The organism is Bacillus cereus group sp. MYBK30-2 (assembly GCF_051915945.1).
GTDB classification, from domain to species: Bacteria; Bacillota; Bacilli; order Bacillales; family Bacillaceae_G; genus Bacillus_A; species Bacillus_A paramycoides.
Window position 1 is genome coordinate 2,130,888 of sequence record NZ_JBQAFR010000001.1, and the last position, 57,115, is coordinate 2,188,002.

The following is a 57,115-nucleotide window of genomic DNA, read 5'->3' on the forward strand; positions in this document are numbered from 1 at the left end:
CCTCTCACGAAAAAATGACTGAATGTCATTCATAAATATTCTACATGAACAATTTGTGAAATGTCAACAGCGAATTTCCATGCTAAATAAGGACAAAAGAAACAAAAATCCCCTCACCATATACATGTGAAGGGGGATTATAAAAAAATTTCAACTCGACTGTATATTTTTCAATACTCTGTCAATAATGGTAGTAACAAAATATTTTCTCCATTCCCCCTTGGAGATCCCTTTGAATCGAGCAGTTGCTTTTAGCTAGCTGCTCTTTTTTAATTTATCATTACATTATGATGAAATTGTATAGAGATGATGAAGTCGTTTAATTTTCGAAAGGCTAATAACTAATATAACTCCGATTATTATTAATCAATTCTAGAGGTTATTCTTTAATTTATTTTCCCCCATAGTCGTGTTCTACGTTCTTTAATAATAATTTTAAAGTTACCTCATGTAATCTGTCCGCATTTAACGAATTGTATGTGTCCATCGATAAATCTATAGATTTTCCTTTTAAATAAGCTTTAAGTCCTTGCGAAAATGGCTGTTCTACTAATTGAATTATTGGTAAAATAGCTTCTTCAACCGTTTTCCCTTTAAATTTATACATAATCGCCATGATTGCTTTCAAAATTCTATTACTATAAGCAACAGATGAACCATTTGTACGAACAAGCCATGGATTATACAAAATTGTTCCAATAGATGAATGCTTCTTTGCAAATTTAACAGCTAATAAATCATTTAATCGACTCCCGTTTCGCATCGCTTTAAAGCTCTCAAACGAATGGAATAATTGTAAATTATCCCATTGAATATTGCCTTTCATTCCTGGAGCACTAACATTAAACACAATAGGTTCATCCGATTTTTCAAGTAAAGGTGCAAGTCCATAGCTTAATATAAAACGACTTACATAATATAATGCAAATGTATGTTCATAGCCCTCTTTTGTCTTCATTGGCTCTTTACGAAAAGCTTGATTGGCTGCGAAAAAGAAAACTTTATCTAATTTATTAAACTTCGATACTACTTCGTTTATTACTCGTTCATTTTCTGAAACTAAAGACAGATCTGCTTGGATAAAATTTGCACGCTTCGTTGCATTATGTTGCTTTGCAAATTGTAAAAATTGCTTTCCTTTTTCCTGTGAGTAGCCAACAATAATGACTTCATTACCTTTCTTTAAAAAATCATCTGCAAGTGCACGTCCCATTCCATCCGTACCACCTTGAATTAGAATCGTTTTCATCTATATTCTCCATTTTTTGTTATTATTAACACAACAAGTGTTGTGTTAATAATATTATAATGAAAGTACAAATACAGAAACAACCAACAAAACGGACAACTTGTTGGGATAAGGAGAAAAATAAATGAAAGTACAAAATATACGAAAAACCTCCACAAAAGCATCAATAATGGAATCATTTACTCAATTATTAAAGAAAAAAGAATTAGAAAAAATAACCATAAAAAATATTACAGATTCAGCAAATATAAACAGAGCGACATTTTATGCACATTTTGATGATAAATATCAGTTATTCGATGAATTATTTGGAGAGTCAGCTTTTAGATTGGTAAAAAAACATACTAAAAGAATAGAACAACAGCATAGTGTAATGGTAGATCCTCTACTTGATGCAGTATTTGAATATATTCAGCCAATAAAAGAGAACTATCCGTATAACTATCAAAACTTATTACCTCGACTACGTGAAAAAATGGTTAATGCTTTGATGAGATATTTCGAGTCCAGCTGTCATTTGACTGCTGAGAAAGAAGTTAACTATTTCACAATCATGTTATTTGCTAGAATGCTTTATGATGCAGCAGAATTATCTATTCTTGAAAAAACTTCATTGTCAAAGCAGCAAATCATTGACCAAATGACAACTATGTTTAACCAGATTTAATTCACCTTTTTTGTATCATGCGAATATCGATGTATTCATTCTTTTATTATGAAAAGAATGAATACAAGATGGTGTGAAAATCCAATTTTACACCATCTTTTTTAATAACTTTGTTTTCAAACGACTTCATTGTCATTCTACAGAAATGCTCATAAATCAATTCCGCGACAAAAACCTGTATTCACTTTTCATTAGGAGATTCCACCTAAAAGAGTACCTTTCTTAGGGGCTCTTTTCACTTTCTTTCATAATCATGTAACAAGAGACGTAGTATTTTGTACACTATTTATTTTCCAACAATTCTTTGTACGCAATAATTTTATTTTCAAGCATCTTCTCTGTAATTACTAAGTTTTCTCTTTGAGTTTGAATAGATTTTTTATGATCTTCTAAAAGTTGTAACCGAGCCCCGGTTGTATGCTCCCCTTCTGTATATAATCTAGCGTATTCTCTTATTTTCGCTATCGGCATTTGCGTTTGTTTTAACTTCATTACAAACTGCAACCACTTTATATGTGACTCTTCATAGAGTCGATTCCCATTGGCATCTCGGTTTGCAATTAATATATTCTCCTTTTCATAATATCGTAATGTATGTGTGCTCACTCCTAATAATTTCGCTACCTCGCTAATTGTGTACATAATTATTCTCCTCCACACGATATGTATCCTCATATATTTTACTACCTTATCTAAATTTCAAAAAACATTTGACTTAGAGTGTACTCTAACTAATACAATCTAAACATAAATAAGTCAATTTGAATTCAGGGGGAGTTTATATGAAATATACTGTTATTACTGGTGCTAGTTCAGGAATCGGCTATGAATCAGCTTTAGCCTTTGCATCTCGCGGAAAAAACTTAATACTTGTAGCACGAAGACAAGCAGAATTAGAAGAATTAAAATTAAAAATTAACGAAATGAATCCGGAATTGGATGTTGTCATTCGAAGCACTGATTTATCCGTCACTGAAAATGTTTATAAACTTTATGAAAGTCTCCAAAGTTTTCAAATTGAAACGTGGATTAATAACGCAGGTTTTGGTAATTTCGCCTCAATTGCTGAACAAAATTTAAACAAAATCGAAACGATGTTGCATGTAAATATAGAAGCACTAACAATACTTTCTTCCCTTTTCGTTCGAGATTATTCAATGATCGAAGGAACACAGCTTATTAACGTTTCATCAGGCGGTGGATACACGATTGTTGCTAACGCTGTTACGTACTGCGCTACGAAATTCTATGTAAGTGCATTTACAGAAGGACTGTCTCACGAACTGAAAGAACAAGGTGCAAAACTACAAGCAAAAGTTTTAGCTCCTGGTGCAACTGAAACAGAATTCGCGAAACGTTCATTTGATATTGATGAGTTCCAATACGATAATATTGTACCGAAATTTCATACTGCAAAACAAATGGCACAATTCATGCTCGACCTTTATGATAACGACAAAGTTGTAGGGCTTGTCGATGGTTCTACGTATAACTATGAACTTAGAGATCCACTTTATAATTTTGTCATGAGACAAACGAATTCAAATTCCTAATAACATCTCATTTCTTATTAAAATACAGATGCCCACTATTATCTAAATAATAGTGGGCACTTTTTTTCTCTAAAAACTTCACCCAACATACCGAATCATCGCCACCTCATCACAGCAATCAAACTTTGGACAATGTCTACAATCGACCCATACTTTCTCTGGCAATGATTCTTTATGCACAAAATCAAACCCACACTTTTGAAAAAATTCTGTTTCATATGTTAAAGAAATTACTCTATTCACTTTTATTTTTGCTGCCTCATTCATTACATAATTCACTAACATACGCCCAATCCCTTTTCCTGCATATGTATGCGAAACTACTAACGATCGTACTTCTGCAAGATCCTCTCCTAATACGTGTAAACCAGCGACTCCAATAATGCTCTCTTCTTCTTTCACAACATACAAACATTGTAAATATTGATAAAGAGACAAGAGAGAACGTGGTAAAACAACTCCCTCTTTCGCATACACTTCAATTAAGTTATAAACCTCTTTCACATCACTTGTAACAGCATTACAAATTTCCATATTATATCCCCTTAACCAGCACATTAATATTTATAAAAATAAATGAATATTAATTCGTAATTTCATATAATAATACAATTCTCTTTTCGCCTCGTCAATTATTTTTCTGAATTTTACACAAATAAAAAAACCAAGCACTCTATTTCGTACTTGGTTCCTCATTCCGTATCGGCAATACCGTAGAATATTTAATTTCACGCAGTGCTAAACTCGTTTGTATCCGTGTAATGCCTAGCTTATTCAGCTTTCTAATAAACTGCTCTAGTTCTTTTCTGTCACGATTCGCCACTTTTAATAAATAATCATATTCTCCTGTTAAACAGTGACATTCTAACACTTCAGGCATAGATTCTAATTCTCTTTCTAGCACCTCAAGCTTTTCAGACTGATGAATATTTGTGCTCATAAAAATGAAGCATAATAGATCAAATCCAAGTTTTTCTTGATTTAAGATTGCCACTTGCTTATCAATGAAACCTTCCCCATCTAACCTTTTTATTCTTGCATGCATAGCAGCTGGTGATAAATTAACGCGACGTGCAAGTTCCGCATTGCTTACTTGCGACTCCTTCTGTAATATATCTAAAATTTGTATATCCAAATCATCTAGCACTTTAATAACAGATGACTCCATCAAAATTCCCCCTTTTTTTCTTACCGACGATTATTCGAAGAAACATCTCATAACTTATATAAAACTGAATATTTTTCTACGAATAAGATTTCTAACAAAACATTTTATTGAGTTTTCACCATTATACAAAAGAATATATTAGGAAATAAAGAAAAATGCTAAAATTATTTACAGTTCATTCTTATTTCAACAAAGGGGTTTTTAGTATGCCTTATTTTTACGTCTTTTTATTATTATTAACGAGCTTATTATGGGGAGGAAATTTCGTCGTTGGGAAATCACTCGTCGATCATGCGTCTCCGATGACACTGACAAGTTTAAGATGGATGATTGCGATTGTTTGTTTATTACCAATGGTATGGTTTAAAGAGAAGAAAATCATTCCACCACGCTCTGCAATACTTCCGCTAATACTTATGGGAATATCAGGAGTCGCTCTTTTTAACATTTTTCAATTTTTAGCATTAGAAAAAACATCCGCAACGAATGTAGGTCTTATTTCTACATTGAACGCTATTTCAATTGCACTATTTTCTGTGTTATTTCTAAAAGAAAAAGTAAATACACTTCAAATTCTTTCTATGATTCTTTCATTTTTCGGCGTCATTCTCGTTCTTTTGAAAGGAAATTTCGCTCTTTTATTTTCACTACATTTTAATAGCGGAGATTTATGGATGATTGCGGCTGTTTGTATTTGGGGCATTTATTCTGTTTGTAGTAAATGGGCGACAAAAACAACTACACCACTCATGGCAACTTTATATTCTGGTATTTTTGGCGTTATTTTATTACTCCCATTTAACATAGGCAACTTCACTGTTTCCAATATCAATTCTTCTTTCATTACATCACTTTTATATACAGGATTGATTTCAACAGTCCTTTGTATGGTGTTTTGGAACATTGGTGTACAGAAATTAGGAGCTACTACATCGGGGATTTTTCTAAATTTCAATCCAATTTTCACAGCTATTTTAGCATTTATTTTCCTCGGAGAAGAGCTAACATGGATTCAAATTTTCGGAACAATTATCGTCGTGACAGGATGTTATTTATTTTCTCATTTTAAAACTGTTTCTCCTCAAACGACTAGAACTTTAGTACGAAAACATTCTTAATGAAAAAGCATCGCCACCAGAGTGGCGATGTTTTTATTTACCCTTCATTTCTTTCACATACTGTCTTTCTTCTTCTGGCGATAAACGTTCTGTTGCCTTTCCGGTATCACCACCTTGAATTTCCCACAAAAAGTTATGCTCCTCAACTGTTTGTGAAAAGTCTCCTTTCTCCCAACGCTCCAAAGTAGAAAGTAGCTTTGATTTATATTTAAAATTTGTACTGCTTTCTACTGCGTTCTTCGCACTACTAATTTCCTTATTTGTCATTTCGATAAATCCCCATTTCTCAGAGGATTTCACTTTTTGATGTACCATCCTATGCATTGTAGAAATAATTTCATCTTCACTAACTTGTGGCTTCTCTTCCTTTACTTTCTTCTCCTGTTGATCCATTACTTTTTGTACTTTAAGGCTCTTCTCCTCTTCCTCTATATAATTAAGAAATTTAGTAACACCGAATAAAGCCCCCATCACAATTACAATCATTGTAATTGTCCCTATTATCCATTTTTTCATATTATGTACTCCCCATTCCCCCTAATAATTACATAAACAAATGGAATCGCCTGCACATAGTCGATTCCATTTGTTTCCTTATTTCATTTTAAGCCTTCATCGCTTCTCGTACAATATAACTATCCACATACTGCTTAAACTTCACGATTTTTCCGTTCTCAAGTTTCCATACGTGAACAAAGTCTGCTTCAAAGGATTTTCCCGTCTCTTTATAAACTCCTGAGTAAACACCTTCAGCAATAATCACATCTTTTCCGTTTACTTCATGGTACGTATTTACATTAGCCTTATAATCATTCCATTCTGATCCTAAACGACTAAATACATTTTTCATTACTGCTTCTACACCAATATACGTTCCGCCGTACGGAAAACCCGCTGCCTCTGTCCATTCTACTTTTCTAGAAAGGGCTTCCGCTAAATGTTTTGCATTTGAAGAAGCCGAACCTTCATATGTGCTTCGAATCATTTCTAAATTTGACTTAGTCATGCTATTTCCTCCACATTTTTTATTTTGCTACTTCAGTTGTAACTAATTGAGTTACATTTATAACAAAAAAATATTAGCTGTTCCGTAACTACGCGACTAGATGTAACTATTATAGTTACATCTAGTCGTCAAGTCAACACTTAAAAAATGAAATTTACTTCGTTTTCATTACTTTCTCTTTTAAAAAACGATCTACATATCCTTCTGCTTTTACAATGAATAAATACGCACCCATTGACAATAATGCAAGATCTAATTCATATCCCGGATTCTTTCCATCTCCTAATAATCCTGCTGCTCCATTTACCTTTACGATAGCTCCAGCTAAAATAAGAGCAAATAACAATCCTACATATCTCACACCTAAACCGATAATTAATAATATACCACCAACTAATTCAACTGTTGCTACACCGTATGCAAGACCACCTGGTAATCCGATGCTTGTAAACCATCCTGCTACGTTATCGATACCTGATTGAAACTTTGCTAAACCGTGTGCAAAAAAAGTAACTCCTAACACGATACGAATAATTAAATTACCAATATATTGATTCATTCTGAACCCCTCTTTTGTTTTGTTATGGTGAACTTTTATTCACAAGACAAAACAATACGGTATTTCCTTTCATTCGTCAAATACTTTTTTTAAAGAAAACAAAAACATTATCTATTTTACGGATAATGTTTTTTTACAAAATAGCGCTAATTCAAGGTTTCACTCAATCACGTAAAAAAGTTGAAACTTTTTCCCAGCACCTATATAAGACAATAGCGATACGTCTTCTTCAATCACCATTCCAACAACATTCACTTTCTTATCTGCAGGTAAATCATTTATAACAATTTGCATTTCACCCGTATATCTACCGTATAATTCATTATCAATTGTAATACTGCCTCTTTTTCTTAAAATTGTATTCACCGGTTGTAATACAACATTATTTTCTTCTCGCGATTCTACAGAGCGAATTACATCACCCGCTGGATCAAGCCGGTTCGTATGCACTCGTTCTATCAGCTGTACCGCGTCGCTATCATTCATAAAGGATTGATACCGCACCGGGATAATTCCACCACTCGCACTCGCAATTTCTTGTACACTTTCTAGACTCCCGCTTATATCTCCAATTAATACTTTATCAACATTGCACTCTTGAACAAGCTCTAAATACGCTTCAAGCGGGCGCATATGTCGATGTTTTTCTAAAGTCGGTAAACCTTCATATAAAGGACCTCGTTTTTCACCATCCCCTGGAATAAATGCCATCGTTTTTATTCCGCACTCATGTAAATATTTATTTTGTTTTTGCAAAAATGATTTTGCTAGTCCTGTTTCTGGACGTGGATAAAAATTATGCCACGCTTCTACATGATCTACTCGTATATTTTCTGCCATTAACTCTTTCCAAAATGATTCCGTAATCGTACTCGCGTTTAACGCTACTTTCATCTTATGTGATACGCATGCGATTTCTTTTGGCACAATACCGTAATCCATTCGTAATCCTGTAATGCCCCACCCCACTAACTCTTCCACATTTTCATACGTTATTCCTAAATGATGTAAAGATTTCGGAGAGACATCGACCATTAATTCCATTTCATACTTCAACGCTTGTTTCCCAAGTATTTGTATTAACTCTTTATACGTATTTGGATCGTCTTCTGGAATGTGAAGAGATGTAAAAATAGATGAAAATCCGTTTTTCTGTGCTATTTCCAACCATTCTTCTTGTTTCTCTACTCGCTCTTTTGAAAGATAAATTGAAACTCCTATCATATGAATCTCCCTTTCTATTAATAAAAAAAGAGAAAGGAATCCCTTTCTCTATATGTTTTCTGCCATTTCTTCTTTAAATCCGAAGAAGTACGTAAAGATAAATCCGAAAGTATATGCAATTACTAACCCTAAGAAATATAGTAAATATTTATTATCAGCAATTAACGGGATTAAAGATAATCCTGATACGCCAATTCCGAGTGAAGCCGTTTTCATAACTGCTTGGAATGCACCACCGACAGCCGCTCCTAAACAAGCAGTAATAAACGGTTTCCCAAGTGGCAATGTAACCCCGTATAATAACGGTTCACCAATTCCTAAAAATCCAACTGGTAATCCACCTTTAATCACATTACGAAGTCGTTTATTTTTTGTTTTTACAAAAATCGCAATTGCTGCACCTACTTGCCCAGCGCCAGCCATTGCTAAAACTGGTAATAAAGGCGTTACGTGCGTTTGATTAATAAATTCCATATGAATCGGTGTTAAACCATGATGTAACCCGACCATAACGAGAGGTAAAAATGTTCCAGCAAGCACAGCTCCGGCAAATGCTCCGCCAACATTTAAAATTGCATTAATACCGCTCGTAATACCATCAGATAAGAATCCGGCTACTGGCTGAATCGCTAACATCGTTACTATACTTACAGCTAATACGGTAATAAGTGGTGTTACGATAATATCCACTGCATTTGGCACTGCTTTTCGTACTCGTCTCTCAACTACAACCATAAGCCACGCTGCAAAAATAACTGCAAACAAACCGCCCCGTCCAGGTACCATTGCTTCACCAAATAATTTCACATTTGCCATCGCCGGATTGAAAATTAAAATACCAGCAATCGCACCAAGAACCGGTGTTCCGCCAAATTCTTTCGCTGTATTCCAACCGACTAAAATTCCTAAGAATGTAAAGATACCCCCGCCAATTAAAAGTAACATTTGTAGCCATGTTGCATTCGGATCAGCACCTGCGTTTTTCGCAAAATTAGCAACTCCGTTTATAATTCCTGATGCAACAAGACCGGGAATTAACGGAATGAAAATACTTCCTATTTTTCTTAAAAAGTTTTTCACTGGCGTATTGTTTTTCTTCTTAATCTCTGACTTTATCTCTTGACCGATATCCTCAAGGTGATGATCTGCAACCTCACCAATTCGTAATCCTGTTAAAACTTCCATTTCAGCTGCAACTTTATTTACCGTTCCTGGACCAACGACAACTTGAAGTGTTTCATCTTCAATGACACCCATAACGCCTTCAACTTTTTTCAGAAGGTCCATATTCACTTTACTTTCATCATGAAGCGTTAGTCGTAACCTCGTCATACAATGAGCAATGCCACGAATATTTTTTACTCCCCCAAGTTGCTCCGTAATCTCACTTGCCATTCTCACTTCTTTCTTCATAATAGAATCCCCCTCCCCAGAGTTTAGAGTGCCTTCTTCACAAATCCTTTCGCTTCGTTTAATTTTTTTAGTGCTTCCCCATATTCACACTGTAGTAATATCATAACGATTGCAGCTTTCACATTTCGATCTGCCTTTTCGTAATACTCTGTAGCTACTTCATAACTAGCGCCTGTCGCTTCAACAATAATTCGTTTTGAGCGTTCTACTAGCTTTTCATTTGTAGATTGAACATCTACCATTAAGTTTTTATATACTTTTCCTACACCAATCATAGACGCTGTAGAAATCATATTCAGTACTAATTTTTGCGCTGTACCGGCCTTCAAACGTGTTGAGCCTGTTAATATTTCTGCGCCTGTCTCCACTTCCACATTTAGTTTTGCATATTTACTTATCGCAGCATTTTTATTACAAGAAATACTCGCCGTACTCGCTCCCACACTATTTGCGTATTTCAATCCGCCAATTACATAAGGCGTTCTACCACTTGCTGCAATTCCAATAACCGTATCTTTCTCGTTTAACTCAATACTTTTCAAATCTTCTTCTGCTAACTCTTCACGATCTTCGGCACCTTCCACCGCCTTAGTAAACGCTTTCAATCCACCCGCTATAAATCCTTGCACCATTTTGTCATCTGTGCCAAATGTCGGTGGACATTCCACTGCGTCTAAAATGCCTAAACGGCCACTCGTACCAGCCCCAATATAAATTAATCGTCCATCTTCTTCAAAAGACTTAATAACAATCTGTACAACCTTTTCAATTTCTTCTATTTCATTTTCAACTGCTAACGCAACAGTTCGATCTTCTTGATTCATACTTTGTAAAACTTCTTTTATACTCATCTCATCTAAATTCATCGTCTTCTCATTGCGATGTTCTGTAGATAAATTTTCTAACATGCTGTCACCTTCTTTGAAATTTTATTTCACACTTTCATTATAACTTCAGGAAACTAAAAATCAATAACTCTTTCTTATTTTATGAAATAAAATTTCATCGCATGACATATTTGTGTCAAATATAATAAAAAAGATGAGTCTCCTCATCTTTTTTTCTACTTTAACTTCCGTAACCTTACTGCTTCTTCTCTCGTCTCCATAAATTGATCTATCACATTATTACCAATACGATTAAAAGTAATAACGTATAAAGCATCAATCATATTGAGTTGCGTCATCCGTGAAGCAATACTCGCTATACGATGATCTTGCTCTACATCTGGCATACAAAGACGAATGTCTGCCGTTTTATATAAAGGAGATGATTGATCTAGCTTCGTAATCGCAATAACCGTAGCTCCTCGCTTCTTCGCATATTGCGCCATTTCGAGCACATCTTTCGTCCGCCCAGAAGTAGAGATCGCCACAAATATATCTCCCTCTTTTAAATTCGTGACGAGTGGCAACATCATATGAAAATCAAATAGCATCATCGCTGTAAATCCAAGTCGAGTAAATTTATAAGCTCCGTCCATCGCCGGTGTAGCTGACCCACCTACACCGTAAAACATGACCTTATCAGCATTTACAATACTATCTGCTGCTTTCTCGAGTTCCTTCTTATCTATCGCGGTAACACTCGCCTCAATTGCAGCTTTATTCACATATGTAACTTTATTGAACAAATCGTACGGTCCATCTTCTGTATTCATCACTGAAAAATCGTTAATATTATAGTCAGCAATCGTTAATTCACGAACGAGGGCTAACTTAAATGCTTTAAAGCTCCCAATACCGATTGTTTTACAAAAACGTACAACACTCGCCTCACTCGCTCCCGCATTTGTAGATACTTCTTTCGTCGTTAAATTCGGAACAATCTCTGCGTTCTCCATTATGTACATGGCAACCTTTTTCTCAGCTGGTGAAAATTGATCCATATTATTTTCAATTTTAAATAGTAATGTTGAAGCTTTCACCATTTAACCTCCACTTCTTGTGGCTACTTTTTATTTCGTATATTCTCCTTCTTCAAGAAGATAATAGCCATCATCACCAGGCGGATGAAACACATTTACAGTGCGATTCCCTTTTTGATAAACGGTTCTTTCCCCTTCTGTCCACTTCTTTTCCCATCCATTTAGCCAAACTGCGAAGTCTGGTAAAAATGCAGTGTATTTATATTCATTTGGATAACCGCCTTCCACGTGAGAAGAAAAAATAGAAACCGGAAAATCTTTCACTTTTGATTCTTTTCCTACAATACATGGTATGCAAAGTAAAAGAAGTATAACTACGCCTATAACTTTTCCCCTCGTAATCTTCATCTATTTCTCTCCTTGCCCTAGCATATACGTAGATTTTAACATAATTACAACTTATTCATGCTACATAACTATTGCTTTTTACGATAAAAAAAGAGCTTACCTATATAAGATAAGCTCTTTCTCTCTATACAAAATATTTCTTCAAAAGCGGCGGCGTAATAATCGTTGTTAATATAACGACAATGACAATAGCTGTGAAATTTTCTTTCGCTAACAAATTCGCCGTTAATCCATTTGCTGCAATGATGAGCGCTACTTCACCGCGCGATACCATCCCTGCCCCAATACTAATAGAAGATTGTAAATTAAATCCCGTTAGTCTTGCTCCTAAACCTGATCCAATTAACTTTGTGAAAATCGCAATAAGCGTCATAATGATAATGAACCAAAGTTGGCTTCCGATACCTTGAAATGTAATTTCCATCCCGATACTTACAAAGAAAACTGGTACAAATATCGCATACGCAATCGGTTCAATTTTATGCTCCACTTCATGCTTATACGCTGTTTGAGAAATTGCAATTCCTGCTGCAAAAGCCCCAATGATACCTGCGATTCCCATTTGTTCACTATAATAAGCAAATGAAAAACAAATAATAAGAGCCGCGCTAATTAACGCTTCAGATACACGAAGTGGTACGAGCATTTTCATAATCCACGGAACAACTTTCCATGCGATAAAAACAATACTTACAAAGAATATAATTTTTTTTGCAATAACAAGCGTTATATTCACATCTTGCGTTCCTAAAAAGCTCATTACAAACGCTAATAAAATAACGACTATCACATCATCAAATACAGCTGCTCCTAAAATTGTTGTACTTTCTCTCGTATTCATTTTCCCTAAATCTCGTAACGTTTGCACCGTTATGCTAACCGATGTTGCGCAAAGTAATAATCCTAAAAAAATAGCATGGGATTGCATCAATCCAAAAAGCAGTCCCGTTACATATCCACCAATGAAAGGAAAAATAATTCCACCAGCCGCTACTGCAAATGACGATTTTAAGTTCCGATTTAACTCTTCTAAATCTGTTTCGAGTCCCGCCATAAACATAAGTAGCAAAACACCAATCTCACTAAGTTCATCGATGAGTTCAGAACTATTAATAATACCAAGTACTGCCGGACCGATAATAATACCAACGATTAATTTACCGAGTACAGAAGGCTGGCCAAGTCTAACGCTAATATCACCAGCTAATTTCGTACAAAGTAAAATGACAACAAGTTCGAAATAAAATAACATAGCATCTTCTCCTACTATATAAAGTAAAACTTTAATCAGTGGATTATTCTTCATCTCTACCGATTGTTAACCTGCATCTATTTCTGCACATAGTTTCTCCTTACAACCGGCATTTTATTTGTTAAAGTTTCATTTGACAAAATATTCAGAATTATATTAAAATTAATCCAGAAATTTCAAAAAACTATATACCATAACTGTACCTTCACTTACGTACTCTTTTCCAATGGGTTCACACTATTCGCAGTTATGGAGACGAAAAAATGGGGGGAGAGTCCAAGGTGAAATCATTATTACGAAAAAAAGCGCTTAGTACTGAATCACCACGGCAGCTAGATCGAACACTAACTGCATTAGATTTAACGTTTTTAGGAATCGGCGCCGTAATTGGGACAGGGATTTTTGTATTAACAGGTATTGTAGCGGCAAAACATTCTGGTCCTGGTATTATGTTATCATTCCTTATTGCTGCATTTACTTGTGCTTGTGTAGCATTTTGTTATGCAGAATTCGCTTCTTCTATACCAGTCTCAGGAAGTGTTTATACTTATGCATACATGACCGTCGGAGAAGTTGTCGCTTTCATCGTTGGTTGGTGTTTAATGCTCGAATATTTACTCGCAGTTGCAGCGGTGGCTGTTGGCTGGTCTGGATATTTACAATCATTGCTTCAAGGGTTCAATATACACCTTCCCGCCATTATTGCCTCGGCCCCCGGCATGGGAAAAGGTGGTCTCATTGATTTACCAGCTGTTTGTATTTTACTTATCATTACTGGGCTTTTAAGTTTTGGTATACGCGAAAGCGCACGCATTAATAATGTTATGGTCCTTATAAAATTAGCAGTTATTATCGCCTTTATCGTAGCAGGCGCAAAATATGTAAAGCCTGAAAATTGGACACCGTTCATTCCATTCGGATACGACGGCATTATTACTGGAGCTGCCACTGTCTTCTTCGCATTTTTAGGTTTTGATGCGATCGCAACTGCTGCGGAAGAAACGAAAAAACCACAGCGTGATTTACCAATCGGTATTATCGGTTCCCTTCTTATTTGTACCGTTTTATACATGATCGTATCTTTCGTTTTAACAGGTATGGTTCCCTATACTCAATTAGACGTTTCTGATCCCGTTGCATTTGCACTACATTTCGTTGGAGAAGATACTATCGCTGGGCTACTTGCAGTTGGTGCGATGACAGGAATGACAACCGTTCTTTTAGTCGTTATGTATGGACAAGTTCGCGTTTCGTATGCAATGAGCCGAGACGGTTTACTTCCAAAAGCGTTAGCACGCGTAAATAAAAAAGTGAAAATCCCTTTACTAAACACATGGATTACTGGAGTATTTGCAGCTTTATTAGCAGGACTTTTAGACTTACATTTACTAGCGAATTTAGTAAACATCGGTACGTTAACAGCCTTCACATTCGTTTGCTGTGCTGTACTTATTTTACGAAAAACTCATCCTGATTTAAAACGTGGATTCCGCGCACCTCTCGTACCTGTATTACCAGTTGTCGCTATTCTTTGTTGCTTATATTTAATGATTAATTTGTCCAAAACAACATGGATCAGCTTTGCAGTCTGGCTTATTATCGGTTTATGCGTCTATTTCTTCTACTCTAGAAAGCATAGTCATTTAGCTACTGAAAAAACAAATGATGAGCAAAAAAAAGCATAACAAAATAGCTCGCCTATAAAAAAGGCGAGCTATTTTCATTAACGCTTGTAAAATGAGAAATATGCCGATGCAAATTCGTACATAACCTTCAACTTTTACATACTTATTTCCCCTTACTTCGTCTCCTTCTTTTTCTTCCTCCACGCATTTACACTATCAAAGAAAAAGTTAATAAATAGTGTTCCTAATCCCGCTAATAAAAATGTCATTAAAAATAGAACCCATATACTTTTATCTTTTAATAAATAATATCCTACAAGGAGCACAACAGCGATCCATACATATTCAAGAATTCTTTTTATCTTTTTCTCTTCCAAATTATTCGCTCCCTTTTTCTATTCTACTTTTAGTATAACAAAAAAGAAGCCTATCATGATAAGCTTCTTTTTCTTCTTCCTTATTTGTTAATGCTTTTTTCAACCAATGAAATAGCATGCTCTAACGCGCGATTCATTGATTCTACATACTCATCTTTTACATTTTTATCTTTTAACACAGCTTCTGCAACTGTGATTTTTTGACTTAATGATTTAACTGATCCATCTGTTATTTTTCCAGCTTGCGTTTTCTTTACTAAAGCTTTTGCAGATTCAATATTCACTTGTAATTTTTCTTTCGGTGTTTTTGGCTGTTCTTCTGCCACTTTTGATTGTACAAATGTTTGGTTTGCTGTTTTTAATTCATTATATGTGTATGTCCTTTAGAGTCCTTTGCCTGTATTATTCATCTATATTCACAAGAAATTATGCGCCTTTATCCCGCATTAACGGGCAGTAAGACTCCCACCTCAAAATTCGGAGAATGCGAGGAAGTTAGGTGGGAGATCAACTGCCCGTAAACGCCCGATTGGTTCAACTAATAATCAGTGGGGGATGAACAAACCCCCCACTGATTAAAGTTTCACTTTATCTTTAAATAGATTCCGTTTTGTCCCTCTTTTTCATATATTTATAGATTAAGATACTACCCACAATCACAAGAACAACTACTAGTATAGGTAACATGTACTCCCCAACCATAGCCCCTGCTTTTTCCCAATGCGGTCCTAATTTCATTCCTACATAAATATACAAGGCCGTTAACGGGAACATTGCTATAAATGTGTATATGATAAATTGCCATATGTTCATTTTTGCCATACCACATGGAACAGAAATAAGCGTTCGGACCCCGGGAACGAAGCGTCCAACAAATGCTACAACCGGGCCATACTTCGCAAAGAAATCATCTGCTTTTTGAATTTGTTCTTCTTTAATAAAGAAGTATTTTCCATATTTTATCAATAGAGGACGACCGCCGTAATAACCAAGCGCGTATAAAGTTAATGGCCCTGTCGTTCCACCAAGTGTTCCGGCTAACACAGCTAGCCAAAAATTCATATCACCCTCGTACACCCAATACCCAACAAGCGGCAAAACAACCTCTGCTGGAATAAATTCAAAAGTTAAAGCTAACACAACTCCAAAATAAGAAAACTGCTTTAAATACTCAATTATATCTAAAATAATTTGCTCCATACTTTTAACTCCTATCCTATATTCACATTATGCTTTTCTTGCAAATGTACTGGCGCCATCTTTACGATTCGGTTCAAAATGAATAAAACAATTCCAATATCATCTAAAATACCGATAAACGGTAAGAAGTCTGGAATTAAATCGAGTGGCATAGCAACATACCCTACTAAAAAAGCAATAGATAAGATTTTCTTCTTTATTGAAACCTCTTTTGAAGTGAAAAAGTCAAATAAAAATGGAACAAATCGACGAACATGAAATACAACTCTTAATCTACTTATAAGTTTTTTCATTTTATTTCTCCTCTCTTTGTATACAAAAAGGACCCTACCAAATATGGTAAGGGTCCTAAAAAAGACAATAAGGGGCCTTTACCATTGCTGGTAAAGGTCTCACTAACAACGAAACGTTGCCAATAAAGCCGAGGGTTTCTCCCTGTAATGACGACTTTATTGTAATAAGTTACTCCCCTTTATATACACAATTTTATACAATCACATTAAAATATTTGGAGAGGCTTGTCAATATTTTTTCATTTGCTATTAAGATTATTACATTATAAAAGACGCTATTCTGTATTCTCTGTTGAAACAATTTGGAGCTTAAAACGGTCTGGATCATGGCAAGTTATTCTTACTTCTTCACCACAGCATTCTTCTGTAAATGATATATGATAAAATTCTAACTTTTTCTTTATTCGCTCGATATTTGCAGTTTTTAAAAATATTTCCTTAACTGATGATGTGACAGTCTCTCTATACTCTCCCAGTCCCCTATTTACTACAAAACAAATTCTCGTTGAATCAATATCATACCAAACACCTGTTACACGTAATTGTGGCCTCTCCTCGCTTGGTTTAAAACCTAGAATCCCTTCATAAAAATATAATGTTTCCTTTAAATTTTTGGATTCTAATACAATACATGTTGTAATACTTTCCATCCGCACTCCCCCTGTCTCTATTAGTTTTCTATATGAGTCATAATTTACAATTATGTACGAATACAATACATAGTGATGAATATTTCATTTATAAAGGAGGAGTGTAACATGGATGAATTCATGAAATCCTACATACCTTTTCACGGCCCAAACGATCCTTGCCCTCCAATCGGAAAAAAATATTACTCAACTCCCCCCCACTTATACATGGGCTTTCAACCAACTAATTTACCCCAATTCCCACCAAAAGAGGCTTTAAGAAAAGGGACTCTATGGCCTGCATTTTATGATTTTTATGAAAACCCTCACAAAAAAGGACGGTGAACAAAAACGTGACACAAACATTGCCTGATGAATATTACAAATGGATTGAAGAACTACAAGAACTTGATTTTGTATTAGTTGAACTTACCCTCTATTTAGATACGCATCCCAACGATACTGCAGCTATAAATCAATTCAACGATTTCTCCTATAAACGAAGAGTATTAAAACAAAAAATTGAAGAGAAATTTGGTCCACTTCAGCAATTTGGAAATAGTTATTCTAACGCTCCATGGGAATGGAGCAAAGGACCTTGGCCATGGCAAATATAACGTAAAACTTTCATTAGTTTTGAATTCTCTAATCCAAATCATTATGAAGCCTACTATGCATTCCCAGCTATTTCTTCGCCTAGAAGAATGCTTATTACTGTCCATTAACACAAGATGAAGGAGAGAAAATATGTGGATTTATGAAAAGAAATTACAATATCCTGTTAAAGTGAGTACTTGTAATCCAGCTCTTGCAAAATTATTAGTTGAACAGTATGGTGGTGCGGACGGTGAACTAGCCGCTGCCCTTCGTTACTTAAATCAACGTTATACAATTCCTGACAAAGTCGTTGGCTTACTAACCGATATTGGTACAGAAGAGTTCGCACATCTAGAAATGATTGCTACGATGATTTATAAATTAACAAAAGATGCAACACCTGAACAAATGAAAGCTGCTGGATTAGACGCGCAATACGCTAATCACGATAGCGCTTTGTTTTATCATAATGCAGGTGGCGTTCCTTTTACCGCTACTTATATTCAAGCAAAAGGAGATCCTATTGCAGATTTATATGAGGATATTGCAGCTGAAGAAAAAGCACGAGCAACCTATCAATGGCTTATTGATTTATCCGACGATCCAGACATAAATGACAGCCTACGCTTTTTACGTGAACGAGAAATTGTTCATTCACAACGCTTCCGAGAAGCTGTAGAAATTTTAAAAGAAGAGCGTGATCGAAAAATTTATTTTTAACACACATATCCTAACGATATGTGTTTTTTTACGTTAAAAGTTAAATCCTTCCTAATTAACATATAAATAGTATATTTATTCAATTTAATGCATCATTTTTTAATATTTATAAAATTCCCTCTTGCTTTCTAGTCATCAGACCTTTAAAATAATAACAGTTACTCGACAAATTATTTGAATTTTCGACAAAAACACTCATTAGGAGGATTTTCTTTATATGCGTACAACTTTAAAACCAGCGCAAATACTTTCGATTAGTTTATTGCTATTCGCAGTTTTCTTCGGTGCTGGTAATATGATTTTCCCGCCCCTTCTCGGCCTCTCTTCCGGAGAAAATATGTGGGTTTCCATTACAGGGTTTATTATTACAGACGTCGGCTTATCTTTACTTGCTATCGTCGCAGTTGCCCTTGCCGGTGGTAGTTTTAACACTTTAGCAAGCCGTGTTCATCCAAAATTTGCAGCAGTATTCGCTATCATTATTTATCTTTCAATCGGCCCACTATTTGTTATTCCACGAACTGGATCTGTATCTTACGAAATTGGGATTGCACCACTTTTCCCTGATCAATGGTATTCTATGTTAGTCTTTAGTGCGATTTTCTTTACAGTCGTCTACTTCTTATCATTAAACCCATCCAAATTAGTAGATCATATCGGTAAAATATTAACGCCAATTTTACTTGGAATTATTGCAATTATGGCAACAAAAGCAATTCTTTCACCAGGATCATTCGCTGAGCCTATCGGTGACTATAAAGACATCCCGTTTTTCAAAGGGTTTCTTGAAGGATTTTTAACTTTAGATGCAATCGGAGCTCTCGTATTATCAACAATTGTTGTAAATGCAATTCGCCAAAACGGTATACAAGAGAAAAAATCCATTGCGAAATATACAATTATTTGCGGAAGCATTGCTGCCCTTTTCTTAACAATTGTTTATTTCTTACTCGGTTATATCGGGGCTTCAAATGGAAACTTAGGACAATTCGAAAATGGCGGTCAGCTACTAGCAACAATTATGTATCAATTCTTTGGGACAAGCGGTAATGTTTTATTAAGTATCGCGATTATAGCTGCTTGTTTAACGACTGCAATCGGTGTTGTAAGTGCATTCGCCAACTATTTCACAACAGTACTAACAAATGTTTCATATAAGAAGCTTGTACTATACGTTTGTATCTTTAGCTTCGTTATTTCAAACTTAGGATTAAGTTTATTAATCAAAATTACATTACCTGTATTAATTATTTTATATCCAATTACAATCATTTTAATTTTCGTATCATTTATTGATAAATATACGAAACGTAAACCTTCTGTCTACATCGGGGCAATGATCGCAGCATTCATGATTAGCTGTATTCATGCACTTGATAATGTGGGAATGATACCAAGTTTTATCGCTAACATCGTGCACACAATTCCTTTTTATAACTTAGGAATTGGCTGGATTGTCCCAGCAATCATCGGTGGTATAATCGGATACTATATTCCACAAACAGAAGCTGAAGGTGAAGTTTCTGCAAAGTAAAAAGAAGCAAGCATTGATTATGCTTGCTTCTTTTCTATTTTCACATCGTATGTTTAAATGTAAACAACTCTTCTTTTGACTGCACAGCAGGCTGTTCCTCTTCTACAACGGTCTTCTTTCTCTCTCCCCCTAACCGAACTTTCATCATCGCTTCTTCTATACTTTTTACAATCATATTCCCTGAAAAAATAGTAAGCCCGAAAAATGTAATTGGGACAAGAGGGATCCATGGATGCACTGTTAATGATCTAAAATAGACTCCAATTAAACCTGACCATTCATGTGTGTAAGAATCTATTTCGTTTATCCCTTGAATTGGTCCGCCAAACTGAACTGTTCCACCAAAAAACACCTCAAGTAACCCTAAATGAAGTAAAACGGTCAGAGTCTGAGTAAACTGCTGAAGAAATACCAGTATAAATGTCATATAGAGATGCGGAAAAAGATGCTTTATAACAATATGCCTTCTCGACCCGCCTAATATGCGCGCAGCATCAATAAATTCTTCTGTTTGTAATTTACGAACTTCCTTCGCAACATACAGTGCAATAACCGGCATCGCAAGCGCTACAAGTAATACAACTTGGAACGAAGCCCTTTCAAAAAAAGTTGTTGTTTCTTCTCCACTTCCAAATCTATTAACAGCTTGAAGAAAGAAATACGCAATCATAACTGTCGGAATAACTGTAAAACTATCAAAAAAAGCCTCAATCTTTGAAAATCCTCTTTTTATGTATGTTCCGAGCAATACACCGAAAAACACACCCATTACCATTCTAAGTACTGCGATTAAAAACGATATTCCAATCGTCCACTTTGCTCCCTCAATTACTAAATGTAAAAGGTCATGACCATTCCGGTCTGTCCCAAGTAAAAATTGTAATGAAGGTGAAAATGGTGGCACTTCCGGGTTTCCAGCCGCATCATATTGCAGTGTAACTTTTCTAATCTGTCCATCATTCCATATCGTATTTCCAATGCTCAAAAGAACTAATATGAGAAGAAATCCAATGCTTATCCAAAACCTTTTATCACGCTTTATATACGTCCACATCTTATAATCTCTCCTTCATCGCAGCTGGAACGAGATAATGAAACAGTTTAAATAAAATAAAAATCGGAATATAAATAAGGAGTACACCAACAATGAACAAATCAACACTCATAGCCGGATATGATTTCAAAAACATAAAAATACCTCTCGTATTAAAAATCCATTCTATAATATATAAATTAGATAACATAAACCAAATATTCGTTTTTGCAAAGAAAAGTGTACTAAGCAGTACATTTCGGAAAATATGACGATTTAAAATATGAAAGCGACCCAAACCCTTCGCCTTAGCAAATAATACATAATCTTTTTCTAACTCATTTTCAAACCGAAGCACTAACAGTTTTACAAACATAATCGTAGTCGGGATGCTCAAGCAAAATATTGGCAATCCCCGAATGGATTCATCTCCAATTGCCGCAATTTTAAAAGGTAAAAAACCTGTTTGTTTAAAAAACCATATAATTAAAATTTGTGATCCTAAAATAAGAAGAATGTCTGGAATGGATTCTAGAAAGATGAGAAACGATTTAATTCGATGTTGTATACGCGGTGAACTACTCATAATCATATAGACGATACAAAATGCTACCAATAATGAAATGCAAAATGCAGCTAAAAAAATAACCATTGTTTCTTTATAATGGACAAACAACTGTGGAAATACAAATTTATCTCTTGCATATTGCATATTGGAAATATCCATTAATTTCAAAAATACTTCTTTTAGACTTTTTATGTACTCTGATACATGCAGCTCAAACCCATAAAATAATTTTGGTAAAGCCCCTAAACAAATAATACCCAAAATTGAAATGATAAATTGAATCGTCATTTCCATCCCATTCAAAAAAACTTTTCTGACCATTTTCTCCCTTCTCTCTATATAATTTACCACTTAATTTTATTCTTAATTTTCTGAATTGTAAATATTTACAACGTAAAAAAATCGCTAGGTCATGATCCTAGCGATTCTTTATGCACATGCTTTTCACTTTTTGAAAACGGTATATACAAAATAAAATATCCAATAAGCGCTGCAATTTCTAATGAAATAATATAGTAAGGATGCGGTCCTAACATATCGAGCAATGAAGCTGTTTCTGGCTTACGGGCTAAAAACATATAATTACCGCCTGTTTTATAATTCACGAATGAAACGATTGGAATGACTATGTTTAAAAATATCATCGTACGCTTAATAGATTGCAAGGTCGGTCTATATCCTTCTACCCACGTCATAAAGAGCGGTGCCCAAATGAGTAATACATGTGCAATGAAGAATTCCATAAAGCGAAAATGCGGAAAAGCATATTGCAAGTTTGGCGTTAAAATAGCTTGTGATGCACCAATAATTCCTGTAAAAAACACAATCTCATATATTCGATAACTTTTCATTACAATCATAATCGACGCTAACAACAAACTAATCGTACATAACTCAAATGGCAATGAAGTGCCTAGTTCAAAAACCCCTGCTTTCCATTCCCACATATGAAGTCCAATCTCACTCCCTATAAATAGAAATGCAATCGCATATCGAACCGTTATATTCCACTCACTTTGACGTAATACATCTTGGTATTGATATAGAAAAAATATCCCCACCAACATAATAAATAATATAATGGCATGTTGCCTTGAGTATGGAATAAATGGTTTTAATGGATGCGCACTAAAATAAGCTTCCATCTTCCTTCCTCCTCTCCTTCATACAATATTATTGTAAGAAAGAAACAACGAGTCAATTCATTTGCTTAAACTAGGACAACCTCTACCTTAAATCTAGATATTCATACCTTACAAAACTGTAAGGTTATTGTAAGCTAAAACGATTTGTCAGATTCTCTACTTCTTCTATACTTAATGTAGATACTAAAACGAACGAAAAGGTGATAAATAGATGAAGAAGAAAAATAAAGTGTTAATTACTAGTGTAGTAGCAATCGGAATTGCAGCTGGATCATATTTCGCATTTGCTGGCGGTGGATCTGAAGTAGCAATGGCATATGGCGGTTATAAAGTTACGGAAAAACAAATTGAAAACGCACAAAAATTTGGCGGCGAAGTTATCCCTAATGGTATTGAAACAATCTCATTCGATCCAACAAAAGGTACGTATGAATTAGCTGTTAAAAAAGGTGATGAAGTAAAAAAAGGACAGCTTCTTTTTAAATATAATGATCCAGTTTCCAAACAAGGCGTAACGGAAGCAGAAATGCAAAAGAAAATTGCACAAAAAGAAGTAACATTACATCAAAAACAAATCGATTTAGCAAAACAAAAATTACAAAAAGATAAAAATGCTGGCCTTCCTCAGGAAGCATTAAAAGCATCGGAAATCGAAGTGCAACAATTAGAATCACAACTTGAAATGAAAAAGTTTGAGGTAGAAAAAGCTGATGAAATGATTAAAGCAGCAAAAGAGAAATTAAACACTCTTTCTGTAACGAGCCCTGCTGATGGCGTAATTGATGATATCGTTAAAACTGCTGATGAAAAAACAGGCTTGAGCGGCATTACACTTCGTCACGCTGGCCCATTTAAAGTAAAAGGTCAACTTTCTGAATATGAGCTTGCTAGTGTAAAAGTTGGGCAAGAAGTAACTGTTTCTTCAAAAACTGTTGCTGGTAAGACTTGGACAGGAAAAGTAACAGAAATCAGCTCTACACCATTAAAGAGCATGGATGAAAATAAAACAGTTTCTAATTATCAATTCACTGTCACATTAGATAATAGTGAAGGATTACAAAACGGATTCCACGTATACGTAACGAGTAAATCAGGCGAAGCAACTGGTACGATTGTTCCGAAAAGCAGTATTGTGAAAAAAGGTGACAAAAATGTTGTCTTCGTTGTAAAAGATGGAAAAGCGAAAGAACAAGCTGTTACGGTTGAATTCGAAACGGATAGCGAAGCAAAGGTTGCTGGAGTGAAAAAAGGAGAACAAATTATCTCTAAACCTGAAAAAGACTTAAAAGATGGTATGGAGGTTGTCGTTGAATGATTAACTTAAAAGGCATCACGAAGTCCTTCCAAAATGGTGCAGAGTCAGTTCAAATATTACACGGAATTGACGTAACACTGAACCAAGGAGAATTCACTTCTATAATGGGACCATCTGGTTCTGGTAAATCAACGTTAATGAATATTATCGGTTGCTTAGATAAACCAACGACCGGTACATATGAATTAGCTGGGCAAAATATTTCAAACATGTCTGAAACAGAACTTGCACGCGTTCGTAATAAAGAGATCGGTTTCGTATTCCAAAACTTCATGTTACTACCGAGACTTACAGCACTTCAAAATGTTGAATTACCTCTTATTTACGCTGGAGTTGATAAAAAAGAAAGACGCGAGCGCTCACTAGCCGCTTTAACAAAAGTTGGTTTAGCTGATCGAGCTACTCACTTACCAAACGAATTATCAGGTGGGCAAAAGCAACGTGTCGCTGTTGCCCGTGCTATTGTAAATAACCCAAAATTCATTTTAGCCGATGAACCGACGGGTGCACTTGATACGAAAACGAGTACACAAATTATGGACCTCTTTTACGAATTAAACAAACAAGGCTCAACAATCATTATGATTACCCATGACCGTGAAATCGGGGAAGCCGCAGCACGTCAAATTGTAATTCGTGACGGAAATATCGTCCAAGATTGGAGAGGTTAATTTTGAACACACGCGAAAACATACGCATGGCCCTTTCCTCTATCTTTGCCCATAAAATGCGTTCTATATTAACAATGCTAGGTATTATCATTGGGGTTAGTGCCATCATTACTATTATCTCGATTGGGGATGGAACAAACGCAAAGTTCCGTGAACAAATCGGGAACGAAAAAAAAGATCAGTTTTCTGTAAATTATAAAACAGAAGATTACTCAGATATGGATGGAAAAATTTCCTCCAGCATGTATGAAACCATCTCTAAAATTTCCGGTGTACAAGAAGTTTATCCAGATGTAAAAGGAAAAGAAAAAGTATATGCAGGCAAAAAAGACTTAGACCTTGATATTATCGGTGCAAAAGGTGACTATTTTGAAGATACTTCAAAATTCCAACTTGAGCACGGTAGATTTTTAACAGCGGCTGATTTAGACAGACCTGAACATACAATTGTATTAAATAAAGATGCTTTTGATAAATTATATTCTTCATGGGAACCAAACTTATATGTAGATATAAAAGGTACACCTTACAAAGTTGTTGGCGTATATTCAGTAAAAGCAATGATGGGCGGCATGACATTTAAAGAAGGTGTCATCTCAGCAGAAAACTGGCCTGTATTATTCGGTAAGAACAACTACGATTCTGTAACGGTGAAAATCGCTCCTGGTCAAGATAAAGAAACTGTTCAAGAGGCAGTTGTAAAATCGTTAAATGACGCAAAAAAACCAGAGCACTCAGGTAAATTCGAAGTACCAGATCCGAAAGAATTCTTAAAAGAAATTGATAGCTTTACAGGTATATTAAAAAGCGTATTCGGTGGTATCGCTGCTATTTCCTTACTTGTAGGTGGTATTGGTGTAATGAACATTATGCTAGTATCTGTAACAGAGCGTACACGTGAGATTGGTATTCGTAAAGCGTTAGGTGCAACACGCGGTAAAGTACTAATGCAATTCTTAATCGAAGCTTGCATTTTAACAGCATTAGGTGGTTTTGTCGGATTTATGCTCGGCATCTTCTTCGCATGGATTGTCGCCATGTTTGCAGGATGGCCACTTGTCGTTTCACTAAAACTAGGACTTATTTCCGTTGCACTATCTATGTTAATTGGTATTCTATTCGGTTTACTACCAGCTAACAAAGCTGCAAAACTTGATCCAATTGAATGTTTACGATATGAGTAAATAAAAAACGTAGGAGTTTACACTCCTACGTTTTTTATTTTGTTGAAGACAAATGTAATTTTATTCCGATTGGTGTGGACTAATAATCAACGGTGGATGGACACCCCCCACTGATTAAAGTTTTACTTTATCGACGTTTTGACAAAAATAAGAACCTCTAACTTCTATTATATAAATCTACAGCAATTCGCGAACCAATTAATAACGATATCGTTCCTTCAAATCATGTTTCTTCTATTATATATGTTTTATGTTACGAATATCTTTTTATCATTTAAACTTTCACTTCTCGCTAAAGCTATCATGCAATCATATTATTACAAAAATAATATGCAATAGAACAAATTCAAGGCGTAATTTTTTCCATACTACAATTTATTTTGTAACAATTATATCTCTATTTTATTAAAATTCACCCTATATATATGACTTTACACACAAAAAGATTATACTTTCATAACTACATTACGATTCAAACAGTTAAACGCCTCTCTTTTGTAACACCGTAGAAACTACTGTGTAACATTATTGACACATTGTTAATCCGTTGGTAATTAAAAAAGTATTGATTTTATGAATCATATGTTCTAACCCCCCAAAAAACGCAAAGAAAACGCTATCAGGATATTCCTGGAATTATTACAGAATATTAATACCTCGTTACGAATGCTTTGTAGTTTTGTGTTTTCCGCAAATAAGAAAATAATGGTTGCTATAATGAGGTCAACGAAAACAAATGCAATGGAGGCTATTATGAAAAAATTTATGGGTATAGCAACAGCAGCGGTTTTTGGTCTTGGGATTTTCACAACATCTGCTAAAGCAGAAACTATCGTAACAACTGATGTACTAAATGTACGAGAAAACCCAACTACTGAATCAAAAGTTGTCGGAAAATTATTAGATGGATATAAAGTAGATGTTTTGCATACAGAAAATGGATGGTCAAAAGTTAAATTAAATAGTGGTAAAGAAGCTTTCGTAAGTGCTGACTATACGAAAGACATTTACTACGTAACAGCTAACGTATTAAACGTACGTGCTGGAGCAAATACAGATTCAGAGATTCTTGGTAAGTTGAAAAAAGATGATGTAATCGAAACAACACACCAAGTACAAAATGATTGGATCCAATTTGAATATAACGGAAAAACAGCTTATGTACATGTTCCTTACTTAACAGGTACAGCGCCAGTTAAAGTTCAACCAGCAGTTAAGGTTGAAAAAGTAACTAAAGTTCAAGATACAACTAAAGTTCGTGAGGCAGTTAAAGCTCAGGCAGAAGCTGAAGCTCAAGCAGCAGCTAAAGCTCAAGAAGCGGCTAAAGCTCGTGAAGCAGTTAAAGCTCAAGAGGCAGCTGAAGCTCAAGCAACAGCTAAAGCTCAAGAAGCGGCTAAAGCTCGTGAAGCAACTAAAGCTCAAGAGGCAGCTGAAGCTCAAGCAGCAGCTAAAGCTCAAGAAGCGGCTAAAGCTCGTGAAGCAGCTAAAGCTCAAGAAGAAGCTGAAGCTCAAGCAGCAGCTAAAGCTCAAGAGGCAGCTAAAGCTCGTGAAGCAGCTGAAGCTCAGGCAGAAGCTGAAGCTCAAGCAGCAGCTAAAGCTCGTGAAGCGGCTAAGGCTCGTGAAGCAGCTGAAGCTCAAGAGGCAGCTAAAGCTCAAAAACCAGCTACACAACAACCTGTTGCAAAAGAAACTGAGAAAAACACACAATCTTCTTCTCGTGAGTTAACAGTTGTAGCAACAGCTTATACAGCGGATCCACTTGAAAATGGTTACAAGCAAGGTGAACATGTAAAATCAGCAATGGGACATAATTTAACAACAAATCCAAACATGAAACTAATTGCAGTTGATCCATCAGTGATTCCATTAGGTTCAAAAGTATGGGTAGAAGGTTACGGAGTAGCAATCGCTGGTGATACTGGTGGCGCTATTAAAGGAAATAAAATTGATGTTTTAATGCCAGATAAAGGTTCATCAAGTAACTGGGGACGCCAAACAGTTAAAGTGAAAATTTTAAACTAATTACTATATAAAAGAGTCAGTCTCAACGTTGAGGCTGACTCTTTTTTTATGATTCTTATATTCTTTCCTTCTACTTCTCTCCCGTCCAAGTTAAAATCTATCCCTTTGAATTCTATATACGATAGACTACTATTTCAACAGAAAAAAGAGGATACCATAGCATCCCCTCCTATCTTCCCTATTCCACACAAGTAAACTGTGTCCAAGCCCCAACATAATCTAGTAAAAACAGTTCTTCTTCAGCAATTGTACCGACAATATTTTCCCGTTCATCTATCGGCATTTCTTTCAAGATGATTTGCAGTTCCCCTTTATATTTTCCGAATGAGTTGTTACCAATTACAACCTGTCCTCTTTCTTGTGGCACACTTTGGCGTACTGGGAAATCTTCATCTTTATATTTTTTACGTACTTCTGTAGAACGTACCATATATTCTGTTATGTCATCGCGCCTTACATGTACTTCTTGCAACGTTGCCTTCTTCTCTACTTCAGTCGCTTCGTCTACAAATTGTACTTTCAGCTGTAACATGTAACGATTTAAGTTTCCTAGTTTCTCTAATTCTTCTTCGCTCGCATAAGCGGTTCCGATAATAACATCATCAATAAGCCCGATTGCCCATAAATGTTTCGCTTGTACTTCAATTCGATTCGCTAAAAAAGCTTGATTTAACATCGAGTTCTCTTCTAAAAACTCCTCTAAAATGGAAATTAATCGCTGATGTACTTTTGTCATAGCTCTTCCTCTCGCCCTTTATATAAAAAGAAAAAAGCCACTAAAATCAGTAGTTTTTTCCTTTTATCCCGCTATTTGCGGGCAGTAAGACTCCCACCTCAAAATCCGGCTGAAGCAAAGAATCTAGGTGGGAGATCAACTGCCCTTAAAAGCCCGATTGGTGAGGGCTAATAATCAGTGGGGATGAACTAAATCCCCACTGATTAAAGTTTCACTTTACCCCGCATTAATTTATTTCTTTAGTGTAAATCCAAACTTATCCCAAGCTTGTAAATAATCTAATAAGAAAATTTCTTCCTCTACAACTCGGCCAACTACATTTGTTTTCCCCGTATTCACCATATCTTTTAAGGCAAGTTGTAATTCACCTTTATATTGACCGTATTGTTCATTATCAATTAAAAGATCCCCCCGCTTAATCTCGCGCGTATTATGCGGTTTGAATTCCTCTTTTTTATATTTCACACGACTTTGAGTAGAACGAATCATATATTCAGATACATCCCCGCGATAAAAATGAGGTTCGTCTAGCACGATAATTCTTTCTAACTCTGTTGTCGTTTCATAAATTTCTATATCAAAAGTTTGCTTATCTTTATTTAATTCACCAAGTGCCTCTAGTTCTTTTTCTGATGCATAAGCATTCGCAATAATAACATCATCAATTAATTCTGTCGCAAACAAATGCTTCGCCTGTGTTGTCATCGGCAATTCACGATGCTGCTCTAACGTACATAACCCTTCTGTTACTGGCCAAGGCCCATATGTTGCATCAAATGATGAAATAAATGCAGCCGTTCTCATGCCGTAATCTTTAAATTGCTTCGAGCATTTAATGAAATGATCGTATGATAACCCTGAATAACGGTGTGGATAAAAGTTATGACAGCCAATTAAATTTTCACGATTTGGTCTATGACTCATAATGTTATCTACATACTTTGTGCCATTGCTCATATTAATCTCAATTTTTAAGCCGTACGGATTGTACGTCATAATCGATTCTTCTAAACCAGAGAAACCAACATCTAAACGAATACCGTAAGCACCTAGTTCATGGAAAAACGATAAATCATTATAAGAAATACCTAGTTGCTCAAAAACAGATGGACTAATATCAACCAATACTTGGAACCCTAATGCATTCGCATGAGAAATCGTTTCTTTAAACTCTTCTACAATTTTCTCTTTTTCGCCATCTACAGATAGTAAACATGTGAATACACGTGTAAATCCATATTTACTTGCTAATGTTAAATACTCCTTATCTTTCTCTACTGTCGAATGTTCTGGATAAATAGAAATACCTAATCGTCTCATATGTACACGCCTCTTTCTTCATCATATTGTAAACCTTTTCAAATATATGTAGTAAAAAAGTATGTATCCCCTTCTCGTTCACCACTTTTTGAATCCGCTTTCTGAAAAGAAAAAACAATTTCTATCATTCATAACAAATACTAGTCTATACATCTATACTTTACATCTTTTTTTCATAGTTGTGTAGCCTTTACACAAATTTGTCAGTTTTTCTGCCCTAAAAATTGTTATGCGTTTTCAATGCACCTTCCTTGACTGTAACATTGACCAATACATATACTCGAAAGAACAGAGAAAAATTTTATATAGGGGATGAATATATGGGAGAGGCAGTACTCGTAAAACGAGAACCGTTATGGACGAAAGAGTTTATTGCGTTAATTCTAGCAAACTTATGTATGTTTTTAGGATTTCAAATGTTAATTCCAACTTTACCTGTTTATGTGAAAGAAATTGGTGGCACAAGTTCAAATATCGGATTTGTTGTCGGCATGTTTACCGTTGCGGCACTATTTGTTAGACCCCTAACTGGAAACGCCTTGCAAAAATTCAATAAAAAAATCATTTTAATGATTGGTACTGCTATTTGTTTACTAGCTATGGGTAGCTACCTTTTCGCTTCAACCGTCTTCCTCCTGCTTGCCGTTCGCATTTTACATGGGGCTGGGTTCGGCATTACAACGACTACATACGGAACTGTCGTTTCAGATTTAATTCCGCAAGCTCGCCGCGGAGAAGGCATGGGATATTTCGGTCTTTCTGGCACTATTGCAATGGCACTCGGTCCACTTATCGGACTTTGGCTCATGCAAACATATAACTTCACGATTCTTTTTTTATGTGCACTCTCATGTACAATTATTTCATTAATATTAACGAAACTACTTCAAATCAAAAAAACGCCGCAACCACCACAACAAACATCTGGTACCTTTCTGGATGGATTTATTGAGCGTAAAGCTTTACTTCCTTCATTATTAATATTATGTATTACGTTAATGTACGGAGGAATTGGGAGCTTCATCACATTATTTGCTACGGAAGTCGGCATTGCTGATATTAGTCTCTTCTTTTTATTTAACGCACTTGCAATCGCTGTAACTCGTCCGTTTTCTGGAAAATTATATGATACGAAAGGCCATACATTCGTCATCATTCCAGGAGTTATTATAACGTTTACAGGTATTATATTACTGTCGTATACAACTACAATTCCGAGTTTAATTATTGCGGCAGCGTGCTACGGAAGTGGTTTCGGAGCGATTCAGCCAGCACTACAAGCATGGATGATTGATCGAGTAGCACCACATCGACGAGGAGTAGCAACAGCAACATTTTTCTCAGCATTTGACCTTGGGATTGGTGCTGGAGCGATTATTTTTGGATTCATCGCGCACTTTACCAACTATGCAACTGTATATCGATATTCCTCCCTATTACTTATCGCTTTCCTTTTCATTTACATCACAAACTTACGGAAACAAAAACAGAAGGATAAAACTAGTGAAAAAGCTGCTGGATAATTCGGCAGCTTTTTTAATTTAAAACATCATTGATTGTCCTACATATTTTTACCACCTATAAATAGTGTGATAAATGTGACTTCTTAACAAAAAACATCGTGTATCGAATACGAAAACCAATTAAATCCAGGTGTTTCTTTAAAGATTTGTAAACTTTTCACCCCTTTGTAAATTTAGTGTAAATTTTACAGGTGAACCGTTTACAGTGCCTCAAGGTTTAGTTAATAATTACATCGTACATGAAATTTAAGGAGTGGAATGCGTGGAATACAATATTCAAGATATGATCTTCCAGTTCATTGGTGGATTAGGTATTTTCTTATTCGGGATTAAATACATGGGCGATGGACTGCAACAAGCAGCTGGAGATCGTCTTCGCGATATTCTAGATCGCTTTACAACAAACCCACTTATGGGTGTACTAGCAGGTATGTTAGTTACTGTATTAATCCAATCAAGTTCAGGAACAACCGCTTTAACAGTCGGACTTGTAAGTGCCGGATTTATGACATTAAGACAAGCAATCGGTGTTATTATGGGTGCAAACATCGGTACGACAGTTACTGCATTTATTATCGGGATTAAAATCGGAGAATACGCGCTCCCAATTATGGCAGTTGGAGCTATCTTATTATTCTTCTTTAAAAATAAAAAAGTACATTCTGTAGGTCAAGTGGTATTCGGTTTTGGTATGTTATTCTTCGGTTTAGAATTAATGAGCACAGGTATGAAGCCTCTTCGCTCTTTAGAGTCATTCCAAGAATTAATGGTTAGCATGAGCGACAATCCAATTTTAGGTATTGTTGTTGGTACAGTCTTCACTTTAATTGTACAAAGTTCAAGTGCAACAATCGGTATTTTACAAGAACTATTCGGTCAAGGCGCAATCGATTTACAAGCTGCTCTTCCTGTATTATTCGGTGATAACATCGGTACAACAATTACAGCGGTATTAGCAGCAATCGGTACTTCAATTGCAGCAAGACGTGCAGCATTAGTTCACGTTATCTTTAATATCGTCGGTACGATTATCTTTACGATTTTATTAGTACCATTTACAAGTTTAATTCAATACTTCCAAACGTCATTAAACTTAAATCCAGAAATGACAATTGCATTTGCACACGGAACGTTTAATGTAACAAATACTATTATTCAATTCCCGTTCATTGCTGTATTAGCATGGATTGTAACAAAAATTATTCGCGGCGAAGATTCTGCTATTAATTTCAAACCGCAACATTTAAATCCAATTTTCATTGAGCAATCTCCTGCTATCGCATTAACAGAAGCTCAAAAAGAAATTATCCGTATGGCAGAGTTTTCATTACATGGATTAAAAGAAGCAAACCAATTTTTAAATACACAAGACAAAAAACACGCTAACATGGCTACTCAATTAGAAGGAGCTATTAACAATTTAGATAAAAAAATTACCGAGTATTTAGTTTTACTATCAGAAAAACCACTTTCATCTACAGACTCTGAAAAACATTCAGTTCTAGCAGGTGTTGTTGGAGATATTGAACGTGTTGGTGATCATGTAGAAAACCTTGTAGAACTTGTAGATTTCCAAATTTCAAACCGTGTCTCACTATCAGATGAAGCACTAGCTGAACTAAATGAAATGCTTGAGTTAACAATTTCAACATTACAAGACGCAGTTGAAGCTTTAACAAACTTTGACACTGAACTAGCTCAAACTGTTATTGCAAAAGAACGTAAAATTGACCAAATGGAACGTGTTCTTCGTAAACGTCACGTATTACGACTAAACGAACGTAGCTGTTCAGGTGATGCAAGCATCATTTTCGTTGATATGGTAAGTAACTTAGAGCGTATCGGTGATCACGCTGTAAATATCGCTGACGGTGTTTTAGGCGAACAAGGTAAAATGGGATTAAAACAATCATTATAATAGGAAAAGAGACGCTCTAATTAGCGTCTCTTTTTTCATTTCATATTCACAACTGTTCTTCCTTTTAGCTTTCCTTGCAATATAAGTGCAAATTTCTCATCTAATTTTTCTAATGTACATTCTTCTGTATAAGGTACTAACTTTGAATTTTTCCACTCATTCGCTAATAATGCCCACACTTCTCTTCTCACATCTACCGGACATTGAACTGAATCTATCCCTAAAAGGCTAATACCTCGCAAAATAAACGGATATACCGTGGTGTGTAATTCATGCCCTGCCACATTACCACATGTCGTTACACAACCGTCATACTTTACCGATTTTAAAGCTGTTTCTAACATATTTCCACCTACAGTATCGATAACTCCGGCGTATATCCCTTTAAGCATTGGCCTTCCTGATTCATCATTCAATTCTTCGCGATGAATAACTTTTTTCGCCCCTAGACGTAGTAGCATCTGCTCCTCTTCCATTTTCCCAGTTGCCCCTACTACGTTATATCCTAGCTTCGCTAAAATGCTAACTGCTACACTACCTACTCCGCCAGTAGCACCAGTTACTAAAACATCTCCCATATTAGGCGTAATTCCCGCTCTAATAAGCTTATATACCGATAAAGCAGCTGTAAAACCTGCTGTCCCATACATCATACTTTCCTTCAAAGACATTCCTTCTGGTAAAGGAACGACCCAAGATGATGGCACGCGAATATATTCTCCGAAACCACCAGAAGTATTCATACCTAAATCATATCCGGTTACAATAACTTGATCTCCTTCCTTAAAGGAGGCATTTCTACTACTAACAACCTCTCCTGCCGCATCGATACCAGGTGTATGAGGGTATGTTCTCGTTACACCTTTATTACCATTAGCTGAAAGGGCATCCTTATAATTTAATGAAGAATAATGAACACGTATTAATACGTCTCCTTCAGGTAAACTATTTACTTCTCTCTCAACAAAGGTTCTTTCAAATTGATTATTTTCCTTTTCTTTCACGACCATTGCTCGGAATGATGTATGATTCATTATGCCCTCTCCTTCATCCGTAAAATCCTTCTTTATTATATAAGAAATGCTTATAAAACGAATCGCTTCTTCTTGGCTATATTTCAACAAATCTTACTTCTCTATCACTTTCTCACAATACATATTTTCATTTCTACTAAAACAGCTTATACTTATTCTTTATCCTAAAAATAAAATATAGAAAATCTGACTTTTTATAAATAAATTGAATTTTTACGAAATGTAAATGATTTGTAATGTTTTTTTTCGCTAAATTTCATTATAATAAGTGGATATGAGTGTCGTATTTCAATCCAAATGAAGGAGTACAAGAAATGGAGCAAAACCCATCTTTGCAAGAAAATACACGAAGCAACCCGAATAAGAGTAAGAAAAAGACAAAAATTATTATAAGCGTTATTCTATTATTTTTAATAGTAGGTGGCAGTTATACTTGGTTTTTAGTCAATAAAGCATCTTCTGCTGTTCGAAACGCCGCTCACGATTTAGCGCGCGGTGATAAATCTGATTTACGTGATAAAGCTGTAAAACCTATTACAAATAACGTCTCTGTCTTAATAATGGGTGTTGATGAAAGCGATGTCCGTGGGAAAGAATATGGTGAGGCTATAAGAACGGATGCACTATTACTTGCAACGTTTAATAAAGATAGCAAAACTGTTAAACTATTAAGTATTCCACGTGACACATATACTTATATTCCAGTAGAAAAGAAAAAAGATAAAATTACACACGCTCATGCATTCGGTTCTACTAAAAATGGAAAAGATGGTGGACCACAAGCAAGCATTGATGCAGTTGAAAAACTAATGAATGTTCCTGTCGATTACTTTGTAAAATTTAACTTTAAATCATTTATAAAAATTGTCGATGATTTAGGCGGCATTGAAATCGACGTACCAGTTGAATTTACTGAACAAGATAGCAATGATAATGCTGAGGCAATTCACCTGAAAAAAGGTGTTCAAAAGTTAAATGGTGAAGAAGCTCTTGCTCTTGCTAGAACACGACACATTGATAGTGATGCGATGCGTGGACAACGTCAGCAACTCGTAATTGAAGCCATTTTAAAGAAACTAACAAGCGTTGGATCCGTAACAAAAGTTGGTAACATCATTGATGATATTAACGGCCAATTCGTTACAAACTTAACATTTGATGATATGCTTTCATTCTATAAATATGGATCAAATTCTACTATTGAAAAATTACAAATTCAAGGTGAAGACTGTTACATGGCAAAAGGTGATGACACATGTAGTCAATCTCCTGGTGGTGGTCGAACGTACTACTACAATCCAGATAAAACAGACTTAGCTAACCTTACAAACGAACTTCGTAGTCATCTTGGGCTACCTGCATATACAAAATCTGACTCTGATTCGAAAAAAACAAGTTCAGAGAAAACGAAAGAATCTACATCCGATTCGAAAAAAACAAACTCAGAGAGAACGAAAGAAACTGACTCTGAGGATACAAACAAACATGAATCAAGTAACAACAAGCATAATGATAATAGCAGTGAAGATACAGAAACATCGTCTAATAACAATGAATAAAGCGAAGCAGTGCTCTATGGAGGTAGGGCACTGCTTCTTTTTATTTCTACAAAATAAAAATCAGAACTTTCTAACTATCTTTTTTAATATTTTTAAATTATAATAAATAATAGCAATCTATTCCAATTACCAGGGGGCTCATACATATGAAAGCTGCAGTAAAACATAACATTTCAGATTTCAAAGATTACCTAAAATCCAATGATATACATATGGAAGAGAATATAGATGAAAATGATGGATCAGTACATTTCTCAGTAACATTAGATACAGAAAATGGCGCAAAAATTCATCTTATCGCTGCTTTCCACAATGAACATCCTACTGTGGATATATACTGCTTCAATGTTGCTCACTTACCAGATCCAACATTGACCAATGATGTGTTACACGTAATCAATGAACTAAACACATCTTATCGTTTTGCAAAATTCACACTTAATAAACAAAATGCGATCGATATTTCAACATCGCTTGTGTTCTCAGAACCACACTTTAATCCAGCACTTGTCTTTGAACATACGAGAATGCTATATAAACTGGCGAACGATGAATATAAGAACTTAATGAAAGTTATTTGGGCATAAATAAAAAGATGGTGCTACAAGCAGCACCATCTTTTTATTTCGATATCATATCAACCCACATCTTTATCGCAGTTCCTACAATTAAAGCAGACAATACGTATTGCAAAACTTTTTGATTCACTCTCTTCCCTACTTTCACTCCAAGCGGAGCGGCAAATAAACTTGCTACCGCAACGATAAGAGCTGGGATAACAACTACTTGTCCCGTAATCACTTTCCCAGTAGTAATCCCTACCGAGGAAATAAAAGTAATAGCGATAGATGTTGCTATTGTCGTACGTATCGGTAGTTTTAAAACAACTAACATAATCGGAACTAATAGAAACGCACCACCAGCCCCAATAATGCCGGAAACACTGCCTACAATAAACGCTAACATACTAGCTAGCCATTTATTATACATAGTTCCTTCTGAATCCTCACAGTTGTTTCGCTTCGGTATAAACATCATAATAGCCGCGATAGTAGCTAATATTGTATAAACAACATTTACAGTATGCTCATTTAATAGATTCGCGCTAAAGCTACCTACAAAGCTTCCTATTAATATACTAGCTCCCATGTAAACAACTAACGTTTTATCCATATCATTACTTTTCCGATATGCCCACGCACCTGCAAAAGTTGCAAAAAACACTTGAATCGCTGTAATACCGCTCACTTCATGTGATGTATAGCCAGCAAATCCTAGTAATACCGGAATGTATAAGATCATCGGATAATTAATAATTGCCCCGCCAATCCCAACCATTCCTGATATAAACGATCCTATAAACCCAATAATAAAAAGCAGTACTGTTAAACTCATATGTTATCCCCCGTCTTCTAAAAAGAAGGTGATTTAAATAAATAAATTCACATTCCCATCCGAAGCATCTGCTAAATATGCACCTACTCCTGCAAACTCTACCCCTTCCATAATCTCTTCCTCTTTTAACCCTAATAAATCTACTGTCATTTGACAAGCTACAAGCTTAACTCCTTGCTCTTTCGCCATATCAATTAAGTCTGGCAAAGGCATCACATTATGCTTCTTCATAATTCCTTTAATCATTTTTGGCCCCATACCAGCAAAGTTCATTTTTGATAATCCCATCTTATCCACACCGCGCGGCATCATTTTTCCAAACACTTTCTCTATAAAAGTTTTCTTTACTTTCACATGCTCATCTTTCCTGAGGGCATTTAAGCCCCAGAAAGTATGAAAAATAGTCACCTCTTGATCGTACGCCGCTGCACCATTTGCAATAATATAAGCTGCCATCGCTTTATCATAATCTCCACTAAATAAAACAATTGTTGTTTTCTTCTGTTGCTCCATGTTGTTCCTCCTCAAAATTACCTATAGGGGTATTTAAACCCCTATAAAAAATCGTTTATTTTCGCCCTATTCTACTTTACCTTCCCAAGCTAACATACCACCTACCATATTGATCGCTCGAAAACCGTAACTTTCTAAAAACTGAACCGCTCTTGCACTTCTCCCGCCAGAACGACAAACGATAATATATTCCTGATTTTTATTTAACTCATGCATACGAAATTCTAATAGTCCTAGTGGAATATTACATGCTTCTGGAATTTTCCCTTCAGCTACTTCTTCTACTTCACGTACATCTACGATATTTACTGCTTCTTTACGTAACAATTTTTCTTCTAATTCTTTTGCAGTCATTTCTTTCATGTTTCCCATCTCCTTCTTAATTACAAGCATTCATACCGCCTGAAACATTTGTAATATGTTGAAATCCTAGTTTTTTTAACATTTTCGCTGCTTGTTTACTTCTCATTCCACTTTGACAAAGAACAATAACTTCTTTACTTTTATCTAATTGTTTCGCTTTATTAGCTAGTTCATTTAATGGGATATTCCGAAACCCTTTAATATTATTTCCTCTATATTCACCAGGTGTACGTACATCAATAAATTGTTTATTATTTTGCCCCATCATACGCTTCAATTCTTTTCCTGAAATATTTTTTACTCCTCTAGCTGGTAAGAAACGAGAAATGATAAACCAAGTTACAAGTATAATTAAGATTATATTCAATATTGTCTTTCCATCCATATAATGATGTAGCCTCCTTCTGTTATATTTTTTTATGCGTCGCTACACTATAACTTTGAATACAAAACCCCTTCTTGTTTAAAAACCGAACACTTAAATTTCGATCTACTTTATTATGAACAATAAGATGTATCGGTTTATTTGGTATTTCATAATAGTACCGCTTTAAATACGCATACGGTATACACATAACTTTAGAAGTATGATTACCGTGACTCTCTGTATAGTCACGCACATCTATAACAATAACATCCTCACTTTGTCTTACTTGCTCTATTGAAATATGTGCAACATGTAAAACAGGAACGTAACGTTTTAATGTATTTCCCATTATCAATACTATTATGGGTATGACTATATAAAACATATATGATTATCCTCTTTACTTCTAATAATGAGCAGAGAATACCCTCCACTTATCATTGAAATATTATGCTTTCTTGATCCAAAACTTTAATTCGCCTTCTTCTTCCGTATGTTTTAACACTTCATGACCGCCTTTTTGTGACCATGCTGGAATATCTTTAATCGCGCCTTTATCTGTTAAGTGTACTTCTAACACTTCACCTGATTGTAATGCCTCCATCGCCTTCTTTGTTTTTACAATTGGCATTGGACACGCTAATCCTTTTACATCTAATACTTGCTTTGCATTCATCTTATATACCTCCACTTTTTTATAATTAAGCCTTCTTAATCCAAAACTTTAATTCGCCTTCTTCTTCCGTATGTTTTAACACTTCATGACCACCTGTTTTTGACCATGCTGGAATATCTTTAATCGCGCCTTTATCTGTTAAGTGTACTTCTAACACTTCACCTGATTGTAATGCCTCCATCGCCTTCTTTGTTTTTACAATTGGCATTGGACACGCTAATCCTTTTACATCTAATACTTGCTTTGCATTCATCTTATATACCTCCCATTTTTATTTCATTTGAAATCGAATTAATCATGAACAGCACAACGGTTTGGACCAATCTCCATTTCACGCTCTTCTTCTTGACTTGGGTTTAATTGCCCCATATTTGTTTGACGAATTTCTTGATATGCATTCGGTTGAGGTGGTAAATTCTCTGTTACAACTTTACGAAACTCTCTCTCATCCTCAATATTTAATCCTGCATTATACTCAAATAAATCTTTTAATTTTGCGCTAACAATTCCACTCTCGTTCATTTCACTTATTTTTGAATAATGAGCCGGCAACACAATTAAACTTTGAGATAGTTCTTTATATCGGCTATATAAAGTATTACGTAAATCACTTACCCAATCTTCAGCTTTCCCAGCAAGATCCGGACGCCCAATCGAATCTACGAATAAAATGTCCCCTGATAATAAATACTCATCATCTACAATAAATGAAGTACTACCAATTGTATGTCCCGGCGAATAGATTGCTTCGATATCAATCTTTGTTTCCCCAACAGTAATTACAGCACCTTCTACAAGTGGTTCGTAAGAAAATACAACTTCTTCCGCATCTTTCGGCGGTAGCCAATACGTCCCATTTACTTTCTCAGCTAACTTACGACCTCCTGAAATATGATCGGCATGCAAATGCGTATCCATTACATTTGTAATTACAGCACCTTGTTCTTTTGCAAATTCCTCATATGCCTCAACTGTTCGTACTGCATCAATAACAGCTGCTTTTCCTTTAGAAATGACCATATATGATAAGCAACCTTTTCCAAGGCGGTTAAACTGATACATACTTCCGCCATCTTTTAAATCCCCAACTTTTATAGGCTTTACATATTCACTCCAAGCCTTCATACCACCAGCTAAATAATAAATATTTTCTAATCCAGCCTCTGTTAATTGCTCTGCCACAAATATAGAAGACCCTTCTTTTGCACATACTACTAAAACATCTTTATCTTTAGGTAATTCACTTACAATATGATCTACACCCTCTAATAAATCAAAGTACGGCACATTCATTGAAGTAACTTCTTTCCCTTCAATTTTCCAGTTTTCATAATCCGCTTCATTACGTACATCTAAAATAAATAACTCCTCAAACATAACCTTTTCTGCAACATCTTTTGCTGCTAAATGTTTAACCTTCATTCTATTACCCCCTACGGTATATTTATACTTAAAATTTTTTCCTTATCTTTTTTCTATCTTTCCATTCCAATGCAGCATGCCAGGAATAACATTCTTAACATTGTTAAACCCTTGCTTCTCCAATAGTTGACAAGCAAGATCACTGCGATTTCCTGTTCGACAAACAACATAAATTGGTTTTATTTGACTTAAAACACCTTGTTTTTCTTCTAACTCACCCAATGGAATTGAAATTGCAGATGAGATGTGTCCAAATGCATACTCAGCTTCTTCCCTTACATCTAAAATAATGCATTCTTCATCAGCTAGTAACTTTTCTTGTAATTCCTCATTTGTTACTGTATGAGCGTATTTTACTAATTCGTTTATCTCTTGCGCACTCGCTTTTCTTACATAATGTTTTAAAGTATCTCCCTCTTGCTTTGTACCTATATATTGATGACCAACATTATTGGCCCAACTTTGTAAATCTGCTGTAGAGCCTTTATCTGTTGCTTCTATTTCAATCACTTGCCCAGATTGTAATGCCCCCATCGCCTTTTTTGTTTTCACAATCGGCATCGGACATGCTAATCCTTTACAATCTAAATGTGTATCTACCTTTATACTCATATTGACTTCCTCCTCAAAAAAGTATATATACATATACCTGTACAGGTATATTAAAATGTTATTTAAAATCTGTCAACAAATAAGTTTGACAGATTATCGGCTTTTTACTAGTAATTGAACAGCTTCTTTAATAAGATCCTCATTGGAACCATCACCTTTTTCAAACTGTTCACGTAAACATTGTTCCAAATTTGTTCCCACAATTAATCCAATCGAGCGATCCAATGCAGCACGAGAAGCAGTTAGTTGTGTGATTACTTCCTTACAATCTTTTCCTTCTTCCATCATACGAAGCACACCACGAACTTGCCCTTCAATACGCTTTAATCGATTTTTTATATCTTGATTATATTCCATTCTATAATCACCTCATTACCATTATGTCACTATTTATAGCTTATGACAATATATTATACCCTGTAGGGTATTTTGTAAAGCCCTTAATTTAAATTTTTTAACCTAAATGTGAAAAAAGCATATCGTGAGACTTCTATCCTTATTTTTTGAGCCTATACAAAGCTGAATTTTACGAGCAGCAATCTCCCACCAATTTTTAAATTGGAAGATTCACTGCCCGTTAATGCGGGATAAACATCAATATACAATACGGTCTGGTAATACTGTTCCGTATAATTTAAAGCCACCATCTACATTCTTTACCTTATATCCTTTTTCCATTAACATGCGCGCTGCAACATACCCTCTCATACCAAGTTGACAAGTAATATATATTTCTTTGTCCACTGGCACTTCATCCAAACGATCACGTAATTCATCTAACGGAATATTAATAGAACCATTAATCATTCCCTGTTTTAGTTCATTAGGCTCTCGAACATCAATAAGATACCCACCATTTTCAACAATACGATCTATTTCATGCCATTGTACCGTGTCCACAAAACCATCTACTATATTACTTGCCACATACCCCACCATGTTTACTGGGTCTTTTGCAGAAGAATACGGGGGTGCATATGATAATTCTAAATCCGGTAAATCGATTACAGTTAAATTTGCCTTCATTGCCGTTGCAATAACATCGATACGCTTATCTACCCCGTCACGTCCTAAAGCTTGTGCTCCATAAACTTTTCCGCTATCTTTATTAAAAATTAATTTTATTAGCACTGGCGTAGCATTTGGATAGTACCCTGCATGAGAATTTGCCTGTACATGTACTACCTCATAGGGTATATTTAATCGTTTTAATATTTTCTCATTTACTCCAGTCGTAGCAACTGTTAAATCAAAAACTTTAGCCACAGAAGTTCCCATCGTACCTTTATATAAAGAATCCGTATGACCATGAATAATATCTGCTAACATGCGACCTTGACGATTAGCTGGCCACGCTAAAGGAATCATTGTTTCTGTTTCTGTAACAAAATCTTTCACTTCAATCGCATCACCAATTGCATATATATGTGGGTCTGATGTTTGAAATTTCTCATTTACCTTTATCGTTCCTCTAACTCCTAGTTCTAATTCTGCATCCTTCGCTAAACTACTCTCTGGTTGTACACCAATTGCTAAAATAATCATATCAGTCTTTATTATTGAACCACTTTTTAAACGTACAACAGTCCCGTTCTCTTCTAATGCATCTACACCATCTTCAAAAACAAGCTCAATATTGTGATTTTTTATATGCTCATGTACATATGCTGCCATTTCATAATCGATTGGTGGCATCACCTGATTTGCCATCTCTACAAGAGTAACATCAATTCCTCGTTCTCTTAAGTTTTCAACCATTTCCACTCCAATAAATCCTCCACCAATAACCGTCGTATGACGTGGTTTCTTCTCATCAATGTACGCTTTAATACGATCTGTATCAGGTACATTTCGTAATGTAAACAAAGCCTTTGCTTCTTCAATACCCGGAATAGGTGGAATAATTGGTTTCGCCCCTGGTGAAAGAATTAAAACATCGTATTCCTCGTTATATGTTTCATTTGTAGTTACATTCTTTATAGTAATTGTTTTCTCTTCTTTATTAATCTTTACCACTTCACTTAATACACGTATATCTAAATTAAAACGCTTTGACATCTTTTCAACAGTTTGTACTAACAATTTTTGTCTTTCTGTAATTACACCGCCAATATAGTATGGTAATCCACAATTTGCAAATGAAATATATTCACCGCGCTCAACCATAATAATTTTATCTTCTTCACTTAAACGACGAAGCCTTGCAGCTACTGATGCTCCACCAGCAACTCCACCTACTACAACAATTTTTCTAGACATATTTCAAACCTCCACATTATTTATTATTTAATTTCCTCATGTATCACATACAGAAAACTTATACCCGTATGGGTATATAATAAAATATAAAAAAATTATTTTCAATATATATATCTTTCTTTCACAAATTCGAAACAAATAAAAAAAAAGAACCTAGACATCTCCAAGTTCTTTTACGTATAGTTCTTTAACTTTCTGCACAATTAAATCTGCCGTGTTCTCCTCAGGTGGCATCAATAAATTCGTAGCTGGCCCATACACAATAGGGTTCAACTCTACTTCATACCCACCATATATAAACTCTTCACTTGTCGGTAAATAACCAATATATCCATTCGTATATCCACCAAAGAAAGCTAGTTCATTTTGAAAACTCTCTTTCATTTCTAAAGCAGTTTCTGAAAAAGGTTCCATCGGTATTCCAGAGAACATCCCATCATTAATTTGAAACAGTTGAACTTCTAAATCTATACTTAACTGCCGAATATCTTGCCTATATTTATTTAAAACGATAGTAAGCCATTCGTCAGTATTCACCCCCCACTGCTTCTCTGCTAATTGGGCCATTCTCTTTATCTCTTCAATTTCTGGAATATCTTTTAATTTCATGCGCATCATAGCCGAAATAGTTCTTAGATTTACAATTGGGCTATATGTAGCTGTTGGTAACATCGTTAATACGTGTCCACTAAGTACGTAAGCCATTTGTTTTAATGCTTCCTTCGAACCTCGGTACTTCGCATTCACATTTCCAGCTGCACCTTGAACAATAATAACAGGACAGTTTACTATCTTCTCAAGAATCTCTCTCGTCATTCCAGGGTAATCCGCTGATAATGCATCACTATCTCCTTTTAAAACATTCGGATGCGCAGTACAAAATACTACAATCCCAGATAGCTCCTTCGTTTCAGCATCCCTCATTGCTAAAATACCAATTCGTTTATCTACAATACCATCTATATTTGTGCCCATCTTTGCTTTTCCATCAGATGTTCTCTCTCTTCGGTTTACTCCAATATCACCTGTCGTAACACCCCATCCAACTTCACATGACCTCATGTTGTTATTCGCAGTAACAGCCCCCTGCACTACATTATTTAGTAAAATCGTTTTATAAGACTTTATTAAAGGGTGATTACCGACTGTTTCCGGACCAGAGTGAGTATGCGTATAAACAACTGTTATTTGCTCAAATGGTACATGAAGCTCACTAGCTACTCGTTCCCGAATCATCGTTGTATCTTCTACTAACATCCCGATATTATCAATACTTATAAACACAGTTTTCATTTCATCTTTTTCAAATACAAAGATTGTCCCATAAATGTGCTCTTCAATATTATTAATTCCTGTATCTCTATGATATCCGATAAAATCAATGCCCAAAGGCGGTGTAATATCCACCTTGCATACCCCTATTTTGCTCATTTGAATTGCTCTCCTTCTATATATCCCATCTTCTTAAGCATAGCATATTTACCATTTTCCAAATAAAAAGAACAGACAAGAAATTCTTTGTCCGTTCTTTTTATTACATCACACATACTTCCGATGCACCATCTTCCCATCATAAGAAAACACAACGCCCTTACTTTCCACAATGGACTCCATATGCACCGTTCTTCCCCATAACTGATGAATGTATGGCAATACTTTTTCTAAGTATTTTAAATCTAGTTCAATTCCTTCGTAGCTATGTTTAATGTACAGTTCTCCATTCTTTAAGTAGTCTCCATCTTCTACTACTAGGTACGGGAAACCTCCATTTGTGCGCATATTTACAAGTTGATCGCGTACATGTTCCCACTCTTTATCAATTACTTTATATTCTTTTCCTTGGCGCTGGAATAAGTACATATCTTCTCGCATTACGAGTTCTTTATTTAAGTAGTTTCTTAGGAATGATACGTCCCATTCGATTTCGCGTACTTCAAAGATTTTCTCACGACCAGATCCTGGTTTTACACCACGTCGCTTCATTTCTTCTGTCGGGTTGTTGTAGCGTTCTTCAATATCCTCAAACATTTTAATACCGAGGTAGTATGGATTAATACTTGTTTTTGATGGCTGTACGACACCTGCGTTTAATTTCGCAAATTCAATTGCTTCATCAGATGTTAAATCCATTTCACGAAGTATGCGTTGATGCCAGTAGGACGCCCAGCCTTCGTTCATGATTTTCGTTTCAAGCTGTGGCCAGAAATATAACATTTCCTCACGCATCATCGTTAATATGTCGCGCTGCCAATCTTCTAACTCACGGCTATATTCTTCAATAAAGAGGAGTAAATCTTTCTCTGGTTGCGGTGGAATTTTCTTCTTTTTACGTATATTAGAGCGCTCTTGTTTTTTATTTCGGTTATCTAGATTCCATAAATCATCGTATTGTGATGCCTTTTTCTTTTCTACTTCTTCTTCTAAATCATCAATACTCCATGCCAATTTCGGACGCATAAGTGACGGATCAATATGTTCCTGAATAGCGAGTACGGCATCTAAAAATGTTTCTACCTCTGCCTTTCCGTATTTATGCTCATATGCTTTCACACGGTCCGCTGTTGCCGCCATACTCTCCACCATATCACGTTTCGTATTAGAGAAACGAATATTATTTTTAAAGAAATCACAGTGCGCTAAAACGTGCGCCACGATTAGTTTATTTTGAATTAAAGCGTTCGTATCTAATAAAAAGGCGTAACATGGATCAGAGTTAATAACGAGTTCATAAATTTTACTAAGTCCCAAATCGTATTGTAATTTCATTCTGAAAAATTGCTTTCCAAAACTCCAATGTGAAAACCTCGTCGGCATCCCATATGCACCAAATGTATAAATAATTTCCGCTGGACATATTTCATAACGCATCGGATAAAAATCAAGCCCAAATCCAGTCGCAATTTCAGTAATTTCCGCAATCGCATATTGCAGTGCTTTATCGTCACTTGCTCTCATTATTTTCCCTCCTTACACTTTCCCTTAAGAAAGTGTATGATGAGGAACAAGCTTTCATGAGGATTGATTGCATAATAAAAAGACACCCTCGCAAAAACGAGAATGCCTTTTTCCAATTACCCTTCAATAATCTCCATCTTCTCCGTAATCGGCGTACGCGCTTTTCCTTCTGGTGCTTTATCGAAATAGCCGATATGAAGAATTCCAACAATGCGTTGGCCTCTTGTTAAACCGATTCCTTCTATAAATAGTGGATTGTAGTTTAATCCACCTGATTTCCAAACACATCCTAAGCCGCGCTCCCAAGCAAGCAATTGGAAGTTTTGCATAAATGCACATGTTGCAGCGTAATCTTCGTCACGTTGAATTTGACGTGGATCTTCTTCAATGTAAACAACGATTTGTGCAGGTGTGCTTAAGAAACGGTCAGATAAAATTTTGCCGCGTTTCGCTCTTTCTTCTTCTGTGAAAGAGTTTAATACTGCGTCTACTAATTTCTGACGGCCTTCTCCAATGTATAATTTACAATTCCATGGCTCACGGTGTTTATGATTTGGTGCCCATGTTGCGTCGTTTAATAGTTCAATTAATAGCTCTTTTTCTACTGCTTTATCTGTAAATGTACGAACAGAACGTCTTTCTTTAATAACGTTTGCGATGGAAGTATATGTAGTCATATTTTTCTCTCCCTTATTTTTATCTATATGTATAAGTTTATTATTGATATTGATTTTCAATTTCGATTATAACCTAGTTTTTCACTATTAATCAATGTTTTATGTTGGAAAACTAATAAAAACTTTATTTCATACTGTGAATAAAAAAACTTAACTTGTTCACAAGTTTTTCACATTTTATGGAAATGATATGTGTAAAGTTTTCCACATTATCCATCTAGGAGGAATTTATATGTACAAGAAAATCGCAGTAAGTATGACTATGGCAGCATTATTATGCGGAGTATCTATCTTCCCTGTTTCTGCTGCTACGCCAGTTCCATCAAAAGAAGCGATGATGCACCATCATAAGCCTATTTCAGAAGAAGAAATGAAGTCACTCGAAAAACTCGGCTATAACAAACATGAAATATGGAAAGCTGCCCACATTGCAAGAATAAGCAAAAAAGAAATTAAAGATGTTTTAGCTTACTATAAGCAAAATAAATCTTGGGAGAAAACGGCACAGCATTTCGGTGTAGACCCAAGTAAATTGAAAAAGCATCATATGAATAAAGAAACGAAAAAAGCATTGCTACAAGAGCTAGCAAACATGCACAAATCTACACCGAATCAGCTAAAACAAAAAATGAAAGAGTATAACATCGGCTTACGTCATCTCGCGGTGTTAACAATCATCGCTCAAAAAAGTAATACCCCTCTCGATGATGTACTGAAAATGAAAAAAGATGGAATGAACATTAAACAAATTGCAGAAAAATTAAATGTAAAAAAAGAAGATATACGAGCAGAAATGATTAAATTAGTGAAGTCTATTAAAGAAAAGAAAACAAGTTAACATGCCAAAAAGGAAGAGGTATTCAATACTCTTCCTTTTCTTTATGAACTTTCTAATTTTCAAGTATAAATTCCCGCCTTTCCCAAAAACTAACATAAGTAAATGATGTATGTAAGAGGTGAAAAAATGTTTCGTTCAACATCTAAAAAGAAGAAAAAAACAATCTGTTCCATTCCAGAATTTATCCACACTATGAAAGGGTCTAGTGATTTCGTTTCTTATAACATCGTAGAAGATGGGACGTTATGTTTGTTTTATTATAAATCTACAGCTGAATCACTCCTCATTAATCGATTCATTTTAACACCTATAAAAAGAGAATTAGATCACATTGAAAATATAAGTGACATAGCAAATATCGTCACACTTGAGGAGATTATCACCGGCCCTTCTATTGATGATATTCGTGAAAAATTATTAAGTGGGTATGTACTCATACAGCTAAAAAATGATTCTCGCTCAGCAGAATATGCACTTATTCGTGCCGAAAGTTCAGTTGTAGGTACACGGTTATATAACGATACCGAAAATGAATATAGTGTAATTGGTCCAAAAGTCGGATTTGTTGAAAATATTGATACGAATACACACTTACTTCGCCGAAATATTGTAACGGAGCAATTAGTTTTCAAAGAAGTTGTAGTTGGCTCTATATCAAAAACAAAGGTCGTAGTTGCTTACATCGAAGGCATTACGAATGAACAGCACGTTAATACCGCAATGCAGCGCCTACAAGACATTGACTTTGATGTTCCTTTCGATGCGACTATGATTGAACAATTTATTAGCGATAACAGTAACTCTCCCTTCCCTGTTTTACTACCTACAGAGCGCTTAGATCGTTCTGTTTATGCACTCATTAATGGAGGGGTTGTCATTTTAACAGACGGTTCCCCTTACGCATTAGCTGGACCAGCGACGTTACTCGATTTCTTTGTCTCTCCAGAAGATTATTATTTACCATGGGTAGCAGGCTCTTTTCTTCGGATGGTTCGTTTTTTTGGAGCAGCATTCTCTTTATTTTCGTCAGCTATTTATACAGCTGTATTAACGTATCACTATCAAATGATTCCAGCTGATTTACTTGGCCCAATTATTTATTCTAGAGCTAACGTACCGTTCCCACCTGTTTTAGAGGCTCTTTTTTTAGAAATTACAATTGAATTACTTCGCGAAGCCGGGGCACGATTACCGACAAAAGTTGGACAAACGATCGGTATTGTTGGGGGGATTGTAATAGGACAAGCATCGGTAGAGGCTGCTTTAACGAGTACCATTTTATTAATTGCGGTTGCCTTATCCGCACTTGCTTCTTTTACAACACCGACGGTAAAAATGTCTTCTACTATTCGGTTATTGCGCTTTCCGCTCATTATTTTGGCCGGGGCATTTGGAGGCTTAGGTCTTATTGTCGGATTCGTATTTATTTTAGCGCATTTAATTCGTCTAAAATCACTTGGCTCACCTTATTTATTACCGTTATATCCATTTCGAGGTTTAGGTACTGCAGAAGGACTACTGCGCTTACCATTTAGCCAAACTGCAGGGCGTGCCTCTTTTCTGAGACCGAAAAAGAAGTGGCGCTATGACCCAAACAACGCAAAAAGGAAACGTGATGGTGAAAAGAAATGAAAATTTTTTTACTATGCTTTACCATTATCATTTTTATTTTCCAATCAGGTTGTACGCAACCGAATATAGTTGATACGCAGCGAATTATTCATGTGGGCGGATTCGATATAACGAAAGATAAACAATTCCGCGGAACAATTCTCTATCCAGATTATACAAAGGGTGTGCAATCAAAGCCACAAACTCAGTCAACAACTGCAGGCACAATTGAAACAATATCTTCACGCTTAAATGCCAAATCACCACATACTGTCGCTGTAGGTCAAATGCGTGTTGTCCTATTTGGAAAATCATTTGGTGAACGTGGAATTAGTGACGTTATTAATAACTTACAGCGTGACCCTAACATTGGCCGGGATGTCCAGCTAGCACTTGTAGATGGTTCAACAGAAGAACTTCTCAAACACGTCAAAGCAAATGGATCACTATATCTTTCTGATTTACTTGAACAAAATATAGAAAATGAGACGATTCCTCGGACCGCTTTAAATATTTTTCTATATAACTTTTATTCATCAGGATGCGATTCATTTCTTCCTTACATTCAAGTGGATGAAGACCAATCAGCTTCCATTAAAGGTCTCGCTTTTTTAAAAAAGGATAAAGTAGCTATGTATACAGATAAAAAAGGGTCTTTTTTATTAAAATTACTCATTAATCCCACTAAAAATGGGCGTTATGAAGTTCCAATACGCCAAGGTAAACATAAAGGATTAATCGCCACTCAAAACTTATCTGGAGATAGTGTTTGTGACGTTACTCAAGATGGTGATATTCCGAAAGTTCACATCCGTTTAAAACTAAATGGACTCATAAAAAGCGCACCAGATTGGCTTGATTTATCGAAAAATGAAAATATAACTTACGTCAAAAAACATGTCGAAAAAACACTTGAAAAACATTTAAACGAATTAATAAAACAATTCCAAGAAAAAGAAATTGATCCGATAGGTCTACGTGAAGAAATTCGTAGTCACTCGAGAAAATGGAGTATGAAACAAATTCAAGAAATGTATCCTAGCCTAGACGTTGCGGTTAATGTGCAAATTAATGTCGTACAATCTGGTATCGGAGAATAATGAGGTGCTAAAATGGCTAAGCAAAATAAAACAAATACTGTTTCCCCTTATTTCGCATTTCTTTTATTACACTCCCTTCAAATTGGAGTAGGTGTGTTAGGATATCAACGAATTATTGCACAATACGCTGGATATGACGCTTGGATTTCCCTTATTGTTGCTGGTATTGCGACTCATATCGCGCTATTTTGCATGCTAAAAATGTTAGAAAAAGATAATGATTTAATGAATATTCATACAACATGTTTCGGGAAGTGGATTGGGACCTTTTTTTCCGTGTGCTTTGCCGCATATCTTCTATTATTTTGTCTTACTGTTCTTCGTACATATATTGAAGTCATTCAAGTTTGGGTCTTCCCTACAATTAAACCATGGAAATTAACTTTATTATTTTTACTCGTGACTTACTACGTAATAAAAGGCGGATTCCGCTCTGTAACAGGAATGTGTTTTTGGGGCGTCATAATACCGATTTTCGTAGTACTCTTTTTAGTTTTCCCAATGAAATACGCACATTTCCGTAACATTTTACCTATTCTCACCCATTCACCCATAGACATTCTAACTTCAGCTAAAGCTTCTGCATTAGAGTTTCTTGGATTTGAAGCAATACTTATCTTTTATCCGTTTATTGAAAAAGGGAAATCTCTAAAGAAATGGGCACATGGCGGGATTGTTTTTACAACTATTTTATACGTATTATTAGCAATCGTTTCCCTTATGTACTATAGTCAAGGACAGTTGCACCACACCATTTGGCCTACATTAACGATGCTAAAAATCATTAAAATTCCCTTTATTCAGCGATTTGAATACATAATTATATTCGTATGGTTCCTTATTATTTTACCTAACCTTTGTTTAACGATTTGGTCTTCTTGCCGTACTATTAAGCGTTCTTTTCATATACCATTTAAAATTACATTGCCACTTTTTATTGTAACTATATTTATCTCATCCCTATTTTTCACAAACCGTGAGAGTATTAATACATTAAATACAGTACTATCAAAGGCTGGCTTATATATCGTATACGTTTATATACCGATTTTATTTCTATTCCATTCACTGCGATGGCACTTCAAAAATCGTTCCAAAAAAACTTCTCCCTAGGTGTGCTTCAGTCTGATACAATTTTATTAATACATTTGTAAAGGGGACAAGCAGATGAAAAAATATGTATTTTCTTTACTTGCAGTACTGAGCCTAATTCTTACTGGATGCGGGAGTACTGGTACAAATGAAAAAAAGTCTTCTGAATCAAAAGAAGAGCATGACCACGCATCACATACTCAGCAAACTGACATTCAAGAAAAGACAAAAGGAGTCGACACACTCCCAACCTTCCTAGACAAGCTTGATCCACAAATGAAAGACATCTACACTGTCGCTGGACAAAATGCTGAATTATTAGATTGGATTCCTTGTTACTGCGGTTGCGGCGAAAGTGTAGGACATAAAAATAATAAAAATTGCTTTATTCGTGAAATCAAAAAGAATGGTGAAGTTGTTTGGGATTCCCATGCAACAACTTGTGTAAATTGCCTAGAAATTGCAGTTGAATCCGCTTCGATGAAACAAAAAGGAAAATCAACGCTTGAAATTCGTAAATACATTGATAATAAATATAAAGAAGGATATGGAAGACCAACCCCTACGCCAATGCCAAAAGCTTAAAAACGAGGAGATACCTCGTTTTTTCTTTTCATTCACCTTTTTTCTTAACAAATTCTTTCAAGTGTATTTCTCCTTGCTTGTCACACACTATATATAACTCCTCGGTAAGGAGGGTACACAGTGCAAACATATAACGACTATGACAAAGCTCTCTATTACACGTATTGTTGTAATTGGGATAAATTACTCGTTCTAATGGTTCAAACGAATGATCAGTTATTTTCTAAGCGTATTGAGCATTTCCTTCACGCTTACCAATATAGCAAAGAATTACCTGAAGTTGATAAACAATTGCAGCTTCTATTTCAATATATTGACCATGCATCACAAAAATCACATGTAGAAGAAGTAGAGCAAATTCAAATGTAAAATATAGCGCTATTCTCTCTAAGAGAATGGCGCTTCTTGAATTATTTATATAATTCCGAAGTTTCCCCTTACAAAACTTTTATTGATAAAAATATTTACTCTTTCTTTTCTCTACCACTTCATACTATAATTTAGTATGTAACTATTATAAGAGAGGTATAAAATATGGGACGAGAAAAAAAGCAAGAATATGCTCTATTTACTGCATGGGGAGCTTCTTTTATTGCTACGCTAGGTAGCCTATACTTTTCCGAAATCATGAAATTTGAGCCTTGTGTCCTTTGTTGGTATCAACGCATCTTTATGTATCCATTCGTTTTATGGCTCGGCATTGCTGTAGTAAAAAAAGATTATCGTATTGCAAGTTATTCCTTACCAATTGCAAGTATTGGTGCTTGTATTTCTTTATATCACTATGCAATCCAAAAAATTTCAGCACTATCAGCTGCAGGAGCAGCTTGCGGACGCGTACCTTGTACGGGAGAATACATAAACTGGTTCGGCTTTGTGACAATCCCGTTTTTAGCACTAATCGGCTTTATCACAATTGCTATTTGTAGCTTTATTGTAATTAAAAACAAATAAGGAGCTGAAAAAATGAAAAAAATGCTTATATTTGGCGGTATTATTATCGTCTTATTTGCAGCAATCTATGGTGTAACACAAATGGAAGAAAAAAACGCATCGACAAGTCAAAAGCTTAATAATAATAGTACTAGCCAAACAAACGGTACGGACTACTATACAAATAAAATCGCTCTTCCAGATCTTCAGAAAAATTTAGAAGAGAAAAAAGAACAAACAGTATACTTTTATCAAACAACTTGCGTTCATTGCCAAAAAATATCTCCTATTGTCGTACCACTTGCAAAAGATTTAAATATCGATATGAAAGTTATGGATATCGAAAAATTGGACGCTCCTTGGGATGACTATAAAATTAAAGGCACTCCAACAATCATTCATTTTAAAGACGGTAAAGAAGTGAGCCGTGTTAGCGGAGAACAATCAAAAGAAGCATTTACAAAATGGTTCGAAAAAACAAAACAAGAATAGGAAACTCCTTCTATACATGAAATGGGTGTAAAATCCCACACTAATGTATAAGGAGGGGGTTTTATGCCAGAAGTAAGATGCTCTGTTTCCAATTGCTCATTTTGGGGACAAGGTAACTTTTGTCAAGCAAGTGCAATCGTTGTTCAACCCGATGCACAACAAGCAGATCAAATTGAAAACGATTCCTATACAAGCGCAACTTTAACAAATGAGACGCTTGAAAGCTCTGTAACGACGAGTGTAGAAACTTGTTGTCAAACATTCAAGCCAAAATATTAAACACAAAAGCATACGATTAGTCGTATGCTTTTTTACATTCCCCTCCAAAAATCATGCATCATAAAAAAGTATAAAACGACGAGAATGACCGTCCCACATAAAGTGATACGCCGATATATACTCCTCTCTCCTTCCCTTGCTTTAACAAACGCCCAAATAAATCCGAAGAACAATATTAAATCAATATACGGAACATAAAAGGAAAATACGAGTAACGCATACAAATACACGATAAATAAACAAATCGTTACTAAGAAAATTTTAAATGCAAATTCACTTTTCATAATATAACCGCCCCCAATCCGTACTGTATTATATTCATGAAAAAACAATAGTTGCAGTTAAAATCAAAGCACAAATAAGCTACCGTCTATTTACGGTAGCTATTACGGGACATTATATTTCCTTTTATAGATGTTACTCAAAATCGAATACGGTAATTGTTCATAACGAATTTTCTCTCCAGTTTCATCTATTATATACAAATTATTTCCTATATAATATACTCCATTTTTCCATTTCGAATATACTACATATCTTTCATTTGGCAATACTGTTTTTACTTTCGAAAGCTGTCCATTTGGCTCTTGCCAATATATATTTAAACGATCAACTAACGTAAGACTCCCGATTTGTTCCTCTTCTACTTTACGACCATTCCAGCTCACAACACGATAACCAAGCTTATACGCTTCATATTCAGGACTCGTATAAAAACGAGAAATAATTACTTTTGTCTGTAATTGTACCCGATCATATAACCATTGTATGTCCCGATCATGCATGCGAATACAACCATTCGACTCCCGGCTTCCAATCGTCCATTCCCGATTTGTTCCATGAATTGCATATTCCTTTTTATCCAAACCTAGCCACCTCGTACCGAGAGGATTATTCGGTGCACCCCCAGCTATTTTTTTACGATGGTAGTCTTTATTTTTATATTTACTTATAATACAAAAATTACCTTCAGGCGTCGGGGTACTGTCTCTTCCTGTCGTTATCGGAAATGTCCTAGTATAGTTTCCATCTTCAAAAAAAGATAGCTGATTCGTCGTAAGGTTAACTAATATTAGATGATCTGTATTAGCAAAAGCGCTAGCTGGTAGGCAGAAAAATAAGATTGCGATAAACCAGACTTTTTTCATCTAAATCCTCCCTAGCACTAACATCATAATAAATGCAATTAGCTTTACTTTGCTCTTATAAATGAAAACTATCCATTTACAATAACGCCACCATTTACATGTATCATTTGTCCCGTCACATAAGCCGAATCACTAGACGCTAAATATACATATGCAGGTGCTAATTCATACGGCTGACCAGGTCTTTGCATCGGGACATTGCTCCCGAACTGTGATACTTTTTTCTTATCAAAACTTGATGGAATAAGCGACGTCCAAATTGGCCCTGGCGCAACACCATTTACACGAATTCCTTTTTGTACAAGGGACTGAGAGAGTGATCTTGTAAAGGCGACAATTGCTCCTTTCGTTGCAGAATAATCGATCAACGTTTCATTTCCTTCATACGCAACGATAGATGCCGTGTTTATAATTACATCCCCTTGCTTTAAATGAGAGAGTGCTGCTTTTGTAACATGAAAATAAGAAAAAATATTAACACGGAACGTTTTTTCTAGCTGTTCCGCTGTAATATACTCTAACCCTTGCTGCGGATACTGCTGTGCAACGTTATTCACTAGAACATTTAAACTCCCCAGCTGTGAAACAGTCTTTTCCACAATATCTTTACAATGTTGTTCACTACTCAAGTCCCCCGGCAGTAATATGCAATCCACGCCTTCTTTTTCAACAAGTTGTTTCGTCTCGTTTGCATCTTCATCCTCATCTAAATAAGCAATCGCAATATTTGCTCCCTCTTTTGCAAAAGCAATGGACACAGCTCGCCCAATGCCACTATCTCCCCCTGTAATTAATACATTCTTTCCTTTTAACTTTTCGCTTCCTTTATAATTTGGATCTTCAAATTGCGGAAGAGGATTCATTAACGATTCAATACCAGGCTGCTTATTTTGATGTTGCGCTGGCATTGTTAAAAAGTTTTTTTGCTGTGGCATAACTTCCTTCAACTCCTTTTCCTTATAATGTGCACAATAATAAAAACTACTTACACATTAAAAAACTGTAATTCACACGCATCTTCACGATTAATATTCGAATTTAAGACATAAAATATGAATTGTTCTAAAGTTTTTATGTAAAACTATTGCAAAATAGATAAAAAACGAATATTATATATAACTGTTGTGGAAATTATTCGTAAAAAGAAAGGATGTTTATATGTTTAACCTTTCAAAACATAAAACTTCTATTAAAACTGAAATTATGGCAGGTATTATTACCTTTTTAACAATGGCATATATCATTGTCGTAAACCCTGTCATCCTTGGGGATGCAGGTGTTCCATTTGAACAAGCATTTACAGCAACAATT

65 protein-coding genes and 2 pseudogenes (1 of these 67 running past the window's edge) are annotated in these 57,115 nt (G+C 35.4%); 26 read left to right on the forward strand and 41 right to left on the reverse strand.

The window, feature by feature from the left end; all coding sequences use genetic code 11:
- Positions 1 to 391: 391 nt before the first annotated feature.
- Positions 392 to 1,249 carry an SDR family NAD(P)-dependent oxidoreductase gene (locus ACTFQM_RS10960; protein WP_440034310.1) on the reverse strand — a complete coding sequence of 286 codons (858 nt, stop codon included), beginning with the start codon at positions 1,247 to 1,249 and terminating at the stop codon, positions 392 to 394.
- A gap of 124 nt (positions 1,250 to 1,373) precedes the next feature.
- On the opposite strand from ACTFQM_RS10960, the gene ACTFQM_RS10965 reads away from it, so the two are divergent.
- Complete coding sequence (locus ACTFQM_RS10965) at positions 1,374 to 1,916, forward strand: TetR/AcrR family transcriptional regulator (protein WP_440034311.1); 543 nt, start codon at positions 1,374 to 1,376, stop codon at positions 1,914 to 1,916.
- 282 nt (positions 1,917 to 2,198) lie between these two features.
- On the opposite strand, the gene ACTFQM_RS10970 is transcribed toward ACTFQM_RS10965, so the two are convergent.
- Positions 2,199 to 2,558, reverse strand: a complete 360-nt coding sequence (locus ACTFQM_RS10970; protein WP_440034312.1) for a MerR family transcriptional regulator — start codon at positions 2,556 to 2,558, stop codon at positions 2,199 to 2,201.
- A 140-nt stretch (positions 2,559 to 2,698) separates the two neighbouring features.
- On the opposite strand from ACTFQM_RS10970, the gene ACTFQM_RS10975 reads away from it, so the two are divergent.
- Positions 2,699 to 3,469, forward strand: a complete 771-nt coding sequence (locus ACTFQM_RS10975) for an SDR family NAD(P)-dependent oxidoreductase (RefSeq protein ID WP_440034313.1) — start codon at positions 2,699 to 2,701, stop codon at positions 3,467 to 3,469.
- 78 nt (positions 3,470 to 3,547) lie between these two features.
- Here the strand turns inward: ACTFQM_RS10975 and ACTFQM_RS10980 are convergent, their stop codons facing one another.
- A complete protein-coding gene (locus ACTFQM_RS10980; protein WP_440034314.1) occupies positions 3,548 to 4,003 on the reverse strand; it encodes an N-acetyltransferase in 456 nt (151 codons plus the stop codon).
- Positions 4,004 to 4,142: 139 nt separating this feature from the next.
- On the reverse strand, positions 4,143 to 4,637 hold the full coding sequence (locus ACTFQM_RS10985; RefSeq protein WP_002150350.1) for an Lrp/AsnC family transcriptional regulator: 495 nt from the start codon (positions 4,635 to 4,637) through the stop codon (positions 4,143 to 4,145).
- 206 nt (positions 4,638 to 4,843) lie between these two features.
- Here ACTFQM_RS10985 and ACTFQM_RS10990 point away from each other — a divergent pair, with 206 nt between their 5' ends.
- A complete protein-coding gene (locus tag ACTFQM_RS10990) occupies positions 4,844 to 5,755 on the forward strand; it encodes a DMT family transporter (protein ID WP_440034315.1) in 912 nt (303 codons plus the stop codon).
- A gap of 33 nt (positions 5,756 to 5,788) precedes the next feature.
- Here the strand turns inward: ACTFQM_RS10990 and ACTFQM_RS10995 are convergent, their stop codons facing one another.
- The 9 genes from ACTFQM_RS10995 to ACTFQM_RS11035 form a co-directional block, all read right to left on the reverse strand.
- Positions 5,789 to 6,271: a PRK06770 family protein gene (locus ACTFQM_RS10995; RefSeq protein WP_048373574.1), complete on the reverse strand. Its 483-nt coding sequence runs from the start codon at positions 6,269 to 6,271 to the stop codon at positions 5,789 to 5,791.
- An 88-nt stretch (positions 6,272 to 6,359) separates the two neighbouring features.
- Positions 6,360 to 6,761, reverse strand: coding sequence for a nuclear transport factor 2 family protein (locus ACTFQM_RS11000; RefSeq protein WP_048373577.1), 402 nt, complete (start codon positions 6,759 to 6,761; stop codon positions 6,360 to 6,362).
- A 154-nt stretch (positions 6,762 to 6,915) separates the two neighbouring features.
- Positions 6,916 to 7,320 (reverse strand): DoxX family protein, encoded by a 405-nt coding sequence (locus ACTFQM_RS11005; RefSeq protein ID WP_002150357.1) that lies wholly within the window; start codon positions 7,318 to 7,320, stop codon positions 6,916 to 6,918.
- A 159-nt stretch (positions 7,321 to 7,479) separates the two neighbouring features.
- Positions 7,480 to 8,544 carry a DUF871 domain-containing protein gene (locus tag ACTFQM_RS11010; protein ID WP_440034316.1) on the reverse strand — a complete coding sequence of 355 codons (1,065 nt, stop codon included), beginning with the start codon at positions 8,542 to 8,544 and terminating at the stop codon, positions 7,480 to 7,482.
- A gap of 48 nt (positions 8,545 to 8,592) precedes the next feature.
- Entirely contained in the window at positions 8,593 to 9,957 is a 1,365-nt protein-coding gene (locus ACTFQM_RS11015) for a PTS transporter subunit EIIC (protein WP_440034317.1), read from the reverse strand.
- A gap of 23 nt (positions 9,958 to 9,980) precedes the next feature.
- Positions 9,981 to 10,865, reverse strand: coding sequence for an N-acetylmuramic acid 6-phosphate etherase (gene murQ, locus ACTFQM_RS11020; RefSeq protein ID WP_440034318.1), 885 nt, complete (start codon positions 10,863 to 10,865; stop codon positions 9,981 to 9,983).
- Between the two features lie 155 nt (positions 10,866 to 11,020).
- The gene (locus tag ACTFQM_RS11025) at positions 11,021 to 11,884 is read right to left on the reverse strand and encodes a MurR/RpiR family transcriptional regulator (protein ID WP_440034319.1); all 864 of its coding nucleotides are present in this window, start codon (positions 11,882 to 11,884) and stop codon (positions 11,021 to 11,023) included.
- A gap of 30 nt (positions 11,885 to 11,914) precedes the next feature.
- A complete protein-coding gene (locus ACTFQM_RS11030) occupies positions 11,915 to 12,232 on the reverse strand; it encodes an outer surface protein (protein ID WP_440034320.1) in 318 nt (105 codons plus the stop codon).
- Positions 12,233 to 12,356: 124 nt separating this feature from the next.
- On the reverse strand, positions 12,357 to 13,538 hold the full coding sequence (locus ACTFQM_RS11035; RefSeq protein ID WP_440034321.1) for a cation:proton antiporter: 1,182 nt from the start codon (positions 13,536 to 13,538) through the stop codon (positions 12,357 to 12,359).
- 209 nt (positions 13,539 to 13,747) lie between these two features.
- On the opposite strand from ACTFQM_RS11035, the gene ACTFQM_RS11040 reads away from it, so the two are divergent.
- Positions 13,748 to 15,169: an amino acid permease gene (locus ACTFQM_RS11040; RefSeq protein WP_141548790.1), complete on the forward strand. Its 1,422-nt coding sequence runs from the start codon at positions 13,748 to 13,750 to the stop codon at positions 15,167 to 15,169.
- Between the two features lie 113 nt (positions 15,170 to 15,282).
- Here ACTFQM_RS11040 and ACTFQM_RS11045 read toward each other — a convergent pair whose 3' ends face one another.
- The 5 genes and pseudogenes from ACTFQM_RS11045 to ACTFQM_RS11065 form a co-directional block, all read right to left on the reverse strand.
- The gene (locus ACTFQM_RS11045) at positions 15,283 to 15,486 is read right to left on the reverse strand and encodes a hypothetical protein (protein WP_002170516.1); all 204 of its coding nucleotides are present in this window, start codon (positions 15,484 to 15,486) and stop codon (positions 15,283 to 15,285) included.
- An 80-nt stretch (positions 15,487 to 15,566) separates the two neighbouring features.
- Positions 15,567 to 15,860, reverse strand: a pseudogene (locus ACTFQM_RS11050) (LamG-like jellyroll fold domain-containing protein); the annotation flags it as partial.
- A 220-nt stretch (positions 15,861 to 16,080) separates the two neighbouring features.
- A complete protein-coding gene (locus tag ACTFQM_RS11055) occupies positions 16,081 to 16,686 on the reverse strand; it encodes a DedA family protein (RefSeq protein WP_440034322.1) in 606 nt (201 codons plus the stop codon).
- Positions 16,687 to 16,697: 11 nt separating this feature from the next.
- The gene (locus tag ACTFQM_RS11060; RefSeq protein ID WP_002170514.1) at positions 16,698 to 16,979 is read right to left on the reverse strand and encodes a YkvA family protein; all 282 of its coding nucleotides are present in this window, start codon (positions 16,977 to 16,979) and stop codon (positions 16,698 to 16,700) included.
- A 275-nt stretch (positions 16,980 to 17,254) separates the two neighbouring features.
- Complete coding sequence (locus tag ACTFQM_RS11065; protein WP_440034323.1) at positions 17,255 to 17,629, reverse strand: VOC family protein; 375 nt, start codon at positions 17,627 to 17,629, stop codon at positions 17,255 to 17,257.
- Between the two features lie 108 nt (positions 17,630 to 17,737).
- Here ACTFQM_RS11065 and ACTFQM_RS11070 point away from each other — a divergent pair, with 108 nt between their 5' ends.
- The 4 genes from ACTFQM_RS11070 (at position 17,738) to brnQ2 (ending at position 20,459) form a co-directional block, all read left to right on the forward strand.
- Positions 17,738 to 17,953 (forward strand): spore coat associated protein CotJA, encoded by a 216-nt coding sequence (locus tag ACTFQM_RS11070; RefSeq protein WP_002170512.1) that lies wholly within the window; start codon positions 17,738 to 17,740, stop codon positions 17,951 to 17,953.
- Positions 17,954 to 17,961: 8 nt separating this feature from the next.
- A complete protein-coding gene (locus ACTFQM_RS11075) occupies positions 17,962 to 18,225 on the forward strand; it encodes a spore coat protein CotJB (protein WP_002170511.1) in 264 nt (87 codons plus the stop codon).
- A gap of 130 nt (positions 18,226 to 18,355) precedes the next feature.
- A complete protein-coding gene (gene cotJC / locus ACTFQM_RS11080) occupies positions 18,356 to 18,925 on the forward strand; it encodes a spore coat protein CotJC (RefSeq protein WP_002170510.1) in 570 nt (189 codons plus the stop codon).
- 217 nt (positions 18,926 to 19,142) lie between these two features.
- Entirely contained in the window at positions 19,143 to 20,459 is a 1,317-nt protein-coding gene (gene brnQ2, locus ACTFQM_RS11085) for a branched-chain amino acid transport system II carrier protein BrnQ2 (protein WP_440034324.1), read from the forward strand.
- Positions 20,460 to 20,499: 40 nt separating this feature from the next.
- On the opposite strand, the gene ACTFQM_RS11090 is transcribed toward brnQ2, so the two are convergent.
- The 3 genes from ACTFQM_RS11090 to ACTFQM_RS11100 form a co-directional block, all read right to left on the reverse strand.
- Positions 20,500 to 21,513 (reverse strand): ABC transporter permease, encoded by a 1,014-nt coding sequence (locus ACTFQM_RS11090; protein ID WP_071717785.1) that lies wholly within the window; start codon positions 21,511 to 21,513, stop codon positions 20,500 to 20,502.
- Between the two features lies 1 nt (position 21,514).
- Positions 21,515 to 22,381, reverse strand: a complete 867-nt coding sequence (locus ACTFQM_RS11095) for an ABC transporter permease subunit (protein WP_440034325.1) — start codon at positions 22,379 to 22,381, stop codon at positions 21,515 to 21,517.
- Positions 22,382 to 22,470: 89 nt separating this feature from the next.
- Complete coding sequence (locus tag ACTFQM_RS11100) at positions 22,471 to 23,205, reverse strand: YwaF family protein (protein ID WP_440034326.1); 735 nt, start codon at positions 23,203 to 23,205, stop codon at positions 22,471 to 22,473.
- A gap of 211 nt (positions 23,206 to 23,416) precedes the next feature.
- Here ACTFQM_RS11100 and ACTFQM_RS11105 point away from each other — a divergent pair, with 211 nt between their 5' ends.
- The 4 genes from ACTFQM_RS11105 to entC all read left to right on the forward strand — a co-directional run bounded on the left by ACTFQM_RS11105 (position 23,417) and on the right by entC (position 28,397).
- A complete protein-coding gene (locus tag ACTFQM_RS11105) occupies positions 23,417 to 24,520 on the forward strand; it encodes an efflux RND transporter periplasmic adaptor subunit (RefSeq protein WP_440034327.1) in 1,104 nt (367 codons plus the stop codon).
- The gene (locus ACTFQM_RS11110; protein ID WP_000609103.1) at positions 24,517 to 25,191 is read left to right on the forward strand and encodes an ABC transporter ATP-binding protein; all 675 of its coding nucleotides are present in this window, start codon (positions 24,517 to 24,519) and stop codon (positions 25,189 to 25,191) included. The genes ACTFQM_RS11105 and ACTFQM_RS11110 overlap by 4 nt, the downstream gene beginning before the upstream one ends.
- 26 nt (positions 25,192 to 25,217) lie before the next feature.
- Positions 25,218 to 26,375, forward strand: a complete 1,158-nt coding sequence (locus tag ACTFQM_RS11115) for an ABC transporter permease (protein WP_440034412.1) — start codon at positions 25,218 to 25,220, stop codon at positions 26,373 to 26,375.
- Between the two features lie 630 nt (positions 26,376 to 27,005).
- Positions 27,006 to 28,397: a cell wall-binding protein EntC gene (gene entC / locus ACTFQM_RS11120; protein WP_440034413.1), complete on the forward strand. Its 1,392-nt coding sequence runs from the start codon at positions 27,006 to 27,008 to the stop codon at positions 28,395 to 28,397.
- 178 nt (positions 28,398 to 28,575) lie between these two features.
- Here entC and ACTFQM_RS11125 read toward each other — a convergent pair.
- Positions 28,576 to 29,043: pseudogene (locus ACTFQM_RS11125) on the reverse strand (phospho-sugar glycosidase domain-containing protein); the annotation flags it as partial.
- Positions 29,044 to 29,364: 321 nt separating this feature from the next.
- A complete protein-coding gene (locus ACTFQM_RS11130; RefSeq protein ID WP_265623499.1) occupies positions 29,365 to 30,453 on the reverse strand; it encodes a DUF871 domain-containing protein in 1,089 nt (362 codons plus the stop codon).
- 320 nt (positions 30,454 to 30,773) lie between these two features.
- Here ACTFQM_RS11130 and ACTFQM_RS11135 point away from each other — a divergent pair, with 320 nt between their 5' ends.
- On the forward strand, positions 30,774 to 31,976 hold the full coding sequence (locus ACTFQM_RS11135; protein WP_440034328.1) for an MFS transporter: 1,203 nt from the start codon (positions 30,774 to 30,776) through the stop codon (positions 31,974 to 31,976).
- A 262-nt stretch (positions 31,977 to 32,238) separates the two neighbouring features.
- Positions 32,239 to 33,894: a Na/Pi cotransporter family protein gene (locus tag ACTFQM_RS11140; RefSeq protein ID WP_098307420.1), complete on the forward strand. Its 1,656-nt coding sequence runs from the start codon at positions 32,239 to 32,241 to the stop codon at positions 33,892 to 33,894.
- Positions 33,895 to 33,929: 35 nt separating this feature from the next.
- Here the strand turns inward: ACTFQM_RS11140 and ACTFQM_RS11145 are convergent, their stop codons facing one another.
- Positions 33,930 to 35,015 carry a YhdH/YhfP family quinone oxidoreductase gene (locus tag ACTFQM_RS11145; RefSeq protein ID WP_440034329.1) on the reverse strand — a complete coding sequence of 362 codons (1,086 nt, stop codon included), beginning with the start codon at positions 35,013 to 35,015 and terminating at the stop codon, positions 33,930 to 33,932.
- A gap of 227 nt (positions 35,016 to 35,242) precedes the next feature.
- Here ACTFQM_RS11145 and ACTFQM_RS11150 point away from each other — a divergent pair, with 227 nt between their 5' ends.
- Both ACTFQM_RS11150 and ACTFQM_RS11155 read left to right on the forward strand, forming a co-directional pair.
- Positions 35,243 to 36,487 (forward strand): LCP family protein, encoded by a 1,245-nt coding sequence (locus tag ACTFQM_RS11150; protein ID WP_440034330.1) that lies wholly within the window; start codon positions 35,243 to 35,245, stop codon positions 36,485 to 36,487.
- 146 nt (positions 36,488 to 36,633) lie between these two features.
- Positions 36,634 to 37,074, forward strand: coding sequence for a hypothetical protein (locus ACTFQM_RS11155; protein WP_002170494.1), 441 nt, complete (start codon positions 36,634 to 36,636; stop codon positions 37,072 to 37,074).
- 34 nt (positions 37,075 to 37,108) lie between these two features.
- On the opposite strand, the gene ACTFQM_RS11160 is transcribed toward ACTFQM_RS11155, so the two are convergent.
- From ACTFQM_RS11160 to ACTFQM_RS11225, 14 genes are all read right to left on the reverse strand, one after another.
- Entirely contained in the window at positions 37,109 to 37,882 is a 774-nt protein-coding gene (locus tag ACTFQM_RS11160; RefSeq protein ID WP_002170493.1) for a sulfite exporter TauE/SafE family protein, read from the reverse strand.
- A gap of 33 nt (positions 37,883 to 37,915) precedes the next feature.
- The gene (locus ACTFQM_RS11165) at positions 37,916 to 38,395 is read right to left on the reverse strand and encodes a DsrE/DsrF/DrsH-like family protein (RefSeq protein WP_002170492.1); all 480 of its coding nucleotides are present in this window, start codon (positions 38,393 to 38,395) and stop codon (positions 37,916 to 37,918) included.
- Between the two features lie 66 nt (positions 38,396 to 38,461).
- Positions 38,462 to 38,758, reverse strand: coding sequence for a rhodanese-like domain-containing protein (locus tag ACTFQM_RS11170; protein WP_002170491.1), 297 nt, complete (start codon positions 38,756 to 38,758; stop codon positions 38,462 to 38,464).
- A gap of 16 nt (positions 38,759 to 38,774) precedes the next feature.
- Positions 38,775 to 39,143: a rhodanese-like domain-containing protein gene (locus ACTFQM_RS11175; protein WP_048373624.1), complete on the reverse strand. Its 369-nt coding sequence runs from the start codon at positions 39,141 to 39,143 to the stop codon at positions 38,775 to 38,777.
- A gap of 22 nt (positions 39,144 to 39,165) precedes the next feature.
- Positions 39,166 to 39,510, reverse strand: a complete 345-nt coding sequence (locus ACTFQM_RS11180; RefSeq protein ID WP_440034331.1) for a sulfurtransferase — start codon at positions 39,508 to 39,510, stop codon at positions 39,166 to 39,168.
- Positions 39,511 to 39,573: 63 nt separating this feature from the next.
- Positions 39,574 to 39,801: a sulfurtransferase TusA family protein gene (locus tag ACTFQM_RS11185; RefSeq protein WP_440034332.1), complete on the reverse strand. Its 228-nt coding sequence runs from the start codon at positions 39,799 to 39,801 to the stop codon at positions 39,574 to 39,576.
- A 25-nt stretch (positions 39,802 to 39,826) separates the two neighbouring features.
- Positions 39,827 to 40,054 carry a sulfurtransferase TusA family protein gene (locus ACTFQM_RS11190; RefSeq protein ID WP_327903953.1) on the reverse strand — a complete coding sequence of 76 codons (228 nt, stop codon included), beginning with the start codon at positions 40,052 to 40,054 and terminating at the stop codon, positions 39,827 to 39,829.
- A 38-nt stretch (positions 40,055 to 40,092) separates the two neighbouring features.
- Positions 40,093 to 41,223 (reverse strand): MBL fold metallo-hydrolase, encoded by a 1,131-nt coding sequence (locus ACTFQM_RS11195; RefSeq protein ID WP_440034333.1) that lies wholly within the window; start codon positions 41,221 to 41,223, stop codon positions 40,093 to 40,095.
- Positions 41,224 to 41,265: 42 nt separating this feature from the next.
- A complete protein-coding gene (locus tag ACTFQM_RS11200; protein WP_440034334.1) occupies positions 41,266 to 41,835 on the reverse strand; it encodes a sulfurtransferase TusA family protein in 570 nt (189 codons plus the stop codon).
- A gap of 93 nt (positions 41,836 to 41,928) precedes the next feature.
- Entirely contained in the window at positions 41,929 to 42,192 is a 264-nt protein-coding gene (locus tag ACTFQM_RS11205; protein WP_440034335.1) for a metal-sensitive transcriptional regulator, read from the reverse strand.
- A 237-nt stretch (positions 42,193 to 42,429) separates the two neighbouring features.
- Entirely contained in the window at positions 42,430 to 44,094 is a 1,665-nt protein-coding gene (cdr, locus tag ACTFQM_RS11210) for a CoA-disulfide reductase (protein ID WP_440034336.1), read from the reverse strand.
- Positions 44,095 to 44,247: 153 nt separating this feature from the next.
- A complete protein-coding gene (locus ACTFQM_RS11215) occupies positions 44,248 to 45,525 on the reverse strand; it encodes a neutral/alkaline non-lysosomal ceramidase N-terminal domain-containing protein (RefSeq protein WP_440034337.1) in 1,278 nt (425 codons plus the stop codon).
- 108 nt (positions 45,526 to 45,633) lie between these two features.
- The gene (spoVR, locus tag ACTFQM_RS11220) at positions 45,634 to 47,049 is read right to left on the reverse strand and encodes a stage V sporulation protein SpoVR (RefSeq protein WP_440034338.1); all 1,416 of its coding nucleotides are present in this window, start codon (positions 47,047 to 47,049) and stop codon (positions 45,634 to 45,636) included.
- Positions 47,050 to 47,165: 116 nt separating this feature from the next.
- Positions 47,166 to 47,726 carry a nitroreductase family protein gene (locus ACTFQM_RS11225; protein WP_440034339.1) on the reverse strand — a complete coding sequence of 187 codons (561 nt, stop codon included), beginning with the start codon at positions 47,724 to 47,726 and terminating at the stop codon, positions 47,166 to 47,168.
- A gap of 232 nt (positions 47,727 to 47,958) precedes the next feature.
- Here ACTFQM_RS11225 and ACTFQM_RS11230 point away from each other — a divergent pair, with 232 nt between their 5' ends.
- From ACTFQM_RS11230 to ACTFQM_RS11270, 9 genes are all read left to right on the forward strand, one after another.
- Positions 47,959 to 48,564, forward strand: a complete 606-nt coding sequence (locus ACTFQM_RS11230; protein ID WP_440034340.1) for a hypothetical protein — start codon at positions 47,959 to 47,961, stop codon at positions 48,562 to 48,564.
- A 126-nt stretch (positions 48,565 to 48,690) separates the two neighbouring features.
- Positions 48,691 to 50,196, forward strand: a complete 1,506-nt coding sequence (locus ACTFQM_RS11235; protein ID WP_440034341.1) for a spore germination protein — start codon at positions 48,691 to 48,693, stop codon at positions 50,194 to 50,196.
- A complete protein-coding gene (gene gerYC / locus ACTFQM_RS11240) occupies positions 50,193 to 51,275 on the forward strand; it encodes a spore germination protein GerYC (RefSeq protein ID WP_440034342.1) in 1,083 nt (360 codons plus the stop codon). The genes ACTFQM_RS11235 and gerYC overlap by 4 nt, the downstream gene beginning before the upstream one ends.
- A gap of 12 nt (positions 51,276 to 51,287) precedes the next feature.
- Positions 51,288 to 52,388 carry a GerAB/ArcD/ProY family transporter gene (locus tag ACTFQM_RS11245; RefSeq protein ID WP_440034343.1) on the forward strand — a complete coding sequence of 367 codons (1,101 nt, stop codon included), beginning with the start codon at positions 51,288 to 51,290 and terminating at the stop codon, positions 52,386 to 52,388.
- 54 nt (positions 52,389 to 52,442) lie between these two features.
- Positions 52,443 to 52,952, forward strand: coding sequence for a PCYCGC domain-containing protein (locus ACTFQM_RS11250; RefSeq protein WP_025150220.1), 510 nt, complete (start codon positions 52,443 to 52,445; stop codon positions 52,950 to 52,952).
- Positions 52,953 to 53,072: 120 nt separating this feature from the next.
- Positions 53,073 to 53,321, forward strand: coding sequence for a YhdB family protein (locus ACTFQM_RS11255; RefSeq protein ID WP_001195459.1), 249 nt, complete (start codon positions 53,073 to 53,075; stop codon positions 53,319 to 53,321).
- 165 nt (positions 53,322 to 53,486) lie between these two features.
- Complete coding sequence (locus ACTFQM_RS11260) at positions 53,487 to 53,906, forward strand: disulfide formation protein C (RefSeq protein WP_002150462.1); 420 nt, start codon at positions 53,487 to 53,489, stop codon at positions 53,904 to 53,906.
- A gap of 12 nt (positions 53,907 to 53,918) precedes the next feature.
- A complete protein-coding gene (locus tag ACTFQM_RS11265) occupies positions 53,919 to 54,377 on the forward strand; it encodes a thioredoxin domain-containing protein (protein ID WP_440034344.1) in 459 nt (152 codons plus the stop codon).
- Positions 54,378 to 54,440: 63 nt separating this feature from the next.
- The gene (locus ACTFQM_RS11270; RefSeq protein WP_002170469.1) at positions 54,441 to 54,656 is read left to right on the forward strand and encodes a DUF1540 domain-containing protein; all 216 of its coding nucleotides are present in this window, start codon (positions 54,441 to 54,443) and stop codon (positions 54,654 to 54,656) included.
- 32 nt (positions 54,657 to 54,688) lie between these two features.
- Here the strand turns inward: ACTFQM_RS11270 and ACTFQM_RS11275 are convergent, their stop codons facing one another.
- From ACTFQM_RS11275 to ACTFQM_RS11285, 3 genes are all read right to left on the reverse strand, one after another.
- Complete coding sequence (locus tag ACTFQM_RS11275) at positions 54,689 to 54,940, reverse strand: hypothetical protein (protein WP_328064051.1); 252 nt, start codon at positions 54,938 to 54,940, stop codon at positions 54,689 to 54,691.
- Positions 54,941 to 55,042: 102 nt separating this feature from the next.
- On the reverse strand, positions 55,043 to 55,804 hold the full coding sequence (locus ACTFQM_RS11280; RefSeq protein ID WP_440034345.1) for a L,D-transpeptidase: 762 nt from the start codon (positions 55,802 to 55,804) through the stop codon (positions 55,043 to 55,045).
- A 68-nt stretch (positions 55,805 to 55,872) separates the two neighbouring features.
- Positions 55,873 to 56,739 (reverse strand): SDR family oxidoreductase, encoded by an 867-nt coding sequence (locus tag ACTFQM_RS11285; RefSeq protein WP_440034346.1) that lies wholly within the window; start codon positions 56,737 to 56,739, stop codon positions 55,873 to 55,875.
- A 223-nt stretch (positions 56,740 to 56,962) separates the two neighbouring features.
- On the opposite strand from ACTFQM_RS11285, the gene ACTFQM_RS11290 reads away from it, so the two are divergent.
- Positions 56,963 to 57,115: the 5' end (the start) of an NCS2 family permease gene (locus ACTFQM_RS11290; RefSeq protein WP_002170465.1), read on the forward strand. Its footprint extends 1,149 nt past the window's final position; the window shows 153 of its 1,302 coding nt (coding positions 1-153); it begins with the start codon at positions 56,963 to 56,965; the stop codon falls past the right edge of the window.

Bases quoted from the DNA above. Each gene is read 5' to 3' on its own strand.
- ACTFQM_RS11250 (WP_025150220.1), top strand. From the start codon at position 52,443: ATGAAAAAATATGTATTTTCTTTACTTGCAGTACTGAGCCTAATTCTT.
- ACTFQM_RS11225 (WP_440034339.1), bottom strand. From the start codon at position 47,726: ATGACTACATATACTTCCATCGCAAACGTTATTAAAGAAAGACGTTCT.
- ACTFQM_RS10970 (WP_440034312.1), bottom strand. From the start codon at position 2,558: ATGTACACAATTAGCGAGGTAGCGAAATTATTAGGAGTGAGCACACAT.
- spoVR (WP_440034338.1), bottom strand. From the start codon at position 47,049: ATGAGAGCAAGTGACGATAAAGCACTGCAATATGCGATTGCGGAAATT.
- ACTFQM_RS10985 (WP_002150350.1), bottom strand. From the start codon at position 4,637: ATGGAGTCATCTGTTATTAAAGTGCTAGATGATTTGGATATACAAATT.
- ACTFQM_RS11285 (WP_440034346.1), bottom strand. From the start codon at position 56,739: ATGCCACAGCAAAAAAACTTTTTAACAATGCCAGCGCAACATCAAAAT.
- ACTFQM_RS10965 (WP_440034311.1), top strand. From the start codon at position 1,374: ATGAAAGTACAAAATATACGAAAAACCTCCACAAAAGCATCAATAATG.
- ACTFQM_RS11010 (WP_440034316.1), bottom strand. From the start codon at position 8,544: ATGATAGGAGTTTCAATTTATCTTTCAAAAGAGCGAGTAGAGAAACAA.
- ACTFQM_RS11235 (WP_440034341.1), top strand. From the start codon at position 48,691: ATGTTTCGTTCAACATCTAAAAAGAAGAAAAAAACAATCTGTTCCATT.
- ACTFQM_RS11155 (WP_002170494.1), top strand. From the start codon at position 36,634: ATGAAAGCTGCAGTAAAACATAACATTTCAGATTTCAAAGATTACCTA.
- ACTFQM_RS10995 (WP_048373574.1), bottom strand. From the start codon at position 6,271: ATGAAAAAATGGATAATAGGGACAATTACAATGATTGTAATTGTGATG.
- ACTFQM_RS11185 (WP_440034332.1), bottom strand. From the start codon at position 39,801: ATGAATGCAAAGCAAGTATTAGATGTAAAAGGATTAGCGTGTCCAATG.
- ACTFQM_RS11260 (WP_002150462.1), top strand. From the start codon at position 53,487: ATGGGACGAGAAAAAAAGCAAGAATATGCTCTATTTACTGCATGGGGA.
- ACTFQM_RS11030 (WP_440034320.1), bottom strand. From the start codon at position 12,232: ATGAAGATTACGAGGGGAAAAGTTATAGGCGTAGTTATACTTCTTTTA.
- cdr (WP_440034336.1), bottom strand. From the start codon at position 44,094: ATGTCTAGAAAAATTGTTGTAGTAGGTGGAGTTGCTGGTGGAGCATCA.
- ACTFQM_RS11195 (WP_440034333.1), bottom strand. From the start codon at position 41,223: ATGAAGGTTAAACATTTAGCAGCAAAAGATGTTGCAGAAAAGGTTATG.
- ACTFQM_RS11205 (WP_440034335.1), bottom strand. From the start codon at position 42,192: ATGGAATATAATCAAGATATAAAAAATCGATTAAAGCGTATTGAAGGG.
- ACTFQM_RS11215 (WP_440034337.1), bottom strand. From the start codon at position 45,525: ATGAGCAAAATAGGGGTATGCAAGGTGGATATTACACCGCCTTTGGGC.
- ACTFQM_RS10975 (WP_440034313.1), top strand. From the start codon at position 2,699: ATGAAATATACTGTTATTACTGGTGCTAGTTCAGGAATCGGCTATGAA.
- ACTFQM_RS11040 (WP_141548790.1), top strand. From the start codon at position 13,748: ATGGGGGGAGAGTCCAAGGTGAAATCATTATTACGAAAAAAAGCGCTT.
- ACTFQM_RS11175 (WP_048373624.1), bottom strand. From the start codon at position 39,143: ATGGATGGAAAGACAATATTGAATATAATCTTAATTATACTTGTAACT.
- ACTFQM_RS11190 (WP_327903953.1), bottom strand. From the start codon at position 40,054: ATGAATGCAAAGCAAGTATTAGATGTAAAAGGATTAGCGTGTCCAATG.
- ACTFQM_RS11280 (WP_440034345.1), bottom strand. From the start codon at position 55,804: ATGAAAAAAGTCTGGTTTATCGCAATCTTATTTTTCTGCCTACCAGCT.
- ACTFQM_RS10960 (WP_440034310.1), bottom strand. From the start codon at position 1,249: ATGAAAACGATTCTAATTCAAGGTGGTACGGATGGAATGGGACGTGCA.
- ACTFQM_RS11070 (WP_002170512.1), top strand. From the start codon at position 17,738: ATGGATGAATTCATGAAATCCTACATACCTTTTCACGGCCCAAACGAT.
- ACTFQM_RS11200 (WP_440034334.1), bottom strand. From the start codon at position 41,835: ATGAGTATAAAGGTAGATACACATTTAGATTGTAAAGGATTAGCATGT.
- ACTFQM_RS11135 (WP_440034328.1), top strand. From the start codon at position 30,774: ATGGGAGAGGCAGTACTCGTAAAACGAGAACCGTTATGGACGAAAGAG.
- ACTFQM_RS11095 (WP_440034325.1), bottom strand. From the start codon at position 22,381: ATGGTCAGAAAAGTTTTTTTGAATGGGATGGAAATGACGATTCAATTT.
- ACTFQM_RS11245 (WP_440034343.1), top strand. From the start codon at position 51,288: ATGGCTAAGCAAAATAAAACAAATACTGTTTCCCCTTATTTCGCATTT.
- cotJC (WP_002170510.1), top strand. From the start codon at position 18,356: ATGTGGATTTATGAAAAGAAATTACAATATCCTGTTAAAGTGAGTACT.
- ACTFQM_RS10980 (WP_440034314.1), bottom strand. From the start codon at position 4,003: ATGGAAATTTGTAATGCTGTTACAAGTGATGTGAAAGAGGTTTATAAC.
- ACTFQM_RS11035 (WP_440034321.1), bottom strand. From the start codon at position 13,538: ATGAAGAATAATCCACTGATTAAAGTTTTACTTTATATAGTAGGAGAA.
- ACTFQM_RS11065 (WP_440034323.1), bottom strand. From the start codon at position 17,629: ATGGAAAGTATTACAACATGTATTGTATTAGAATCCAAAAATTTAAAG.
- ACTFQM_RS11230 (WP_440034340.1), top strand. From the start codon at position 47,959: ATGTACAAGAAAATCGCAGTAAGTATGACTATGGCAGCATTATTATGC.
- ACTFQM_RS11160 (WP_002170493.1), bottom strand. From the start codon at position 37,882: ATGAGTTTAACAGTACTGCTTTTTATTATTGGGTTTATAGGATCGTTT.
- murQ (WP_440034318.1), bottom strand. From the start codon at position 10,865: ATGTTAGAAAATTTATCTACAGAACATCGCAATGAGAAGACGATGAAT.
- ACTFQM_RS11015 (WP_440034317.1), bottom strand. From the start codon at position 9,957: ATGAAGAAAGAAGTGAGAATGGCAAGTGAGATTACGGAGCAACTTGGG.
- ACTFQM_RS11090 (WP_071717785.1), bottom strand. From the start codon at position 21,513: ATGTGGACGTATATAAAGCGTGATAAAAGGTTTTGGATAAGCATTGGA.
- ACTFQM_RS11180 (WP_440034331.1), bottom strand. From the start codon at position 39,510: ATGTTTTATATAGTCATACCCATAATAGTATTGATAATGGGAAATACA.
- gerYC (WP_440034342.1), top strand. From the start codon at position 50,193: ATGAAAATTTTTTTACTATGCTTTACCATTATCATTTTTATTTTCCAA.
- ACTFQM_RS11115 (WP_440034412.1), top strand. From the start codon at position 25,218: ATGGCCCTTTCCTCTATCTTTGCCCATAAAATGCGTTCTATATTAACA.
- ACTFQM_RS11000 (WP_048373577.1), bottom strand. From the start codon at position 6,761: ATGACTAAGTCAAATTTAGAAATGATTCGAAGCACATATGAAGGTTCG.
- brnQ2 (WP_440034324.1), top strand. From the start codon at position 19,143: ATGCGTACAACTTTAAAACCAGCGCAAATACTTTCGATTAGTTTATTG.
- ACTFQM_RS11170 (WP_002170491.1), bottom strand. From the start codon at position 38,758: ATGAAAGAAATGACTGCAAAAGAATTAGAAGAAAAATTGTTACGTAAA.
- ACTFQM_RS11105 (WP_440034327.1), top strand. From the start codon at position 23,417: ATGAAGAAGAAAAATAAAGTGTTAATTACTAGTGTAGTAGCAATCGGA.
- ACTFQM_RS11110 (WP_000609103.1), top strand. From the start codon at position 24,517: ATGATTAACTTAAAAGGCATCACGAAGTCCTTCCAAAATGGTGCAGAG.
- ACTFQM_RS11270 (WP_002170469.1), top strand. From the start codon at position 54,441: ATGCCAGAAGTAAGATGCTCTGTTTCCAATTGCTCATTTTGGGGACAA.
- ACTFQM_RS11265 (WP_440034344.1), top strand. From the start codon at position 53,919: ATGAAAAAAATGCTTATATTTGGCGGTATTATTATCGTCTTATTTGCA.
- ACTFQM_RS11100 (WP_440034326.1), bottom strand. From the start codon at position 23,205: ATGGAAGCTTATTTTAGTGCGCATCCATTAAAACCATTTATTCCATAC.
- ACTFQM_RS11165 (WP_002170492.1), bottom strand. From the start codon at position 38,395: ATGGAGCAACAGAAGAAAACAACAATTGTTTTATTTAGTGGAGATTAT.
- ACTFQM_RS11060 (WP_002170514.1), bottom strand. From the start codon at position 16,979: ATGAAAAAACTTATAAGTAGATTAAGAGTTGTATTTCATGTTCGTCGA.
- ACTFQM_RS11005 (WP_002150357.1), bottom strand. From the start codon at position 7,320: ATGAATCAATATATTGGTAATTTAATTATTCGTATCGTGTTAGGAGTT.
- ACTFQM_RS10990 (WP_440034315.1), top strand. From the start codon at position 4,844: ATGCCTTATTTTTACGTCTTTTTATTATTATTAACGAGCTTATTATGG.
- ACTFQM_RS11275 (WP_328064051.1), bottom strand. From the start codon at position 54,940: ATGAAAAGTGAATTTGCATTTAAAATTTTCTTAGTAACGATTTGTTTA.
- ACTFQM_RS11130 (WP_265623499.1), bottom strand. From the start codon at position 30,453: ATGAGACGATTAGGTATTTCTATTTATCCAGAACATTCGACAGTAGAG.
- ACTFQM_RS11055 (WP_440034322.1), bottom strand. From the start codon at position 16,686: ATGGAGCAAATTATTTTAGATATAATTGAGTATTTAAAGCAGTTTTCT.
- ACTFQM_RS11150 (WP_440034330.1), top strand. From the start codon at position 35,243: ATGGAGCAAAACCCATCTTTGCAAGAAAATACACGAAGCAACCCGAAT.